This window comes from Xanthobacter sp. DMC47 (assembly GCF_056313845.1).
Window position 1 is genome coordinate 113,201 of the sequence record NZ_JBQUZM010000004.1, and the last position, 54,585, is coordinate 167,785.

General features: G+C 68.0%; 56 protein-coding genes (2 of these 56 only partly in view). 19 read left to right on the forward strand and 37 right to left on the reverse strand.

The features are described 5' to 3' along the window. The 11 genes from glmU to ACT54R_RS12350 all read right to left on the reverse strand — a co-directional run. On the reverse strand, positions 1-696 hold the 5' portion of the coding sequence (glmU, locus tag ACT54R_RS12300; protein WP_476326696.1) for a bifunctional UDP-N-acetylglucosamine diphosphorylase/glucosamine-1-phosphate N-acetyltransferase GlmU. Its footprint begins 657 nt before the window's first position; 696 of the gene's 1,353 nt are visible here — the first part of the coding sequence; its start codon is at positions 694-696; its stop codon lies off the left edge, out of view. A 106-nt stretch (positions 697-802) separates the two neighbouring features. Then, on the reverse strand, positions 803-1,381 hold the full coding sequence (locus tag ACT54R_RS12305; protein ID WP_476326698.1) for a flavodoxin family protein: 579 nt from the start codon (positions 1,379-1,381) through the stop codon (positions 803-805). Between the two features lie 122 nt (positions 1,382-1,503). Then, entirely contained in the window at positions 1,504-2,652 is a 1,149-nt protein-coding gene (era, locus tag ACT54R_RS12310) for a GTPase Era (RefSeq protein ID WP_476326700.1), read from the reverse strand. Beyond that, the gene (gene rnc, locus ACT54R_RS12315; RefSeq protein ID WP_168456952.1) at positions 2,652-3,389 is read right to left on the reverse strand and encodes a ribonuclease III; all 738 of its coding nucleotides are present in this window, start codon (positions 3,387-3,389) and stop codon (positions 2,652-2,654) included. Before rnc ends, era begins: the two co-directional genes overlap by 1 nt. Beyond that, entirely contained in the window at positions 3,359-4,111 is a 753-nt protein-coding gene (gene lepB / locus ACT54R_RS12320) for a signal peptidase I (RefSeq protein ID WP_168456951.1), read from the reverse strand. Before lepB ends, rnc begins: the two co-directional genes overlap by 31 nt. Before the next feature lie 157 nt (positions 4,112-4,268). Continuing rightward, positions 4,269-4,676: a holo-ACP synthase gene (gene acpS, locus ACT54R_RS12325; protein ID WP_168456950.1), complete on the reverse strand. Its 408-nt coding sequence runs from the start codon at positions 4,674-4,676 to the stop codon at positions 4,269-4,271. Next, positions 4,673-5,443, reverse strand: coding sequence for a pyridoxine 5'-phosphate synthase (locus ACT54R_RS12330; RefSeq protein WP_476326702.1), 771 nt, complete (start codon positions 5,441-5,443; stop codon positions 4,673-4,675). The genes acpS and ACT54R_RS12330 overlap by 4 nt, the downstream gene beginning before the upstream one ends. A 26-nt stretch (positions 5,444-5,469) precedes the next feature. Further along, positions 5,470-7,680, reverse strand: a complete 2,211-nt coding sequence (locus ACT54R_RS12335; protein WP_476326704.1) for a RelA/SpoT family protein — start codon at positions 7,678-7,680, stop codon at positions 5,470-5,472. 183 nt (positions 7,681-7,863) lie between these two features. Next, a complete protein-coding gene (locus ACT54R_RS12340; RefSeq protein ID WP_168456947.1) occupies positions 7,864-8,838 on the reverse strand; it encodes a quinone oxidoreductase family protein in 975 nt (324 codons plus the stop codon). Between the two features lie 68 nt (positions 8,839-8,906). Then, the gene (locus tag ACT54R_RS12345; protein ID WP_476326707.1) at positions 8,907-9,662 is read right to left on the reverse strand and encodes an SDR family oxidoreductase; all 756 of its coding nucleotides are present in this window, start codon (positions 9,660-9,662) and stop codon (positions 8,907-8,909) included. Beyond that, positions 9,659-10,414: a TerC family protein gene (locus ACT54R_RS12350; RefSeq protein ID WP_168456945.1), complete on the reverse strand. Its 756-nt coding sequence runs from the start codon at positions 10,412-10,414 to the stop codon at positions 9,659-9,661. Before ACT54R_RS12350 ends, ACT54R_RS12345 begins: the two co-directional genes overlap by 4 nt. Before the next feature lie 204 nt (positions 10,415-10,618). On the opposite strand from ACT54R_RS12350, the gene ACT54R_RS12355 reads away from it, so the two are divergent. Then, positions 10,619-11,797 (forward strand): UbiH/UbiF family hydroxylase, encoded by a 1,179-nt coding sequence (locus tag ACT54R_RS12355; RefSeq protein WP_476326709.1) that lies wholly within the window; start codon positions 10,619-10,621, stop codon positions 11,795-11,797. A gap of 3 nt (positions 11,798-11,800) precedes the next feature. Here ACT54R_RS12355 and ACT54R_RS12360 read toward each other — a convergent pair whose 3' ends face one another. Next, positions 11,801-12,757 carry an AEC family transporter gene (locus tag ACT54R_RS12360; RefSeq protein ID WP_168456943.1) on the reverse strand — a complete coding sequence of 319 codons (957 nt, stop codon included), beginning with the start codon at positions 12,755-12,757 and terminating at the stop codon, positions 11,801-11,803. 122 nt (positions 12,758-12,879) lie between these two features. Then, entirely contained in the window at positions 12,880-13,686 is an 807-nt protein-coding gene (locus tag ACT54R_RS12365; RefSeq protein ID WP_476326711.1) for a gamma-glutamylcyclotransferase family protein, read from the reverse strand. 141 nt (positions 13,687-13,827) lie between these two features. On the opposite strand from ACT54R_RS12365, the gene ACT54R_RS12370 reads away from it, so the two are divergent. Together ACT54R_RS12370 and hspQ are read left to right on the forward strand one after the other, a co-directional pair. Then, on the forward strand, positions 13,828-14,868 hold the full coding sequence (locus ACT54R_RS12370; protein WP_476326713.1) for an HpcH/HpaI aldolase/citrate lyase family protein: 1,041 nt from the start codon (positions 13,828-13,830) through the stop codon (positions 14,866-14,868). A 198-nt stretch (positions 14,869-15,066) separates the two neighbouring features. After that, the gene (hspQ, locus tag ACT54R_RS12375) at positions 15,067-15,390 is read left to right on the forward strand and encodes a heat shock protein HspQ (RefSeq protein WP_168457065.1); all 324 of its coding nucleotides are present in this window, start codon (positions 15,067-15,069) and stop codon (positions 15,388-15,390) included. Between the two features lie 113 nt (positions 15,391-15,503). On the opposite strand, the gene ACT54R_RS12380 is transcribed toward hspQ, so the two are convergent. Next, complete coding sequence (locus ACT54R_RS12380) at positions 15,504-16,430, reverse strand: peptidylprolyl isomerase (RefSeq protein WP_476326715.1); 927 nt, start codon at positions 16,428-16,430, stop codon at positions 15,504-15,506. 382 nt (positions 16,431-16,812) lie between these two features. On the opposite strand from ACT54R_RS12380, the gene rpmF reads away from it, so the two are divergent. Both rpmF and ACT54R_RS12390 read left to right on the forward strand, forming a co-directional pair. Further along, on the forward strand, positions 16,813-16,998 hold the full coding sequence (gene rpmF, locus ACT54R_RS12385) for a 50S ribosomal protein L32 (protein WP_024279215.1): 186 nt from the start codon (positions 16,813-16,815) through the stop codon (positions 16,996-16,998). A gap of 401 nt (positions 16,999-17,399) precedes the next feature. Next, positions 17,400-17,807, forward strand: a complete 408-nt coding sequence (locus tag ACT54R_RS12390) for a hypothetical protein (RefSeq protein ID WP_024279216.1) — start codon at positions 17,400-17,402, stop codon at positions 17,805-17,807. Positions 17,808-17,906: 99 nt separating this feature from the next. Here the strand turns inward: ACT54R_RS12390 and phaR are convergent, their stop codons facing one another. After that, positions 17,907-18,602 (reverse strand): polyhydroxyalkanoate synthesis repressor PhaR, encoded by a 696-nt coding sequence (gene phaR / locus ACT54R_RS12395; protein ID WP_168456940.1) that lies wholly within the window; start codon positions 18,600-18,602, stop codon positions 17,907-17,909. Between the two features lie 288 nt (positions 18,603-18,890). Here phaR and ACT54R_RS12400 point away from each other — a divergent pair, with 288 nt between their 5' ends. Together ACT54R_RS12400 and phbB are read left to right on the forward strand one after the other, a co-directional pair. After that, positions 18,891-20,069 (forward strand): acetyl-CoA C-acetyltransferase, encoded by a 1,179-nt coding sequence (locus ACT54R_RS12400; RefSeq protein WP_168456939.1) that lies wholly within the window; start codon positions 18,891-18,893, stop codon positions 20,067-20,069. 220 nt (positions 20,070-20,289) lie between these two features. Further along, a complete protein-coding gene (gene phbB, locus ACT54R_RS12405; protein ID WP_168456938.1) occupies positions 20,290-21,012 on the forward strand; it encodes an acetoacetyl-CoA reductase in 723 nt (240 codons plus the stop codon). A gap of 77 nt (positions 21,013-21,089) precedes the next feature. Here phbB and ACT54R_RS12410 read toward each other — a convergent pair whose 3' ends face one another. Together ACT54R_RS12410 and ACT54R_RS12415 are read right to left on the reverse strand one after the other, a co-directional pair. Further along, a complete protein-coding gene (locus tag ACT54R_RS12410) occupies positions 21,090-21,563 on the reverse strand; it encodes an acyl-CoA thioesterase (protein ID WP_476326718.1) in 474 nt (157 codons plus the stop codon). 77 nt (positions 21,564-21,640) lie between these two features. Continuing rightward, positions 21,641-22,561 (reverse strand): methyltransferase domain-containing protein, encoded by a 921-nt coding sequence (locus ACT54R_RS12415; RefSeq protein ID WP_476326720.1) that lies wholly within the window; start codon positions 22,559-22,561, stop codon positions 21,641-21,643. 181 nt (positions 22,562-22,742) lie between these two features. On the opposite strand from ACT54R_RS12415, the gene ACT54R_RS12420 reads away from it, so the two are divergent. Together ACT54R_RS12420 and ACT54R_RS12425 are read left to right on the forward strand one after the other, a co-directional pair. Next, positions 22,743-24,017 (forward strand): glycerate kinase type-2 family protein, encoded by a 1,275-nt coding sequence (locus ACT54R_RS12420; protein WP_476326722.1) that lies wholly within the window; start codon positions 22,743-22,745, stop codon positions 24,015-24,017. Between the two features lie 262 nt (positions 24,018-24,279). Continuing rightward, positions 24,280-24,900, forward strand: a complete 621-nt coding sequence (locus ACT54R_RS12425) for a GNAT family N-acetyltransferase (RefSeq protein WP_476326724.1) — start codon at positions 24,280-24,282, stop codon at positions 24,898-24,900. 197 nt (positions 24,901-25,097) lie between these two features. Here ACT54R_RS12425 and ACT54R_RS12430 read toward each other — a convergent pair whose 3' ends face one another. Then, positions 25,098-25,907 (reverse strand): invasion associated locus B family protein, encoded by an 810-nt coding sequence (locus tag ACT54R_RS12430; protein ID WP_168456933.1) that lies wholly within the window; start codon positions 25,905-25,907, stop codon positions 25,098-25,100. A 320-nt stretch (positions 25,908-26,227) separates the two neighbouring features. On the opposite strand from ACT54R_RS12430, the gene ACT54R_RS12435 reads away from it, so the two are divergent. Continuing rightward, positions 26,228-28,063 carry an extracellular solute-binding protein gene (locus tag ACT54R_RS12435; RefSeq protein WP_476326726.1) on the forward strand — a complete coding sequence of 612 codons (1,836 nt, stop codon included), beginning with the start codon at positions 26,228-26,230 and terminating at the stop codon, positions 28,061-28,063. Between the two features lie 4 nt (positions 28,064-28,067). Here ACT54R_RS12435 and ACT54R_RS12440 read toward each other — a convergent pair whose 3' ends face one another. Next, positions 28,068-28,556 (reverse strand): hypothetical protein, encoded by a 489-nt coding sequence (locus ACT54R_RS12440; RefSeq protein WP_476326728.1) that lies wholly within the window; start codon positions 28,554-28,556, stop codon positions 28,068-28,070. Positions 28,557-28,938: 382 nt separating this feature from the next. Here ACT54R_RS12440 and ACT54R_RS12445 point away from each other — a divergent pair, with 382 nt between their 5' ends. Continuing rightward, positions 28,939-29,862: an SH3 domain-containing protein gene (locus tag ACT54R_RS12445; protein ID WP_476326730.1), complete on the forward strand. Its 924-nt coding sequence runs from the start codon at positions 28,939-28,941 to the stop codon at positions 29,860-29,862. On the opposite strand, the gene ACT54R_RS12450 is transcribed toward ACT54R_RS12445, so the two are convergent. From ACT54R_RS12450 to ACT54R_RS12460, 3 genes are all read right to left on the reverse strand, one after another. Next, positions 29,838-30,278 (reverse strand): type II toxin-antitoxin system HicB family antitoxin, encoded by a 441-nt coding sequence (locus tag ACT54R_RS12450; protein WP_476326732.1) that lies wholly within the window; start codon positions 30,276-30,278, stop codon positions 29,838-29,840. The two genes, ACT54R_RS12445 and ACT54R_RS12450, sit on opposite strands and share 25 nt — an antisense overlap. 84 nt (positions 30,279-30,362) lie before the next feature. Then, positions 30,363-31,664: a DNA polymerase IV gene (locus tag ACT54R_RS12455; protein ID WP_476326734.1), complete on the reverse strand. Its 1,302-nt coding sequence runs from the start codon at positions 31,662-31,664 to the stop codon at positions 30,363-30,365. A 24-nt stretch (positions 31,665-31,688) separates the two neighbouring features. Next, positions 31,689-32,015, reverse strand: coding sequence for a DUF3572 domain-containing protein (locus tag ACT54R_RS12460; RefSeq protein WP_476326736.1), 327 nt, complete (start codon positions 32,013-32,015; stop codon positions 31,689-31,691). Positions 32,016-32,127: 112 nt separating this feature from the next. On the opposite strand from ACT54R_RS12460, the gene ACT54R_RS12465 reads away from it, so the two are divergent. The 5 genes from ACT54R_RS12465 (at position 32,128) to ACT54R_RS12485 (ending at position 36,025) form a co-directional block, all read left to right on the forward strand. Then, the gene (locus ACT54R_RS12465; RefSeq protein ID WP_024279231.1) at positions 32,128-32,496 is read left to right on the forward strand and encodes a response regulator; all 369 of its coding nucleotides are present in this window, start codon (positions 32,128-32,130) and stop codon (positions 32,494-32,496) included. 315 nt (positions 32,497-32,811) lie between these two features. Next, a complete protein-coding gene (locus tag ACT54R_RS12470; protein ID WP_476326738.1) occupies positions 32,812-33,351 on the forward strand; it encodes an RDD family protein in 540 nt (179 codons plus the stop codon). Between the two features lie 79 nt (positions 33,352-33,430). Then, positions 33,431-34,180, forward strand: coding sequence for an arginyltransferase (locus ACT54R_RS12475; RefSeq protein WP_168456926.1), 750 nt, complete (start codon positions 33,431-33,433; stop codon positions 34,178-34,180). 33 nt (positions 34,181-34,213) lie between these two features. Continuing rightward, positions 34,214-34,885 carry a MarC family protein gene (locus tag ACT54R_RS12480; RefSeq protein WP_476326740.1) on the forward strand — a complete coding sequence of 224 codons (672 nt, stop codon included), beginning with the start codon at positions 34,214-34,216 and terminating at the stop codon, positions 34,883-34,885. A 102-nt stretch (positions 34,886-34,987) separates the two neighbouring features. Continuing rightward, on the forward strand, positions 34,988-36,025 hold the full coding sequence (locus ACT54R_RS12485; RefSeq protein ID WP_476326742.1) for a 3-hydroxyacyl-CoA dehydrogenase NAD-binding domain-containing protein: 1,038 nt from the start codon (positions 34,988-34,990) through the stop codon (positions 36,023-36,025). A 97-nt stretch (positions 36,026-36,122) separates the two neighbouring features. Here the strand turns inward: ACT54R_RS12485 and eno are convergent, their stop codons facing one another. After that, on the reverse strand, positions 36,123-37,406 hold the full coding sequence (gene eno / locus ACT54R_RS12490; RefSeq protein WP_029558344.1) for a phosphopyruvate hydratase: 1,284 nt from the start codon (positions 37,404-37,406) through the stop codon (positions 36,123-36,125). 286 nt (positions 37,407-37,692) lie between these two features. Between eno and queF the strand changes: the two genes are divergently transcribed. Continuing rightward, complete coding sequence (gene queF / locus ACT54R_RS12495; RefSeq protein ID WP_476326744.1) at positions 37,693-38,145, forward strand: preQ(1) synthase; 453 nt, start codon at positions 37,693-37,695, stop codon at positions 38,143-38,145. Positions 38,146-38,245: 100 nt separating this feature from the next. Then, positions 38,246-39,256, forward strand: coding sequence for a DUF1835 domain-containing protein (locus ACT54R_RS12500; RefSeq protein ID WP_476326746.1), 1,011 nt, complete (start codon positions 38,246-38,248; stop codon positions 39,254-39,256). Between the two features lie 15 nt (positions 39,257-39,271). Here the strand turns inward: ACT54R_RS12500 and ACT54R_RS12505 are convergent, their stop codons facing one another. The 3 genes from ACT54R_RS12505 to dnaE all read right to left on the reverse strand — a co-directional run bounded on the left by ACT54R_RS12505 (position 39,272) and on the right by dnaE (position 44,733). Then, the gene (locus ACT54R_RS12505; RefSeq protein ID WP_168456922.1) at positions 39,272-40,285 is read right to left on the reverse strand and encodes an AI-2E family transporter; all 1,014 of its coding nucleotides are present in this window, start codon (positions 40,283-40,285) and stop codon (positions 39,272-39,274) included. Positions 40,286-40,374: 89 nt separating this feature from the next. Further along, complete coding sequence (locus ACT54R_RS12510) at positions 40,375-41,199, reverse strand: sulfotransferase family protein (protein WP_476326748.1); 825 nt, start codon at positions 41,197-41,199, stop codon at positions 40,375-40,377. Positions 41,200-41,265: 66 nt separating this feature from the next. Then, on the reverse strand, positions 41,266-44,733 hold the full coding sequence (gene dnaE, locus ACT54R_RS12515) for a DNA polymerase III subunit alpha (RefSeq protein WP_476326750.1): 3,468 nt from the start codon (positions 44,731-44,733) through the stop codon (positions 41,266-41,268). Between the two features lie 149 nt (positions 44,734-44,882). On the opposite strand from dnaE, the gene ACT54R_RS12520 reads away from it, so the two are divergent. Beyond that, positions 44,883-45,320, forward strand: a complete 438-nt coding sequence (locus tag ACT54R_RS12520) for an EamA family transporter (protein WP_476326752.1) — start codon at positions 44,883-44,885, stop codon at positions 45,318-45,320. A 9-nt stretch (positions 45,321-45,329) separates the two neighbouring features. On the opposite strand, the gene thiL is transcribed toward ACT54R_RS12520, so the two are convergent. The 11 genes from thiL to ACT54R_RS12575 form a co-directional block, all read right to left on the reverse strand. Continuing rightward, on the reverse strand, positions 45,330-46,373 hold the full coding sequence (gene thiL / locus ACT54R_RS12525) for a thiamine-phosphate kinase (RefSeq protein WP_476326754.1): 1,044 nt from the start codon (positions 46,371-46,373) through the stop codon (positions 45,330-45,332). Further along, positions 46,327-46,809 carry a transcription antitermination factor NusB gene (nusB, locus tag ACT54R_RS12530; RefSeq protein ID WP_168456918.1) on the reverse strand — a complete coding sequence of 161 codons (483 nt, stop codon included), beginning with the start codon at positions 46,807-46,809 and terminating at the stop codon, positions 46,327-46,329. The genes thiL and nusB overlap by 47 nt, the downstream gene beginning before the upstream one ends. Positions 46,810-46,814: 5 nt before the next feature. Continuing rightward, a complete protein-coding gene (gene ribH, locus ACT54R_RS12535; RefSeq protein WP_168456917.1) occupies positions 46,815-47,306 on the reverse strand; it encodes a 6,7-dimethyl-8-ribityllumazine synthase in 492 nt (163 codons plus the stop codon). A gap of 51 nt (positions 47,307-47,357) precedes the next feature. Next, a complete protein-coding gene (locus tag ACT54R_RS12540) occupies positions 47,358-47,972 on the reverse strand; it encodes a riboflavin synthase (RefSeq protein WP_476326757.1) in 615 nt (204 codons plus the stop codon). 1 nt (position 47,973) lies between these two features. Then, positions 47,974-49,122, reverse strand: coding sequence for a bifunctional diaminohydroxyphosphoribosylaminopyrimidine deaminase/5-amino-6-(5-phosphoribosylamino)uracil reductase RibD (ribD, locus tag ACT54R_RS12545; RefSeq protein WP_476326759.1), 1,149 nt, complete (start codon positions 49,120-49,122; stop codon positions 47,974-47,976). After that, entirely contained in the window at positions 49,119-49,646 is a 528-nt protein-coding gene (nrdR, locus tag ACT54R_RS12550; RefSeq protein ID WP_476326761.1) for a transcriptional regulator NrdR, read from the reverse strand. Before nrdR ends, ribD begins: the two co-directional genes overlap by 4 nt. Before the next feature lie 27 nt (positions 49,647-49,673). Continuing rightward, entirely contained in the window at positions 49,674-50,987 is a 1,314-nt protein-coding gene (gene glyA, locus ACT54R_RS12555; protein ID WP_476326762.1) for a serine hydroxymethyltransferase, read from the reverse strand. Between the two features lie 244 nt (positions 50,988-51,231). After that, on the reverse strand, positions 51,232-52,386 hold the full coding sequence (tgt, locus tag ACT54R_RS12560) for a tRNA guanosine(34) transglycosylase Tgt (protein WP_476326763.1): 1,155 nt from the start codon (positions 52,384-52,386) through the stop codon (positions 51,232-51,234). Further along, positions 52,383-53,471 (reverse strand): tRNA preQ1(34) S-adenosylmethionine ribosyltransferase-isomerase QueA, encoded by a 1,089-nt coding sequence (queA, locus tag ACT54R_RS12565; protein ID WP_476326764.1) that lies wholly within the window; start codon positions 53,469-53,471, stop codon positions 52,383-52,385. Before queA ends, tgt begins: the two co-directional genes overlap by 4 nt. 31 nt (positions 53,472-53,502) lie before the next feature. After that, entirely contained in the window at positions 53,503-54,105 is a 603-nt protein-coding gene (locus ACT54R_RS12570) for an exopolysaccharide biosynthesis protein (RefSeq protein WP_168456911.1), read from the reverse strand. Positions 54,106-54,323: 218 nt separating this feature from the next. Next, positions 54,324-54,585: the 3' portion of an usg protein gene (locus tag ACT54R_RS12575; RefSeq protein ID WP_476326766.1), read on the reverse strand. It continues 17 nt past the right edge of the window; the window shows 262 of its 279 coding nt (coding positions 18-279); its start codon lies off the right edge, out of view; it ends in the stop codon at positions 54,324-54,326.

A 54,585-nucleotide genomic window follows, 5' to 3' on the forward strand; every position in this document is an offset into this window, starting at 1 on the left:
GCGGCTGTTGACGCCGGCCACCTCGTCCGCGTCGGCCTTCGCTGCGACCGCCGAGCGGCCATCGGCGCGGGCGATCTCCACGGCGTCGGTGAGGTAATATTCGCCCTTGGAATTGGCGTTGCCGATGCGGTCGAGGATGGAGAGGGCATCCTTGCCGGCAAGCGCCATCAGGCCGGCATTGCAGAAGCGGATCGCCTTCTCCGCGGTGGTCGCGTCCTTCTCCTCGCGGATGGCGACGAGTTCGTCGCCGGAGGTGACGAGGCGGCCGTAGCCGGTGGGGTCTTCCGGCTCGAAGCCAAGCGCGGCGACGGCGGCGCCTTCGGCCAGCGGCGCGCGCAGGCGGGCGAGCGTCTCGGGGCGCACCAGCGGGGTGTCCGCATAGAGCACGAGAACGTCGTCGGCGCCCTCGGCCAGCGCGGCGCGGGCGGCGAGCACGGCGTGGGCGGTGCCGAGCCGCTCGGTCTGCACGAACACCTGCGTGTCGGGCACGATGCGCGTCGCCTCGGCCGCCACATCCTCGCGGCCGGGACCGACGACCACGGCGGTGCGGGTGGCGCCGGCGGCGCGGGTCGCCGCCAGCACATGGTGGAGCATGGTGCGGCCAGCGACCTTGTGGAGCACCTTGGGGAGGCGCGACTTCATGCGCGTCCCTTCCCCGGCGGCGAGCACCACCACGAGCAGGCTCCGGTCACTCATCGCGATTCCTCCGCGGCGCTAGCGTTCCGCCCCCCCATTACCCCGCCGCCGCACCAAGCGGAAGCGGGGAGGAGGCGAGACGCAGACGCGCCGCCGGTCGCGCGTGTCAGGCGCCGCGGGTCCAGCGCACGGTCGCCTCGGCGACGCGGCGGCCGAGATGGGCGGCGGTACGGCGATCGGTGGCGGGGGGCACCACGTCCGGACCTTCATCGATGTTGGACTGGGCATAGGCGCCGGCGAAGCCGCCGAGGCGGTTCAGGTCTTCCGGCGAGCCCTTGGAATTGTTGTTGCCCGGATGCAGGCCGAGGCCCACCCAGACCATACCGTGCTGCTGCGAAAGGCCGAACATCGCATGGATGCCCTGGTGCTTGTCGCCATTCTGCGCGCCGGAATTGACGAAGCCGGCGGCCAGCTTGTCCTTCCACTTCATCTCGAACCAGCGCTTGGAGGACTTCTCGGCGAACGCCTGGAAGGCCGCGGACACGTTGCCCATGTAGATCGGCGCGCCGAAGATGATGGCGGCGGCGCCGTCGAGCACGTCCCACTTGTCGTCCACTTCGTCCACGGAGACGAGGACGCCTTCCACGGCATCGACTTCCTTGATGCCGGCGAGCACGGATTCAGCAACGACCTTGGTGTGGCCGTAGCCCGAGTGATACACGATCGCGACGACTGGCTTCGACATGACACGTCTCCCCGTTGGGTTCGCCGCCGGTTATGCCGTGCATGGATGCCCGCATCCAGCCGTAAGATCGCAATCCAGCCTTGCGCCTTCGCAAACGCACGGCGACGTGCTCAGCCGCGCGTTCAGCCGCCTTTCGGGAACTCCAGCCCCATCTCGCGGTAGCGCTCCGGATCGTCCGCCCAGCTCTCGCGCACCTTCACGAACAGGAAGAGATGCACTGGCTGCTCGATGATTTCGGAAATCTCCTTCCGGGATTCAGAGGAGATGGTCTTGATGGTGTTGCCGCCCTTGCCGAGCACGATCTTACGCTGGCTTTCGCGCTCCACGAAGATCGTCTGCTCGATGCGCACGGAGCCGTTGCGCAATTCCTTCCAGCTCTCGGTTTCCACCGTGGAGCGGTAGGGCAGTTCGTCGTGCAGGCGCAGGAACATCTTCTCGCGGGTGATCTCGGCCGCGAGCATGCGCATGGGCGCATCCGACACCTGATCTTCCGGATAGAGCCAGGGACCTTCGGGCACCGTCTCGGCGAACCAGCGGCGCACGTCCTCCACGCCGTCGCCGGTGAGCGCGGAGACCATGAACACCCGGTCGAACGGGGTCTGTTCCGTAATCGCAGCGGCCAGCGCCAGAAGGCTGTCGCGGCGAATGAGGTCGATCTTGTTGAGGATCAGCGCGCGCGGCTTGCGGATGTCCTTGAGCTTGCCGAGCAGCGCCTCGATGTCTTCATCGAGGCCGCGGTTGGCATCCACTAGGAGCGCGATGACGTCGGCATCGGCCGCGTGGGTCCAGGCGCTCGACACCATCGCCCGCTCCAGCCGGCGCTTGGGCGCGAAGATACCGGGGGTGTCCACAAGGACAATCTGCGCCGCGCCGTCCATCGCGATGCCGCGCACGATGGCGCGCGTCGTCTGCACCTTGTGCGAGACGATGGACACTTTCGTCCCCACCAGCTGATTGGTCAGCGTGGATTTGCCCGCATTGGGCGCGCCCAGCAGGGCGACGAAGCCGCAGCGGGTCGGGCCTTCCAGCGGCGTCAGGGGCGCACGCTCGACGCGATCCAGCTCGTCGTCGAAATCGTCGTTCTCGTCGTCCAGATCGTCATCCGGCAGATCGTCGTCAGAGATCTCGTCGTCGGAGATTTCGTCCTCCGCGAGGTCATCTTCGGCGACATCATCATGCTGCGCAGCGTCGACGAGGGCTTCCTCTTCCGCAGCGGTAGGTTTCTGATCCGGGGCGGCCGTGTCGGCGCCCGCCTTCTTCCTCGGTGCCATCAGGCCTCGTCCTTCTCCCAAACGCCCTCACGGACGAGGAAGGCGGCAGCGGCCGCCTTCTGTGCATTCTGCTTGGAGGCGCCATCCGCCTGCGCCGAGGCAAGGCCGGGTAGATCCACCGCCACGGTGAAACGGGGCGCGTGGTCCGGGCCGGAGCGCATCACCTCGCGATAGGCGGGCGGCGGCAGGCCGCGGGCCTGCGCCCATTCCTGCAACACGGTCTTGGCATCGCGCAGCGGCCGGCGCGGGGCCTCGAGCCGGGGGCGCCAGAACCGCTCGACCAGCGCATGAGCGGCCTCATAGCCGCCATCGAGGAACACCGCCGCCACGACGCCCTCGGCTACGTCCGCCAGAATGGCGCGGCGCTTGTGCGCGCCGGACTGGCTTTCGCCGGGGCCGAGGCGGATGAAGGGGCCGAGGTCCATGTCCTCCGCGACTTCCGCGCAGGCTTCCTCGCGCACCAGCTCGGCAAGGCGGCGGGACAATTCCCCCTCCTCGCCTTCCGGGAAGGCGAGATACAGCATGTGCGAGACCACGGAGCCGAGCACGTGGTCGCCCAGGAATTCCACCCGCTGGTAGGAGCGCAGGCGCGGCGCCTCGCCCTTCACGGCGCTGATGTGGGACAGGGCCAGCTCAAGGATGGAGCGATCGCGGAAGCGGTAGCCGATCCGCTCCTCGAGATGCGCGAGGTCGCGCCCCGCCCCGTTCAATGCACTCGTGTGAACAGCCGATCCCATCGCACCGTCCAAGGCCATGTCCAAACCTGCCACGCGCTCGCGCCCTCGTCGATCGAGAAGAAGATCAGCTGTGCCTTGCCGATGAGATTCTCGAACGGGACATAGCCCACCTGGCTCAGCACCCGGCTGTCGGCGGAATTGTCCCGGTTGTCGCCCATCATGAAGAAATGCCCGAGCGGCACCTCATAGACGGGCGTGTTGTCGTAGAAGCCATTATCCACGAGGTCCAGCGTCTCGTAGGAGACGCCGTTGGGCAGCGTCTCGCGCCAGCGCTTCACCGGCACCTTGCGGCCCGAGCCGTCGTCCTCGCTCACGTCCGACAGGCGCTCGCGCTTCACCGGCACGCCGTTGATGTGCAGCAGGCCGCCGATCATCTGGATCTTGTCGCCGGGCATGCCGACAACTCGCTTGATGTAGTCGGTCTCGTTGTCCTTCGGCAGCTTGAACACCACCACGTCGCCCCGCGTCGGCTCGGACCCGAGGATGCGGCCGGAGAACAGGTTGGGCGAGAAGGGAATCGAGAAGTGGGAATAGCCGTAGCTGTACTTGGAGACGAACAGGTAGTCGCCGATCAGCAGCGTGTCCTTCATCGACCCCGAGGGGATGTTGAACGGCTGGAATAGGAAGGTCCGGATCACCAGCGCGATCAGCAGCGCATGGACGATCACCCGGACGGTTTCGAGAAAGCCGCCGTCCTTCTTGGATTCGCTGGTCGCGGTCATCGGGTGTCCAAGGTTTCCCAAATGAGGCGCAGGGTACGACAAACTGCGCCGAAACTGAGGAGATACCGGCAGATGCGCGCCGGCCTCGACAGGCAAGACCGCCCCTATAGAGGCTTCCCGGCCTCCCGGCAACGCGCGCCCTTGACCTCCTCCAGCGTCAGGCGCCGGAGCGGGGCACCGCCGAGATGATGACATAGGCGGCGGTAAGCGGTCCCTCGTCGGTGAGGGAGAGATGGATGCGCGGCTCGTACCCCTGCGGCACCATCTGGGCGAGCCGCCGCGCGGCCCCGCCGGTGAGCACCAGCGTCGGCTGGCCGGACGGGAGGTTCACGACGCCCATGTCGCGCCAGAATACGCCTTGGCTCAGGCCGGTGCCCAGCGCCTTGGCGCAAGCCTCCTTGGCCGCGAACCGCTTGGCGTAGGTCTCTGCCCTGAGCTTGCGCCGGTCCGCCTTTGCCCGCTCGACGGGGGTGAAGACACGGTTCAGGAACCGGTCGCCGAACCGCTCGATGGACTTGGCGATGCGGCGCGCGTCCGAGAAATCGGAACCGATGCCGAGGATCATGCCGCCTCGCCCGCTGCCGCCGCACGCCCGGCTGCGATGGCCGCCCGCATGGTGCGGATGGCCGCCTCCAGCCCGACGAAGATAGCCTCCCCGATGAGGAAATGGCCGATGTTCAGCTCCACGATCTCGGTGAACGCGGCGATGCGCTCCGCCGTCGCATAGTCGAGCCCATGGCCGGCATGGACCTCCAGCCCGAGCGCATTGGCCTGCCCGGCGCCGGCCTTGAGCCGAACGAACTCGGCCTCGGCTTCCGCCGTGCGGCCTTCCGCCACCGCATCGCACCAGGCGCCGGTGTGCAGTTCCACGATGTCCGCGCCGAGCGCGGCCGCCGCGGCGATCTGCTTCTCCTCCGCCGCGATGAAGAGCGAGACACGGATGCCGGCCGCCTTCAGCCGGGCGATGCGCGGGCCAAGCTCCGCGGCGAGCCCCGCCGCATCGAGCCCTCCCTCGGTGGTGCGCTCCTCCCGCCGCTCCGGGACGAGACAGCAGGCATTGGGGCGGACGGAGATGGCGATGCCGACCATCTCCTCCGTGGCAGCCATCTCGAAATTGAGCGGCAGGTCGATCTCCGCCTTCAGCCGAGCCATGTCAGCGTCGCGGATATGGCGCCGGTCCTCGCGCAGATGGGCGGTGATTCCATCGGCCCCCGCCGCGGCGGCGAGGGCTGCGGCGCGCACCGGGTCGGGCAAGAGACCGCCCCGCGCATTGCGCACGGTCGCCACGTGGTCGACGTTCACCCCGAGCCGCACCGGCTTCAGCACCGCCATTTCGCTTGCTCCCGTCCGCGCCGGCGTCAGCCGTTCACGCGCTCCACCTGCGAGACCACCTCGCGGGCCTTGAGGTCGGCGATGATGGCGTTGAGGTGCCTGAGGTCGAACACCTCCACGTCGATCACCATCTCGTGGAAATCGGCCGATCGGGCGTGCATCTGCAGTCCGTCGATATTGCCGCCCCGGTCACCAATGGCTCCGGCGATCTGCGCCAGCGAGCCGGGCTCGTTGCGGGCGGTGACGACGATCCGGGCGGGAAAGCGCCCATCGGAAAGCTCGTCCACGTCCCAGCGCACGTCGAGCCAGCGCTCGGGCGCATCCTCGAAGCCCTGCAGCGACGCCGACTGGATGGGATAGATGGTGATGCCCTCGCCGGGCGTGAGGATGCCGACGATGCGATCCCCCGGAACGGCACCGCCGTCGGGTGCGAAGCGCACCGGCAGGTCGCCGTTGATTCCGCGGATGGGGATGGCGTCGAGCCGCTCCGCCTTCGCGCCTTCGGGAATCTTGAACTTGAGGTTGTGGCCGCGCTTCAGCTCGAACCAGCCTTCGCCGCTCGCGGCCCGCTCGGCCCGCTCCTCCGGGCGCGGGGGCACCCAGTCGGGGTAGACGGCGCGGATGACGTCGTCGGTCTTGATCTCGCCCCGGCCGATGGCGGCGAACACGTCCTCCGCCGACGCACGGGCAAGCCGGGGCGTGGCCTTGGCCACGGCGTCCTCGGTGAAAGGCTTGCCGACGCGGGTGAAGGCCCGCTCCGTGATCTTGCGGCCGAGGCCGGCATATTGGGCGCGTACGGCGGCGCGGGTGGCGCGACGCACGGCGGCGCGCGCCTTGCCGGTCACGGCGATGGTCTCCCACGCGCCCGGCGGCGTCTGCGCCTTGGAGGTGATGATCTCCACTTCGTCGCCGTTCTTCAGCTCCGACACCAAGGGCGCGATGGAGCCGTTGATCTTGCAGCCCACGGCGGTGTTGCCCACGTCCGTATGCACCGCATAGGCGAAATCGATGGGCGTCGCCTTGCGCGGCAAAGCGATGAGCCGACCCTTGGGGGTGAAGCAGAACACCTGGTCGTGGAACAGCTCGAGCTTGGTGTGCTCCAGGAATTCCTCGGGCGAGAGCCCCTGGGAGAGGTTCTCGATGGTCTTGCGCAACCAGGCATAGGCGCGGCTCTCGTGGGAGAGCATCTCCCCCGGCGCACCCGAGGCGTCCTTGTAGAGGGCATGGGCGGCGATGCCGTATTCGGCGATCTCCTCCATGTCCTTGGTGCGAATCTGCATCTCGACCCGCTGGCGACGTGGGCCGACCACCGTCGTGTGCAGCGAGCGGTAATCGTTCGGCTTCGGGGTGGAGATGTAGTCCTTGAACCGGCCGGGCACGATGGCCCACTTGGTGTGAACCACGCCCAGCGCCCGGTAGCAGTCCTCCACCGAGGAGACGAGCACGCGGAAGCCGTAGAGGTCCGACAATTGCTCGAAGCCGATGGCCTTGCGCTCCATCTTGCCCCAGATGGAATAGGGCCGCTTCTCCCGCCCCTTCACCTCGGCGACGATGCCGCGCCGGGCCAATTCGTCCTTCAGCTCCCGCTCGATCTCCTGCACCACCGGGCCGTTGACCTGCCTGAGTTCCGAGACGCGGGTGGTGATGCTCTCGTAGGCCTCCGGGGACAGCTGGCGGAAGGCGAGATCCTCCAGCTCCTCGCGCATGTCCTGCATGCCCATGCGGGCGGCCAGCGGCGCGTAGATGTCCAGCGTTTCCTGCGCCACCCGGTCCCGCTTCTCCGGCGGCACCCATTTCAGGGTGCGCATGTTGTGGAGGCGGTCGGCGAGCTTGACGAGGAGCACGCGCACGTCGTCGGCGATGGCGAGGAGCAGTTTCCTCAGATTCTCGGCCTGCTTCGCCTGCTTGGAGACGAGGTCGAGCTTCTTGATCTTGGTCAGCCCCTCCACCAGCGTCGCGATCTGCTGGCCGAACAGCCGCTCGATCTCCGCCTTGGTGGCGCTGGTGTCCTCGATGGTGTCGTGCAGCAGGGCCGAGACGATTGTGGCATCGTCCAGCTTGAGATCGGTGAGGATCGCCGCGACTTCCAGCGGGTGGGAGAAATAGGGATCGCCGGACGCACGCAGCTGACTGCCGTGCGCCCTCATGGCGTAGACATAGGCGCGGTCGAGCAGCGCCTCGTCGGTGTTGGGATTATACCGTCGAACGCGCTCGACGAGTTCGTATTGGCGCATCATGGCCGGAACGATCCGTCGCAGCACGGCGGAGCGGGTTCAGCGCGCCCGCCCCATCCTTGTTGAACCGTAGATATCATGCGGAGGGGCAGGATGCGCAAGCCATTGTAACGGCGTGACTGTGTGAATGATGAAGACGCCGCGCCCGGGCGGCCCCTCTCGCCTTGCAGGAGAGGGGCGCGAGGCTCACGGCAGCAGCAGGGTCGACCCCGTGGTGTTGCGGCCCTCGAGGTCGCGGTGGGCCTTCTGGGCGTCTTTCAGCGCGTAGGTCTGATGGATCGGGATCTTCACCGCGCCTGTCAGGACCGCCTCGAACAGGTCATTGGCGGTGGCGATGAGGTCGGCGCGCTTGGCGACGAAGGTGCCCAGAGTCGGGCGGGTGGCGAACAGCGAGCCCTTGGCCGACAGGTGCAGCAGGTCGAAATTCTGGATGGAGCCGGAGGCGTTGCCGAAGCTCACAAACAGGCCGAGCGGCTTGAGGCAGTCGAGGGAAGCGGGATAGGTCGCCTGACCGATACCGTCATAAACCACGTCGCACAATTTGCCGGAGGTGATCTCCTTCACCCGGTGAACGAAGTCCTCTTCGCGGTAGAGAATCACCTCGTCGCAGCCATTGGCGAGGGCAAGCTCGGCCTTGTCCTTGGATCCCACGGTGCCGATCACGGTGGCGCCGAGGTGCTTCGCCCACTGGCACAGGATGAGGCCGACGCCGCCGGCGGCCGCCTGCACCAGAATCACGTCGCCGGGCTTGATGTGATGCGTGCGCCGCACGAGATACTGCGCCGTCATGCCCTTGAGCATCATGGCCGCGGCGGTGCGGTCGTCGATGGCGGCGGGCAGATGCACGAGGACCGAGGTCGAGATGTTGCGCACCTCGGCATAGGCACCGATGGCCATGGCATAGGCAACGCGGTCGCCCGGATGGAAATCGGTCACATCCGGCCCCACCGCCTCCACCACGCCGGCGCCTTCGCTGCCGGGGATGAAGGGGAAGCCCGCCGCCTTGTAGAGGCCGGTGCGGAAATAGACGTCGATGAAATTGAGGCCGATGGCGGTGTGGCGCAGCTGCACCTGACCCGGGCCGGGCGGGGGAACCGCCACCGCTTCGAAGCTGAGCACCTCGGGGCCGCCCGTCTGATGCACCTGAACCGCATGGACCATGACCTAAAACCCCTATCCTCCCGAGATTCAGGGGATCATAGGGCGGGCGGGTTCGGCCGCAAGCGCGGTCAGCGGCCTCCCGAAATCTTGAGCACCGCGCCGGTGGTATAGCTCGCCGCGTCCGAGAGCAGGAACAGCACCGCCTCGGCCACCTCCTCGGCCGTGCCCGGCCGGCCGATGGGGATGGAGGGCGTCAGGCGCTCCAGCCGCCCCACGACGCCGCTCGCGTCATGGATATCGGTGGCGATAAGGCCAGGGGCAACGGCATTCACCCGGATGCCCTCACGCGCCACCTCGCGCCCGAGGCCCAGGGTGAAGCTGTCGATCGCCCCCTTGCTGGCGGCGTACCAGACATATTCCCCCGCCGAGCCCAAGGTCGCCGCCATGGACGAGATGTTGACGATGGCACCGCCCTTGCCCCCGCGTGCCGTGGACATGCGCCGCACCGCCTGCTGCGCCACAAGGATCGCCCCGGTGACATTGAGATCGATGACGCGGGCCATCTCGGCCGGGTCGGCATCGGCGAAGGGGCCGGCGCGGCCGGTGATTCCGGCATTGTTCACGAGGTCGGTCAGGGGACCGAGGTTTGCGTCCACCTCTTCGTAGAGACGGGCGATGTCCGCCGGCCGGGCCATGTCGCCCTTGAGCACAAGCACCTCAGCCCCCAGCGCCCGCGCCTCGGCGGCCACATCGTCCGCCGCCGCCGCGTCGCGGGTATAGTTGATGGCAATGCGCCCGTAGCCGGCTTCCGCCGCGCGCCGCACGCAGGCCGCGCCGATGCCCCGGCTGCCGCCCGTGACCAGCAGCACCTTGTCCGCGTTCATCGTTCGCCTCCCCTGCCGAGCGCGATCCGCCGCTTGCGCCGGCCGGCGGCGGCGACGTTCAGCACTTCCACCATCACCGAGAAAGCCATGGCCGCATAGATGTAGCCCTTGGAGATGTGGGCTCCGAAACCGTCCGCCACCAGCGTCACGCCGATCAGCACCAGGAAGGCGAGGGCCAGCATCTTCGTTGTGGGGTGGGTGGCGATGAAGGCGGAGAGCGGGCCGGAGGCCACGAACATGATGCCGACCGCGATAATGACCGCCAGCACCATGATGGCCAGATGCTCGGCCATACCGATGGCGGTGAGGATGGAATCCACCGAGAAGACGAGATCGAGCAGGATCACCTGCACGACGATCCCGGCGAAGGCCCGCTTGGCCGCCCCGGCGACCGTCTCCTCGCTCGGCTCGTCCTCGCCTTCGAGGGCGCCGTGCATCTCGGACGTCGCCTTGGCGATGAGGAAGGCGCCGCCGCCGATCAGGATGATGTCGCGCCAGGAGAAGTCATGGCCGAATGCTGTGAACAGGGACTGCCTCAGGCCGATGAGCCAGGAGAGGGCGAACAAGAGCCCGATGCGCAGCAGCAGCGCGGCGGAAAGGCCGATCTGCCGTGCCCGCAGCGCCTCGGCCGGCGGCAGGCGCTGCACCACCAGCGAGATGAACACGACATTGTCGATGCCGAGCACGATCTCCATGGCCGTCAGCGTTACCAGCGCCGCCCAGGCTTCCGGCGACGTGATCCAGTCCAACATCGGCGCGCTCCCCTGCCCCAGAGGTCCCCTGCACCACAGGTCCCCTGCCCCAGATTCGCGAAGGCTGATCGGAACGCGGCGCGACTGCAAGAGCGCATGCGCTGGTCCGCGGCCGCGTCCCGCACGTATCCGCGGCATCTCCGCAGCTTTCCCCGCGCGGAAGTCGGCTCTAGTGTCCCCTGATCCGACTATGAGGAGGCAGCGATGGAACACGACGTGATGCACGAGGTGGTCGTCGTCGGCGCCGGTCCTGCCGGGCTTGCCACCGCCATCGGCCTCGCCGCGCGAGGCGTCTCCACCGCGCTCGTCACCGGCCCCGACCGCGGCGCGGATCACCGCACCACGGCGCTGCTGGAAGGCTCGGTGCGCATCCTGGAAGAGTTCGGCGTGTGGTCGCAGATCGCGTCCCGTGCGGCACCCCTGCGCGACATGCGCATCGCCGATGCCACCCGCCGGCTGGTGCGCGCGCCGGAAGTCACCTTCCGCTCCGCCGAGATCGGCCTCGACGCCTTCGGCTACAACATCGAGAACGACGCCCTGCGCAACGGCCTCCTCGCCTCCGCGATGGAGATGCCGAACCTCCACATCGCCCGCACCTCCGTGGAGCGCATCGAATTCGGGCCGGATGCGGTCACTCTGAAGCTGGCAGACGGAACCAGCCTCGCCGCGCGTCTCGTCGCAGGAGCGGACGGGCGCCAGTCCACGGTGCGGGCCGCCGCCGGCATCAAGATGCGCAATCGTGCTTACCCGCAGGTGGCCTTCACCGCCACCGTGCGGCACACGCGGCCCCATGAGGACACCTCCACCGAGTTCCACACCGAGAGCGGCCCCTTCACCTTGGTGCCGCTGACCGGCGACCGCTCCTCCATCGTCTGCGTGGTCACCGAGCGCGAGGCGATCCGCCTGCTCGGCCTCAGCGACGAAGCGCTGGCCCGGGAGCTGGAGGCGCGCGCCTCCTCCGTGCTCGGCCGGTTCGAGATGGAGGGCGGCCGCGGCGCCTTCCCACTGGCGGCGGAGACGGCGGAATGCCTCGTCGGCGACCGCGTGGCGCTTTTGAGCGAGGCCGCCCACATCATGCCGCCCATCGGCGCGCAGGGGCTGAACCTCGGGCTCCGGGATGCGGCGGCCCTGGTCGCGCTTGCGGCGGACGCGGTTGCGACGGGCCGCGATCCCGGCAGCCGCGAGGTGCTGGCCCGCTATGCCGACAAGCGCCAGCGCGACATCTCGGGCCGCATGACAGCCGTGGACCTGCTCAATCGCTCGCTGCTGTCCGATCTCGTGCCGGTGCAGAGCGTGCGCGGCTTCGGCCTCTACCTGCTCGATCGCGTCGGCCCGCTGCGGCGGACGCTGATGCGCCTCGGCGTCGGCGACAAGGCGGCGTGAGGATCAAAACAGGCTGAGCGGGATGAGGTGCTCGCGCAGCAGATAGAGCATCAGCGTCACAGTCACGACGGACGACAGGGTGCCGAGGAGCACGGCGGTGGACGCCTCCTCCACGAACACGTGGTACTGCCGCGCCAGCACGAACACGTTCAGCGCCGGCGGCAGCGCGGCCATCAGCAGCAGCGTCTCCTCCCACACCGGCGAGAACGGCCCGAACACCGAGAGCGAGACCAGCGCCACGAAGGGGTGAACGAGCAGCTTCAGGGTCAGGAGCGGAGCGAGTTCCACCGGCACGCGCTTCAGCGGCCGCAGCGCCACGGTCACGCCAAGGGCGAACAGCGCGCAGGGGGCGGCCGCGTTCTTCAGGTAGTCCAGCATCCGCGAGAGCGCGTCCGGCTCCTTGAACTCGAACGCTGCCGCCAGCACCCCTAGCAGCGTAGCGATGTTGAAGGGATGGGTGAGCACCCTCTTGGCGATCAGCACAAAGGTGTGCCCTAGGCTCTCCCCCCGCCCCCGCGTCGCCATCAGCAGCGGCACGACGGTGAAGAAGAACATGCTGTCGGTGGCGAAGATGAGCGCAGCCGGGCTTGCGGCGGCCTGCCCGAAGGCGGCCAGCGTGAGGCCGGGGCCCATGTAGCCCACATTGGCGTAGGCGCCGGCGGTCAGCGCGATGGCCGCCTCGCCGATATTGCCCTTCCTGAACCACAGGCCGACGCCCAGCGCCAGCAGGGACATGGTGGCGGTGGAGGCCAGCACGGCGACGATGAAGGCGGGGTTGGCCAGTTCGTGGAACGGCGTCTGCGCGACGATGCGATAGAACAGCGCCGGCAGCGCCACATAGATGATGAAGAAGGAGAGCCAAGCGAGCCCGGCCTCCGGCAGCTTCACCCTGCGGCCGCAGAAATAGCCGAGGAAGATCAGGCCGAAGAAGGGAAAGGCGAGGCCGAAAAGGTCGCTCATGATCGCCGGAGACTGGCCGAAAGGCGGCGGAAGGGGGCAGCGGGTGCCCCTTCCTACAAACCCCGGCGCTGGATGGAAAGCGCGGGCGCCAGGATCAGCGCGCGAGGATCAGCGCGCGAGGATCAGCGCGCCCCTGCCTTGCCCATCAGATGCCGCGCCGCATAGAGCTCGGGGTAGAGGCGGTTGCGGAACTGGCTCGCAGCCGGTTCCACCGTCGCCAGAAGCCGGTCGATGGCGCCTGCGCTCGGCGTGTCGGCCCAGGCGCGGCGGGCGATGGGGCGGTCGTCCAGCCAGAACGGGCTCCAGTCCAAAGTGGTCTCGATGAGTTCGCGGGCGAAGTCCGGTCCCTCGTCCAGGGAGCCCTGCATCACCACATCCACATAGGACTGCACGAGCGGGAAATTCACGTTCGGGTGCTGGAGATCGGCTGGCCCCTTGCCGTCGGATTCCTTGGGAACGTAGATCCAGATCTTGCCGATGCGCGGCAGGCCCTCCCAGTCGATGGCCTCCACATGCGCGTGGTCCAGCTCCACACGGTTATAGCCGCCTTCGCGCGCATCGAAGGCGGCGAGTTCCGCCTCGTCCTTCACGGGGAAGATGACGCCGTTGATGCTGTACGCCTCCTCCCCGGGCATCCGGGGGCGGATGCCGAGCGCGGTGAAGCCGGCCGTGCCCTCGCGCGGCGTGAACCGCGACGCCCACGAGCGCACATAGCCGAAGCTGCCGGAGATTCGCGCGGCGATGGCGGGCACGACGCGCCCGGATGTGGACGTCCGGGATGGCCCGTTGATGAGAGAGCCGTAGCCGAACAGGAACTCCTGCGGAGCATTTGCGAGCCGTTGGCCCCAGAAGTCCTTCGCCGCCACCGGCAGGGTGGAAGCCGCCAGCCCGGCAAGGCCCCCGAGCATCCCACGTCGCGTGATCGTCATGCCTCTCCCCCTGCCCGATGGGCGCCGGCCCGGTCGCCCTGAAGTCGTGTTGCGCGGGCCGCCCACCTATGCTGCATTGCAATCAACAGGTTCCGCGGGGGGTTATGCACCCCCTGCCCGCAAACCACCCTGGGGGGACTCATGAAGCTGCCGCGCCAATTCTTCAAGCCGCTCGCCATCGGCGCACCCGCACCTTATCGCGAGTTGCCGGTGCGGCTTGAGCGCATGATCCATTTCGTGCCGCCGCATCTGGAGAAGATGCGCGCCAAGGTGCCGGATATCGCCAAGCAGGTGGACGTGGTGCTCGGCAATCTGGAGGACGCGATTCCCTCCGATGCCAAGGAAGCCGCCCGCAAAGGCTTCATCGAGATGGCCAAGGCCACCGATTTCGGCTCCACGGGCCTTTGGACCCGCATCAACTGCCTCAACAGCCCGTGGGTGCTGGACGACATCATTGAGATCGTCAGCGAGATCGGCAACAAGCTGGACGTCATCATGCTGCCCAAGGTCGAGGGCGCCTGGGACATCCACTATCTCGACCAACTCCTCGCCCAGCTCGAGGCGCGCCACGCCATCGAGAAGCCGATCCTCATCCACGCCATTCTGGAAACTGCCGAGGGCGTGAAGAATGTGGAGGAGATCGCTGCCGCCTCCCCGCGCATGCACGGCATGAGCCTCGGCCCCGCCGACCTCGCCGCCTCGCGCGCCATGAAGACCACACGCGTCGGCGGCGGTCACCCGGACTACAAGGTGCTGGCGGATCCCGATGGCGACAAGCCGCGCACCGGCTACCAGCAGGACCTGTGGCATTACACCGTCGGCAAGATGGTGGATGCCTGCGCCGCCAACGGCATCAAGCCCTTCTACGGCCCGTTCGGCGACTTCGCCGACCTTGCCGCGTGCGAGAGCCAGTTCCGCAACGCCTTCCTCCAGGGCTGCGTCGGCGCCTGGTCTCTGCACCCCACGCAGATCGAGATCGCCAAGCGCGTCTTCTCGCCCGATCCGGGCGAGGTGGCGTTCGCGCTCAAGATTCTCGAAGCCATGCCGGACGGCGCCGGCGCGGTGATGATCGACGGCAAGATGCAGGACGACGCCACCTGGAAGCAGGCCAAGGTGATCGTCGACCTTGCCCGGATTGTCGCAGCCAAGGACCCGGAAATGGGCAAAGCCTACGGATTGTGAGAGAATTGATTAACCAACGGCCGCGGCGAAGGTCGCCACGGCTCTCCCGCCCGGTCTCGGGCGGAGCGGAAAAGTCAGAAGAGGCGGGACATGGCCAGCCAGGACAAAGCGCGCGCAAAGCCCGCAATCGTTGCTCCCATTGGCGACGGCATCCCCGAGGACCCCACGCATTACGTTGCGTCAGAACTCGGCGCGGGCATGCGGCAGGCGAAGTTCCGCATCGGTGAGGTGGTGCGCCACAAGCACTTCCCCTTCCGGGGCGTGGTGTTCGACGTGGACCCGGTGTTCGACAACACCGAGGAATGGTGGCTCTCGATTCCCGAGGATATCCGCCCCCACAAGGACCAGCCGTTTTACCACCTCCTCGCCGAGAACGCGGACAGCGAGTACGTCGCCTACGTCTCCGAGCAGAATCTGGAGCGGGACACGTCGGAAGAGCCGGTGCGCCACCCCAAGGTCACCGAGGCCCTGTCCGAGGATGGCGCCGGCGGCTGGCGGGTGCGGCCTGATCTGGTGAATTGACCCCAGCGCGGATCGCACGGGACCAGGATCAATAAAAAACCCCCGGCGATGCGCCGGGGGTTTTTCTTTTGGCAGGCAAAGCGTGGCAGGGCGCTGTGGCCAGCGCCGCCGGCTCACTTCTTGGCCGGATCGGCCGCAGGCGCCGCCGGAGCGGGGGTCGCAGGCGTGGCGGGAGCCGCCGGCGCGGCGGTCTTCTCGATCTTGGCGTCGGCGCGCAGCTTCGTCACCATGTCGGCCTGGGCCTTGCGCACCAGATACTGCTCGACCTGATCCTCGACCTGCTCGTAGGACGGGACCGCCTTCTGGCGCTTGTCCTCGACCTTGATGACGTGCCAGCCGAACTGGGTCTTCACCGGATCGGAGACCTGGCCCTTCTCCAGCTTGAACGCCGCCTCGGCGAACTCCGGCACCATCTGGTCCTTGGTGAAATAGCCGAGGTCGCCGCCGTCCTCGGCGCTGTCCTTGGAATTCTCCTTGGCGAGCTTGGCGAAATCCTCGCCGGCCTTGGCCTTCTTGGAGATTTCCTTGGCCTTCGCCTCATCGTCCACGAGGATATGACGGGCGTGAACTTCCTGCTCGGCGGGGGCCGACTTCACCAGATCGTCGTAGGTCTTGCGCTTGAGCTCGGCAGAAACGGCCTTCTTGGCCTCCTGCATCATCATCGCTTCCATCAGCGCCTTCATGCGCGCATAGGCAAGGCGGTTCTGGAACTCGGGGGTCTGGTCGATCTTCTGCGCCTCGGCGGCCTTGGCGATAAGCGTCATGTCGGTCAGGAAGGACAGGACATATTCGTCGCGGGCCGGGCCGCGGACCTCGGGCGGGAGGCCAGATCCGATGTCCTCGAGGGCGATGTTGAGCTCGCTCTGGCGGATCGGCGTGCCGTTGACGGTGGCGAGGACCGGATCACCGGCAGGCGCAGCGGCCGCAGGGGCAGCCGCAGGTGCCGGGGCCCCCTGCGCCAACGCCGCCCCCATGGAGGCCGCGGAAACCGAGGCCGCGAGCAGGGCGGCGAAGAGGGAAAGCTGAGCGGAACGCTTCATGGGGCCGTTTTCCTCGGAGTGTGTCGTCGGATGCGCCGATGCGCGCGCAACCTTGCTCACGTGTCCTCCGCTGACAAGAGGGCATTGTTGCGGCATACCCGCGACCGGAAAACGCACGGCGGGGCTTTCGTTCCCGCGCGCGAGCCTGTATAAGGCGCGCCTTCAATCGGGAATGCTGGCCCAAGGGCGAGCCCCGCGAATTGCTCCCCAGCATTTCGCAACCGGGCTCGAGACGAACGCGTACAGGCGTCGTCTTCTCTCTTCAGGCTCGGCGCGTACCGATCACAAGTTCGAAAAGCCGCAAGGGCGCCAGCCGGCGCGCTCGCATGTTGCGCCAGTTGGCGAGTCACCTGGCTCGTTACGTCGTTCAGGAGTTTGGACAATGGCTGTCCCGAAGAGAAAGACCTCGCCGTCCCGTCGCGGCATGCGCCGTTCGGCCGACGCGCTGAAGCAGCCCACCTATGTGGAAGACAAGGATTCGGGCGAGCTGCGCCGTCCGCACCACGTCGACCTGAAGACCGGCATGTATCGCGGCCGGCAGATCCTGAAGCCCAAGGCCGAGGCCTGATCTTCATGTCGCGGTGGCCTTGAAGGCCGCCGTTGCAGCGCCGGCGCATGCCGCCGGCGCGCCACCCCTCCCGGGGGGTGATTCCGGCCCGGGGACCCGCCGAGCGATTCGCTCCCACCCGCGGGCGGGCCGACTGCATCCCGCCATGTTCAGCAATTCTGACCGGCGCGCGACATCGCGACCCTGCCTCTCAATGCGAGATACGGCCCATCCGGTCGCAGCCCCGCCCAGCGCTCGATTCTCCCGGTATCGGCCCCGGTGGTCGGCCAGCGCGCACAATCCCCCGATGCCTCCGCATCCGTGACATTCAGAGCCCGATGTGTCATCGCATCCGCGGAGCCTGACGGCGCCACGGGCGAAGGCCCTCGGCGTTACGGGCTGAGCGGTCCCGAGGAGCACCAATGCTGACGCCCGTCCCGTTGCTGATCGTCCCCCTCGCCCTCTACAACATCATGGTCTTCCTGATGCCGGGCACGGAATGGACGACCGTGCTCACCACGGTCGAGATGATGTCGGGCGCCCACTGGACGATCACCCTCGCGGAGGGATTCATCGCCCTCAGCCTGTTCTTCCTGTTCTTTGAGATTCTCAAGTCGACGCGCATCAGCTCGCGCTCGATCATCGATCACATGCTGTCGATGCTGGTGTTCGCGGCCGGCCTTGCCGAATTCCTGCTGGTGCGTCCGGCCGGAAACTCTGTGTTCGCCATCCTGCTCTGCATCATGCTGCTGGACGTGGTGGCCGGCTTTTCAGTCTCGATCCGGGTCGCGCAGCGCGATTTCACCGTCGATCCGCGCGGGCAGCAATAAAACCTGCCGAGGCACCGGCGCGGCCGGGCGGAACCGGCCATCGCGCATCTTGCGGTTCAAGCCGCCGGCCCCCCTCAACGGGCGGCCGGCGCGGGCTTATCAGCTTCCGCTGCCTTCCTTGGGCTGACTGCGGATCTCGCTCGGCGCATCGTTCTTCGCCACGAGCTTGGGCTCGGGCTTCGGAACCAGTTGCTCCAGCTTCGCCTGCATGTCCGCCATCTGCCGCTTCAGCGCGTCAAGCTCGTCCACTCGCTCGGGCTGCGACGCAGGCTGCGCAGGTGCAGCAGCGGCCGGAGTGGTCGCGGTCCCGGCCGGCTCATCCCCCTTGGGGAAAGGCAGGAACATGTGGAATGCGCGCTCGAACACTTCCATGTTGCGACGCACGGTCTCGTCCAGGCCGGCGAACGGAGCGCCCGGGACCGGAAAGGGCGTGCCAGCCAACGTCTGGGACAGGTGATCCCGAAACTTTCCCTGGTCCTTGGTGAAGCTGTCGATGGACGCTTCCAGGTACCTTGGCACCAGCATCTGCATGCTGTCACCGTAGAAGCGGATGATCTGGCGCAGGAAGGCGATGGGCAGAAGGTTCTGCCCCTTGTTTTCCTGCTCGAAGATGATCTGCGTCAGTACGGAATGGGTGATGTCCTCGCCGTTCTTGGCGTCATACACCACGAAATCCTCGCCTTCCTTCACCATGTTGGCGAGGTCTTCGAGAGTCACGTAGGTGCTGGTCCCCGTGTTGTAGAGACGGCGGTTCGCGTATTTCTTGATGGTGACTGGCTCTTGCGATTTGGCCATCGTCCGGTCATCCGTTTCCTTGGGCGGAATGGTAGGGTAAGGCGTTTCCAAGTGCAGAGCTACCACTTTGTGTGCGCTGCCCATCGCGCCTTTCGCAGCGCGGAGTCAGCCCCGCACCCATGCCGTGCCGACCAAGGTTGAATAGCTGCTTTTGACCGGCCCCCTTGCCATGCGATGGGTCATTGACACATGGTCCGGCCCGGACACGATAGAGGTCAAGCCTTCCCCACTCGCCATTCGGCAAAGAGGCGCGGAGCCACCCGCCCGATCTTCCCAGGAGAGACTTCCATGAAGGACGAGGTCGTTATCGTTGCAGCCGCGCGCACCCCTGTCGGGTCGTTCAACGGCGCGCTCGGCGCACTTCCCGCGCATGAGCTTGGCGCGATCGCCATCAAGGCCGCCCTTGAGCGGGCCGGCGTGGCGCCGGAGGCCGTCAGCGAAGTGATTCTGGGCCAGGTGCTCACCGCCGCCCAGGGCCAGAACCCGGCCCGCCAGGCGTCCCTCAAGGCCGGCGTGCCCATCGGCGCCCCCGCCTACGAGGTGCAGATGGTGTGCGGCTCGGGCCTGCGCTCCGTCGCGCTCGGCGCCCAGGCCATCGCCAACGGCGACAGCGAGGTCGTGGTGGCCGGCGGCCAGGAATCCATGAGCCAGTCCACCCACGCCGCGCACCTGCGCAACGGCGTGCGCATGGGCAATGCCGACTTCGCCGACACCATGATCAAGGACGGCCTGTGGGACGCGTTCAACGGCTACCACATGGGCGTGACCGCCGAGAACGTGGCCAAGGAATTCCAGATCACGCGCGCCGAGCAGGACGAGTTCGCCGTCGCCTCCCAGAACAAGGCCGAGGCGGCCCAGAAGGGCGGCAAGTTCAAGGATGAGATCGTCCCCGTGACCATTTCCACCCGCAAGGGCGACGTGGTGGTGGACCAGGACGAGTACATCCGTCACGGCGCCAGCCTCGAGGCCATGCAGAAGCTGAAGCCCGCCTTCGCGAAGGATGGCACGGTGACCGCCGGCAATGCCTCCGGCATCAATGACGGCGCCGCCGCCGTGGTGCTCATGAGCGCCGCCAAGGCCAAGGCCGAGGGCAAGACCCCGCTCGCCCGCATCGTCTCCTGGGCGCAGGCCGGCGTTGATCCGTCGGTGATGGGCACGGGCCCGATCCCGGCGTCCAAGCTGGCGCTGGAAAAGGCCGGCTGGTCCAAGGACGACCTCGATCTCGTCGAGGCCAACGAGGCGTTCGCCGCCCAGGCCATCGCCGTCAACAAGAGCCTCGGCTGGGATACCTCCAAGGTCAATGTGAACGGCGGCGCCATCGCCATCGGCCACCCGATCGGTGCCTCGGGCACCCGCATCCTAGTGACCCTGCTGCACGAGATGCAGAAGCGCGACGCCAAGAAGGGCCTCGCCACCCTCTGCATCGGCGGCGGCATGGGCATCGCCATGTGCCTCGCGCGCGACTGAGCCCGCGCACGCCTGAGCCGCTCCGCGGTTCAGGCAGCCGGACGGGTAGCCGCGCCCCAGGCTACCCCGTCCCCAAAGGGCCGCGACGTCGGATCGCGGCCCTCCGTTTCCGAACGGAAATATGGACTTGCTACACACCGCCCGAGCGTGGCTCGACCCGCTTCGGCTGGGTGGGGAGTCTTCAGGTCGAGCCAATAGCGTTAAGTGAAGGAGGGAAACCATGGGACGCGTCGCATTGGTCACGGGCGGCACACGGGGAATCGGCGAAGCGATCTCGGTGGCGCTGAAGGCCGCCGGTCGGACGGTCGTCGCCAATTTCGCGGGCAATGAGGAGGCCGCCAAGGCCTTCACCGAAAAGACCGGCATTCCCGCCTACAAGTGGGACGTGTCCGACTTCGAGGCCTGCAAGGCCGGCCTTGCCAAGGTGGAAGCCGAGGTCGGCCCAATCGAAATCCTGGTCAATAACGCCGGCATCACCCGCGACGGCCAGCTGCACAAGATGTCGCTTGAGCAGTGGAACGCGGTGATCAACACCAACCTTAACTCCGCCTTCAACATGACGCGCAACCTCATCGAGGGCATGCGCGACCGCAAGTTCGGCCGCATCGTCTGCATCTCGTCCATCAACGGGCAGAAGGGGCAGTTCGGCCAGACCAATTATTCGGCCGCCAAGGCCGGCGAGATCGGCTTCGTGAAGGCGCTGGCGCAGGAAACCGCGAAGCTCGGCATCACGGTGAACGCCATCGCCCCCGGCTACATCGCCACCGAAATGGTGCGCGCGGTGCCTGCCGAGGCTTTGGCCAAGATCGTGGCGACCATCCCGGTCGGCCGCCTCGGCGAGCCGGAAGACATCGCCCGCTGCGTGGTGTTTCTCACCTCCGACGACGCCGGCTTCATCACCGGCTCGACCATGACCGTGAACGGCGCGCAGTACATCTGCTGATCGCGCCACCCGGCGACGCAAAACGGCCCGCGTCCTTCCCGGACGCGGGCCGTGTGCATTTAAGGCCATCGCTCGTATCAGACCACCAGCGTCTGCAGCAGGGCCCGCACCGGCTCCGGAATCGGCACCGGCCGCTGGGTCTCCCGCTCCACATAGACATGAACGAAATGCCCCTGCGCCGCCGCGCTTGGGTCGTCACCCTGAAACAGGGCGATCTGGTAGCGCACCGAGGACGATCCAAGCTTCGTCACCCGCATGCCCGCCTTCACCGGGGCCGGATAGGTGAGGCTGCGGAAATAGGTGCAGCGGGTCTCCACCACGAGGCCGATGACGGGGCTTGTCTGCGGGTCCAGCAGCCCGGCTGAGACCAGTTGCTCGTTCACCACCGTGTCGAAGTAGGAATAATAGACCACGTTGTTCACGTGGCCGTAGACGTCCACGTCCATCCATCGGGTCGTGATCGGCAGAATGTGCTTGAAGCCGTCGATCGTCACCGGCGTCTCGCGTGCAGCCGTGCCTCCTCCTGCACCCGTCCCTGCCCCACCGCTCATTCCAGCCTCCCCAATCGCATCCGCCGCCATTTAGAGGCGCGGGGTGGGCGAGGCCAAGGGGCAAACCGAGCGCGGCCTCAGCCCGGCTCGTCGCCGGGCGGCAGCGGCTGTTCGGGCACCTTGAGCGCGTCCGCGAGGCGCATGCGCGCGGTGCCGGGGCGCAGCGGCTTCTGCTGGCTCTCGTGCGGCGCCCAGCCGGACAGGAACACGATCTCGAACGTCGCCCGCACCTTGCCGTCGGGATCGGCGAAGCGCTCGGCATAGACTTCCGCCGCGCGCAGCAGCGTCGCCCGGCGCAGCGGCACGCGGCGGCGTTCGTTGAGCGCATTGGCCCCGCCCATCCGCCGCAAGTCCGCGAACAGGGTGAAGGGCGAGGAATAGCGCACCACCACGCGGTCCACGTCCGTCACCGGCAGGGCGAACCCCGCCCGCTGCAGCAAGGCGCCGAGGTCGCGCACATCGGCGAACGGCGCGACCCGAGGCGAGAGGCCGCCCGTGGTCTCGCTCTCGGCGATGGCGAAGGCCTGCCGGAGTTCGGTGAGGCTGCTCCCGCCCAGCAGCGCGGCCATGAACAGCCCATCCGGCTTGAGCGCCCGGCGCACCTGCGCCAGCACGCCCGGCAGATCGTTCACCGATTGCAGCGCCAAGGCCGAAAGCACCAGATCGAGGCTGCCCGGCGCGAACGGCAGGGCCTCCTCGTCTGCGACGACGGCAGGCGGAACAGGACCGCGGGCCAGCGGCGCCGCCCGGATCAGTCGCGCCACGGCCGGGTGACCGGAAAGGGCGTTCGCCAGCGCGGCCGTCGGCGTGCCGAGGTCCACGGCGGTGGCGAAGGTCCGTTTCACGGCCGAAAGCCGATCCGCGACATCCTCCGCTGCCCGCTCCAGCAGGAAGGTTTCCGGCCCAAGCGCCGCCGCACGGGCGAGGCGCCGGCGCAGCAGGGGGCGATCGAAAACGAGGTGGGGCGCGGTTTCGGAGGCAGGTCTCATGGCCCGCATATAGGCGTTCGCCGCGCCGGATGCACGCTGCGACGGTCTCCGCTGCGGCATGTCTGCCCCAGTGTTTCCCGCCGTCACGGGAAAGCTGCCTTTCCCGCCGCGCTTATTGATCGGCGCCCTTCGAGCCGCTACAGGCCACGGAACCTATAAGACTTTCGCACAAGCGGACGGGAGAGCGCGTATGGATAAGGCGACCGGCACTGCCTCCGACAGGGAGATCCTGCTCGCGCTGTTCGAGACCGCCCTTGCCGCCGCTCTGCCGGAAGGCAAGTTCAGGGACCGCCTTCCCGCCCCGCCCGACGCCGCCAAGGGCGGCCGCACCATCGTCATCGGCGCCGGCAAGGCCTCTGCCCGCATGGCCCGCGCGTTTGAGGAGGAATGGGGCCGCCCCTGCGAAGGCCTCATCGTGACGCGCTACGGCCATGGCTGCGAGACGAAACACATCGAGATCGTCGAGGCCGCCCATCCGGTGCCCGATCAGGCCGGGCTCGATGCCGCCCGCCGCATCCTGGAGCTGGCGCGTAGCGCCGGGCCGGAGGACCTCGTGGTGTGCCTCATGTCGGGCGGCGCCTCCTCCCTGCTCACCCTTCCGGCCGAGGGGCTGACGCTGGCCGACAAGCAGGCGCTCAATTCGGCATTGCTCAAGTCCGGCGCGCCCATCGGGGTGATGAACCGGGTGCGCAAGTCCATGTCGGCCATCAAGGGCGGCCGCCTCGCCGCCGCCATCGCGCCGGCGCGGGCCGTGACCTACCTCATCTCCGACGTGCCCGGCGACGATCCCGCGGCCATCGGCTCCGGCCCGACCATTCCCGAGGCCTCCGATCCGGAAGCCGTGCTGGGCCTGATGCGGACCTGGGGCATCGAGATCACCGACAAGCTGGAGCAGGTGATCCGCGCCAATACGGTCTCGGGCGAGGCCATCCCCGGCCAGGACGTCCATATGATCGCGACGCCCCTAATGGCGCTGAAGGCGGCCGAGGAAAAGGCGAAAGCGCTCGGCCTCACCCCGCTGATCCTCGGCGATGCCATCGAGGGGGAGGCGCGTGAGGCCGGCCATGTCTTCGCCGGCATCGCCCGTTCCGCCTCGGAGCACGGCCTTCCCGCGGCTGCCCCCTGCGTGCTGCTGTCCGGCGGCGAGACCACGGTGACGGTGCGCGGCAAGGGCCGGGGCGGCCGCAGCGTGGAATTCCTGCTTGCCCTCGCCATCGCGCTCAAGGGGCGGGAGGGCGTCTCAGCCATCTCCTGCGACACGGACGGCGTGGACGGCACCGAGGACAATGCCGGCGCCTGGTTCGACGCCGCGCTGCTCGCCGATGCCGCTGCGCGCGGGCTGAAGCCGGACGACTACCTCGCCAACAATGACGGCTACAGCTTCTTCTCGGCCCTCGACCGCCTGGTGATGACGGGGCCGACGCTGACCAACGTCAACGACTTTCGCGCGATTCTGGTGCGGTGACACCAGCAAACCGATTGCGGCGGGCGTATGCGTGCACGCGCCTGTTGCAGCGCAGCAGAGCTGCGGCTGGCGCATGGCTCAATTTAATTGAGCTAAATCAAAACCCTGAGGGCTGAAGCCTCCAAATCGGCATGGCTTTGCCGTATTGGTCAACGTCAGCCCTATTGACCTTTGCTGCGCTGCACATAGTTTGAGGGCCACGAACAAACCGGGGGCGACCGGGAGGAAACCGGAGGTTTTAGACGCCAGTCTGGAGACCACTATGACCGATGAGGTCGCGCCGGGGATCATCCGGAAGCTTTGGACCGGAGAGGCCGGACAGTTCCGGGACCATCTCCTCAGGCTCGATACGGAGAGCCGCCGGTTCAGATTCGGCTCCGCAGTATCCCCCGAATTCATTGAACGCTATGCGTCGCGTGTGTTCCGCACCGGAGCCATCGTGCATGGCTGCTTCGTCGACGGCGAGCTGCGTGCCGCTGCCGAACTCTATCCCATGGGCGACGTGCTGCCCGGCGAGGCGGAAGCCGCCTTCAGCGTCGAGACCGAATACCAGAACCACGGCCTCGGTACCCTGCTGCTCGACCGGGTGATTCTCACCGCGCGCAACCGCGGCATCCGCTCGCTGTTCATGAGCTGCCTCGCCCATAACCGGCGCATGCAGCAGATTGCCCGCAAGTACGACGCGGAGCTGAAGTTCGAGCACGACGAGGTGACGGCGGAACTTGTCGCGCCCTTCCCCACCGCGCTCTCTCTGGCGCAGGAAGCCGCGGCTGATGCTCAGGGCATGGCCGGTGCCGTGCTTCAGGCCCAGCGCCTCGCCACCGGGCGGCTGCTCGACCTTCTTCTTCCCGCTGCCGCCGAGCCCGTGCTGGAGCCGCAGTGATCTGACCCGTCTGCCCCGGACGTGAGACCCGGCCCTCCTCGCAGGAGGGCCGGCAAACAAAAACCCCCGGCATTGCCGGGGGTTTTTCGTTTCAGCCAGACCCCGGCCGGATTGCTCCGGCCGGACATCACAGGCTGGAAATTATTGGCCGGAGATCACTGGCCCGTCATCACTGGCCCGTCATCACTGGCCCGTCATCACTGGCCCGTCTTGGCCTTCTCCAGTTCCTGGCCCTTCTTGAGGAGGGCGGCCTTGCTCTGTTCTTCCTGCTGCTGGGCGGCGGCACGGGCTTCTTCCATGCGCTTGCGCTCCAGCTCCATGGCCACCTTCGCGTCCATGCCGGGGCCGTCATAGGCCTTGCCGAAGTCGGCGTTGGAGATGGGCAGGCTCAGGGTGCGGCCGGTGCCGTTCACCATCTGCAGATAGACCGCATTGGCCTTGCGCAGCTTGGCGACGAAGGTGCCGTCGACCTCGAGGTCACCGATGCAGGTCGCGCCGCCGCCCTGGATGGGCTGGCACAGCACGAACGGGATGTTCACCGGATCCTTGTCGAGGGTAATGCGCAGGCCGGGCTGCAGGCGCATGCCGAGCGGCACGGAGATGTTGACGTGCTTCTTGGGCTCGTCCTGCATCTCGATGATGTCGACCTTGGCGATCGCCTGGCTCTCGACGCCGAGCACCTGGGTGAGAACGCAGACCTGCTTCTTCCGCTCAGGCACTTCCTGGCAGATCTTCTGCCACGGCGAGGCGGAGAACTTCACGTCGGCCTCACCCTGGGGCTGCGCCTGACCCTGCTGGGGGGCGCCAGCCGGAGCAGCAGCAGCGGGAGCGGCAGGCTTGGCGGCGGGGGCAGCCGCAGGGGCCGCGGGCTTGGCAGGAGCCGCGGGCTTCGCCGGCTGGGTCGTGGAGGGCTGGGTCTGGGCAAAGGCCGGACCAGCGAGCGCCACAGTGAGCAGCGTGGCGGCGACGGACGCCGTAAGCCGCGCGGTGGAATGGGTCTTCGTCATCGTGGCCTTTCCTGTGGTCTCTGCCGCCGGGCTCCCGCATGCACAGGCGCACGCGCACGCCGGAGCACCCCGCGCCCCCTCTCGGACACCGGCTCTCTCCTGCCCAATTGAGGCGAGAAGGTGACAAACCGGCCGTCATCTTCGGATCTGTTGGCGCGCGCTAGATTGCCGAGGATTGCGGCCAACTGACGGCGCGTTCTCCAACCCACGGGATATGCTGACACAACGCCGCCTGCAAGCGCCGGATCATCCCAATTCGAATCATGAGCCCGCCTTGCTATGCTTGGATTTGTGAGAAGCGATGATGCGTCGGAGGCGCCATGATGACCGGCTGCGGAAAAGCCGCGCGCCCGACGCGGATGGGCGCCCTCCTCGGCGCGCTCCTGCTGTTGACCTTCGGCGGTGCCGATGGGGCAAAGGCACAGGCGCTTGACAAGGCATCCGCCATCGCAATGCGGGGACAGCCCGCGCTGGCTTCCGGCTTCACGTCTCTCGCTTACGCCAATCCCGCCGCCCCCAAGGGCGGTCGGCTGACGCTCTCGCTGCTTGGCACGTTCGACAGCCTCAACCCCTTCATCGTCAAGGGCACTTCCCCCGCCCTCCTTCGCGGCATGGTGACCGAGAGCCTGATGGCCCGCTCGCTCGACGAGCCCTTCACCCTCTATCCGCTGATCGCCCGCACCGTTTCGACCGACGAAAAGCGCTCCTACGTCGAATTCGGCCTCGATCCGGCGGCGCGCTTCTCCGATGGCCGCGCGCTGACCAGCGCGGACGTGCTGTTTTCGTTCGCCCTGATGCGCGACATGGGCCGCCCGAACCATCGTCTCTATTACGGGAAGATCGCCAAGGCGGAGGCGCCGGACGCGCATACCGTGCGCTTCACCTTCGCCGAGCCGGACCCCGAGCTGCCGCTCATCATGGGGCTCATGCCTGTCTTCAGCGCGGAGGCGACGGACCGGGCGCGGTTCGAGGAAACCACTCTCGCGCCGGTCCTCGGCTCCGGTCCCTATCGCGTCACCAACGTCAATGCCGGTGCGTCGCTGACGCTGGAGCGCAATCCCGACTATTGGGGCGGGAACGTCGGCTTCAATCGCGGCCTCTACAATTTCGACCGCGTCGATGTCGTCTATTTCCGTGATGCCAACAGCGAGTTCGAGGCCTTTCGCAAAGGCCTCATCGACGCCCGCTTCGAGAGCGATCCCGGCCGCTGGGAAACGGCCTATGATTTTCCCGCCGTCCGCAGCGGCGAGGTGGTGAAGGAGACCATCCCCACCGGCATTCCCAAGCCCTATTCCGCCTTCGTCTTCAACACACGTCGCCCGCTGCTGGCAGACATCCGGGTGCGTCGGGCGCTCATCGAGCTGTTTGATTTCGAATGGCTGGACCGCAATTTCTACCACGGCCTCTACCGGCGGACCGGCAGCTTTTTCGAAGGATCGGCGCTCTCCAGCCTCGGACGTCCCGCCGATGCCCGCGAACGGGCGCTCCTCGCCCCCTTCCCCGGCTCGGTGGTGCCCGACGTGCTCGCGGGCACCTACCGGCCGCCGGTGTCGGATGGCTCGGGCCGCGACCGCGCCCGGCTCAAGACCGCGCTCGACCTTCTCGGGCAGGCCGGCTTCGTGCTGCGCAAGGGCGCGCTGGTGGAGGCGGGGAGCGGACGGCCGTTCGCGCTGGAACTCATGGTGGTCACGCGCGATCAGGAGCGCCTCGCCCTCGCCTGGCAGGCGCAACTGAAACGGGCCGGCATCACCCTCAACGTCCGCAATGTGGATGCGGTGCAGTTCGATACCCGCCGGCAGGCCTATGATTTCGACCTGATGCCCTATGCCTGGTCGCAATCCCTGTCTCCCGGCAACGAGCAGGCCTTCTATTTCGGCGCCGCCGCCGCCGATACGCCGGGGAGCCGCAACTACATGGGCGCGAAGGCGCCGGCCATCGACGCCACCATCGCCGCCCTCATCGCCGCGCGGGACGAGGAGGCGTATGTCGCGGCAGCGCGGGCGCTGGACCGGGTGCTGATCTCCGGCGCCTATGCGGTGCCGCTGTTCCACACCCCCGGCCAATGGCTCGCGCGCTGGACGCGCATCGCCCGGCCGGAGCGGGCCTCGCTCTACGGCACGCTACCGGAAACGTGGTGGCGGGTGCCGGGCAAATAGACCGTCAGGCAAGCACGGCGGCGGGCCGGGCGCGCACGGCGAGTGTTCCGACGATCACGAAGGCCAGAAGCACGATCCCTTGCGCGATGGCGAACGGCGACTCCGATTGGGTTGGCGCAAGGGCGGCGAGGGCGGGCACCTTGGCAAACGCCTGGGCGACGGCGACGAAGACGAGGAAATAGAGGCTCGCCACCGCGGTGCCCGAATAGATCCCGCGCCAGATGCCCGCGCGGCCGGCGCCGTAGAGCGCGTAGGCCGCGACGAACACCACCACGATGGCGATGGCCCCCACCACATGGGATGGCTTCACGCCGGCGAAGGGAAACAGGAAGCCCGTCGCGCTCGTCAGGAATGCGAGGGCGAGGAAGGCTGCGGTGAGCCCTGCCCCCGCGCGCTCGCCCCGCATCAAGGCGCGTGTAACCGGGATGCCGAGAACGATGGCGATCAGGCTGATCCAGGTGTGCAGGCCGGTGAGTGTGGTCGGGTCGAACATGTCTGCCCCCTCGCTGTGCTGGATCATGATGCCGCAAGGTCAAGCTTTCCGCACGCACCGTCTTTGCGGCTCGGCATGCGTCGGCAGCCAGTTTGGAGATGCGCAAAAACATCGGGCTTGGGCTGGACAGCGCCTTCGCAACGCAGCACGTTATGCCGCAAGGGCAAATATCGGCCGCAATTGGCGAAGAAGCTCCGGCGCGTTGGATTGCGGTAGTACCTTGCGGCAATACTTGGTCCGCTGTACTTGGTCGCAACTGCGAAATGGCGTGAGGATGCACGCCGCTTGGCGCCGAATGCGCCGGCAACCGCCGCGAAATCCAAAAATCGCGGTGAATACAAGGAGTTCGGCAGGGACCATCGGGTCAGGGGATGGTTCGTCCGTGAGTGTCTTCAACGCCGGCCCCCGCCAGTTCTGGCAAGAGGGGCTCCGTTGGGAGGTGAATTCGATGGCTCGCCCTGGACTTGCGGCGCGTAGCCGGGATGAATTCGAGGCCACCCGCCCCGAATACCCGATGCGCTATCGTACAGAGACCGCGCAGAACCAGCGCCCGACCGTTCCGGCCCGCATCGGTGCCGGTAGCCGCCCCCGCCGCAGTTCCAAACGCCGCGACGGGCTCATGCTGTGGCGGGTGCTCGGCGTATCCGCGGCGGCGCTCATCCTCGGGATGGGTGGTTTGCTGGCTTACAATCTTGTTTCCCCACGCTCCGACACGTCCCAGACTGCGGCGATCCCAATCCAGCCGACGCCAGCTGCCCCCTTTGCCACCCCCGTTTCCCCCCCTGCCGCCGCGGCCGCGACATCGGTGACGAAGCCCGCGACGCCCGCTCAACCGAAGCGCATCGCCGACGCAGGGCACGGCCAGTCCGCCATGAAAGTCGCCTCCCTTCTCGGTGGAGGTGGAGAAGCGGCCGCCCCCATTCCGACCGAGGCGGGGCCGACGGCCGCCGACTTTTCCCGGCCAGCCTTCCTTGAACCCCTGGGCGAGACGGATGAGGACACCCTCCCGGCAAGCGCTGCGGAGACAGTGGCCGAAGGCACCCCGCCCGAGGCCGCCGCGCCGCTGCCGGCGCCCCGGCCTGTGAAAATGGCATCCGCCGACGCCGCAGCATCCGACGATGACGCCGCCACATCCGCACGCATCCGTTCGGCGGTCACGCTGCGCTCCGGCCCACGCCGCTCGGCCTCGGCCATTGGTACGCTCGAAGGCGGCACGAAGGTGAAGCTCTATTCGTGCAAGAGCTGGTGCGAGGTCTCGGCCGGCGACAAGCGTGGCTGGGTCTATAAATCGTCCGTGGACCGCTGAGACCCCGCATTTCCCCCCTCGGTTTCCTGCCGCGCGACAGCCTTGGCCTTGTCGGTCGGTACTTCTTCCGGTGACACCCGACCGCTGAGGGGCACCTGCCCTTCAGCCGGTAAGACACCGCCCGGCAAAGTGTCGCCGGCCTCGTTCGCCTGCGACAAGGCTGCGCGAAGCGGCAATGGCACAAGGACGGCGATGCCCCGCCCCATCCAGTCGGGCTGGCCAGTGTCGAGCATGTCCGTGTTGATCGGAGCGGGGCTTGGGGCATCCCTGCCGGCAATTTCCTCTGCCAGCACTTCGGCCGCCTGGCCCACGGCCGCGGCAAGCGTATCGCCATCCGCCCGAAGCCCGGGAAAATCCGGGAAACTCAGGCGAAATCCGCCTTCTTCCTCTCGGACGATGCCGATCACGTGGTTCATGGTGCGTCCTCCTGGAAGAGGAAAGCGCAAGGGAGCCTTCCGCGTTCCGCCGCGCAGCCGGCGGAGGACGGGATGGGCGACCCGTCACCTCTTCTTGGTGCGGCGATCGGTGGTGGCGTCGAGCAGGATGCCGCGGGAAACGGCGCCGCGGCCGAACTTGGCGCGCAACGCGTCCATGGCGGTCTCGGTGGCTTTGAGGCGCTGGCTGGTGGTGTCCACCAGGTCGGCGGGGTCGGCATCTTCGATGGGGCCGAGGTCGGACACGCCGACGCCGATCAGCCGGAAGAGCGTTCCGTCCGTCTCCTTGACCAGCAGTTCGTGGGCGGCCGCGTTGATGCGGGCGGCAAGGCAGGTCGGCGCCTCCAAGGTCCGCGAGCGGGTGCGCAGGCGGAAATCGGCGGTCTTGAGTTTCAGCGTCACGGAGCGCCCGGCGATGCCGGCACGCTTGAGGCGGTCGCTGACTTCCTCGGAGAGGGCATAGAGTGTCTGCTCCAGAGGCCTGAGGGCGCCGATGTCGCGGTCGAAGGTGGTTTCGGCGGACACGCTCTTGGCCTCCCGCTCCGGCTCCACCTTGCGCGTGTCGAGGCCCAAGGCGAGGCGCGAGAGCCGCAAGCCCTCGGCGCCGTAGCGGCGGGCGAGGTCGGTGGGGTCGGCGCGCTGGAGATCGCCGATGGTGGAGAAGCCGTCCCGCGCCAGCTTGCCGCCGAAGGCCGCCCCCACCCCCCAGATGAAGGTGACGGGTCGCGGCGCCAGAAATTCGGCCGCCTCGCTCTGCCCGATCACCGAGAAGCCGCGCGGCTTGTCGAGGTCCGAGGCGATCTTGGCGAGAAACTTGTTGGCCGCGAGCCCCACCGAGACGGTGATGCCCACCTCGCGCTCCACGTCGCGGGCAAAGCGCGCCAGCGTGCGCGCTGGGCTCGCCTGATGCAGGGCCTGCGTGCCCGAGAGATCGAGGAAGGCCTCGTCGATGGAAAGCGGCTCCACCAGGGGGGTCAGCGCCTTCATGCGGGCGCGGACCTCCCGGCCGACCTTCACGTATTTCTCCATGTTGGGCTTCAGCACTACCGCATCCGGGCAGAGGGCCAGCGCCTTGAACATGGGCATGGCCGATCGCACGCCGTGGATGCGGGCGATATAGCAAGCAGTGGAGACCACCCCGCGCTTGCCGCCGCCGATGATCAGCGGAACGTGGGCGAGGTCCGGATTGTCCCGTTTTTCCACCGCCGCATAGAAGGCGTCGCAATCCACATGGGCGACGCTGAGGCTGTGCAGTTCGCCATGGCGCACCACGCGCGGGCTGCCGCACGCGACGCACCGCAGGCCGCGCGACCCGGCAGCGTCGGGAACGTCGGAAAGGCAGTCGCGGCAGAGGCCGGGCGTGGTCATGGCTTCAGGGGGCGGTGCCGTCGGCTACATGGGACGGCGGACGATCGCGTCCGGATCGATCGGCGGCGAGAGGATCTCGTGGGCCGCCGCCACATGGCGCGGGTCCAGCCCCTTTTCGGCGGCAAAGGCCAGGAGAAGCGGCTCGTCGGCGATGACGAAGGCGAGCACGCCGGCGCCGAAATCGCGCCGCCCGGCGGCCTCGCGCAGGCTGGCGGGGGTGAGGCCGGTTTCGGCAAGGAATCGCACGAGGCGCTCGCCATCGGCGGCGATGAAGGAGAGGGCGGACACCGCCACCTCCTGCGCCGCCTCACGCTGGGCCTTGAGGCCCCTTGGTTTGTCCTGAATGGGCATTTGCGCTTCCGCAAGGATTGGGGTCTAGCTGTCGGCGGCATTCCAGCACGTTCGCCGCGTGCTGCGAAGGGTGGCAGGATGCGGCGAAGTCGGGCTGGGCTCGGGGGACGCGATGACCAAGACGGTGATGATCGTGGAGGACAACGAGCTGAACATGAAGCTCTTCCACGATCTCCTGGAGGCGCACGGCTATCGCACGGTGGAAACGCGCTCCGGCGTCGAGGCGGTGGAGCTGGCCCGTGCCAACCGGCCGGACCTCATCATCATGGACATCCAGCTGCCAGAGATTTCCGGCCTCGATGTCACCCGCAAGCTGAAGGCCGATCCGGAATTGCGCGCCATCCCCGTGGTGGCCGTCACCGCCTTCGCCATGAAAGGCGACGAGGAACGCATCCGCGCCGGCGGATGCGAAGCCTATCTCTCCAAGCCCATTTCGGTGGCGCGCTTCCTCGAGACGGTGCGCCAGTATACCGGCGGCTGAGGTGGGGACGGCCGAATCACCGGCTTTTCCTTTCGCCCCGTTGTGCTAGTCTTCGTGGCTTCCAGATGCGAGGCGGAAGGTGCGCGGACGGCCATGCCGGTCCAGACGCCCTTTCGCTGCCAGACAACCCTACGGAGTGCTCAGGTCCGCCGCATCTCCTGGGTCCGTGGGGTTTGGCCGGTGGGTGAGCGTCGCGGGAGGCCTCCCCGCCCGCTCCCCGCCGGCCAGCCTACCCGCTGCGTCTCTCCCCCTACGGCTCCTCTTGCGTCGCCCGCGCTTCGTCACCACGTTTCGTGCTGAAGGAGTTGCATTGCCATGAGCTACACCGGCGACACGTCCCGCGAGCCTGCCGATACCGACATCGCCTATCGGCCGCACGCGTTTGATCCGGTGACGCAGCCCGAGCTGTTCGAGGGCGTCCTGTCCCGCCGCATCATCGCCTTCCTGGTGGATGCGCTGATGGTGATCGGGCCGGTGTTGCTGTTCGGCGTCTTCGTGTTCGTATTCGGCATCGTAACCCTGGGCCTCGGCTGGCTGCTGTTCTGGCTGATCGGGCCTGTCTTCATCCTGTGGGCCGTCGCCTATTACGCCTTCACCCTCGGCTCGCCGTCCTCGGCCACCCTCGGCATGCGACTCATGGAGATCGAGGTGCGCACCTGGTACGGCGCGCCCTGCTACGCGCTGCTGGGCGGCGTGCGCGCGGTGTGCTTCTGGGTCTCGATCTCGGTGCTGACGCCGTTCGTCCTCCTCGTGGGCCTGTTCAACGACAGGCGCCGGCTGCTGCACGATTTTCTCTGCGGCACGGTTGTCATCAACAGCGCCGATCGCGCCGAGGCGCTGCGCCGCATCCGCTGAAATTTCACCCTCCTGGCGACTGCGCCTTTGACGGGCCTGCATGCAGGCGCGATGATCTCGGTTCAGAGGCCAGATCCCCGTGAGTGAGCACCCCCGCGACACACCGCAATTCTATCTGACGGCGCCCTCCCCCTGCCCCTATCTCCCGGGCAGGGAGGAGCGGAAGGTGTTCACCCACCTCGTCGGCGACCGCGCGGCTGCGCTGAACGACGTTCTGACGCAAGGCGGCTTCCGCCGCAGCCAGTCCATTGCCTATCGTCCTGCCTGCGAGGGCTGCAAGGCGTGCGTGTCGGTCCGCATCTGCGTGGCCGACTTCGTGGAGAGCCGCAGCTTCCGGCGGGTGAAGGCTGCGAACGCCGACATCGTGGGGCAGGTGAAGCCGCCCACGCCCACCTCCGAGCAATACAGCCTCTTCCGCACCTACGTGACCTCCCGCCACGGCACCGGCGGCATGGCGGACATGAGCGTGCTCGACTACGCCATGATGGTGGAGGACACCCACGTCCACACCCGCCTCGTCGAATATCGCAAGCGCGGCCCGGACAGCCGCATCCTTGAGCGCGGCACCGGAGACCTGATGGCGGTGGCGCTCACCGACATCCTCTCCGACGGCCTCTCCATGGTCTATTCCTTCTACAATCCGCTGGCGCAGGACCGCTCGCTCGGCACCTACCTGATCCTCGATCATGTAACGCGGGCACGGCAGATGGGCCTGCCTTACGTCTATCTCGGCTATTGGGTGCAGGGGTCGCGAAAGATGGACTACAAGCGGCGCTTCCTGCCGCAGGAGCGCCTCTCGCCGCAAGGCTGGGAGCGCATCGAGGACTAGGCCCGGGCCACGCGCGCGGCATGGGGGTGCCGAATGCATCTGACCAACGCGGTCAATATCTTCATCACCGTCTTCGCGGCGCTTTTCCCGATCGTTAACCCGCTCGGCACGGCGCCCATATTCCTGACATTCGTGCGCCGCTGCTCGCCGCAGGTGCGTGAGCGCATTGCCCGCAGCGTGGCGATCTACGGCTTCCTGCTGCTGTTCGGGTCGCTGGCCATCGGCGCGCAGATCCTGCTGTTCTTCGGCATTTCGCTCCCCGTGCTGCGGATCGCCGGCGGGCTGGTGGTCGCGGTAGTGGGCTGGAACATCCTGCACGAGGACGACAATGCTCCCGGCAAGGCGGAGGGCGTGGAGCTGGACGAGGCGCGGGCACAGGACGAGGCCTTTTATCCCCTCACCTTGCCTCTCACGGTCGGTCCGGGCTCCATCGCCGCGACCGTCGCTCTCGCCGCCGGCCACACGCCCACCTGGAAGACCGACCCGCTGTTCCAGCTCTCCACCGTTCTCGGCGCGCTGGCGGGGCTTATTGCGGTGTCGCTGACGGTCTATTTCTCCTTCCGCGAGGCGCCCACCCTGGAGCGGGTGCTGGGGAAGACCGGCACAAATGTGCTCGTGCGCCTGTTCGCCTTCATCCTGTTCGCCATCGGCGTTCAGATCATCTGGCTGGGCGTGGAAGCGCTTATCACCCAACTGCCGCGCTGAGGACAGGCGCTCGGACAATTCTGCCATCCCCGGGTGGCGGTGCAGCGCCGAGCGGCGAGCTGCTAGAACGGTGCTCCTCCCCTGCCGCTCCGGAGCTGCGCCATGTCCCATCTCAATCCCCCCATCCGCCGCGTCGCCGTGATCGGGGCCGGGACCATCGGGGCCAGCTGGGCCGCTCTGTTCCTGTCACGCGGGCTGGAGGTGGTGGTGAGCGATCCCGCCCCCGGCGCCCGCGAGGCGACGCAGGCGCTGATTTCCGGGGCATGGCCGGTGCTCTCCCAGCTCGGTGGCGAAAGCTGGATCGACCCCACCGCCTGGCGCTTCGAGCCGGACCCGGTGGCGGCGGTTGACGGCGCCGATTTCGTGCAGGAGAACGCGCCCGAGCGCTACGAGGTGAAACAGAAACTGTTTCCCGCCCTCGACGCGGTGCTGCCGCCGGAGGTGGTGATCGCCTCCTCCTCCTCCGGCCTTCTGGCGAGCCGCATCTCCGAAGGCTGCCGCCACCGCGAACGCTGCCTCATCGGCCATCCCTTCAACCCGCCCCACCTCATCCCGCTGGTGGAGGTGGTGGGCGGCGCGCACGCGAGCCGCGCCGCCATCATGCGGGCCATGGCCTTCTACCGCTGGCTCGGCAAGCACCCCATCGAGATCCGCAAGGAAGTGCCCGGCCATGTGGCGAACCGCCTGCAGGCGGCGCTGTGGCGCGAGGCCATCCATCTGGTGGCGGAGGGTGTCGCCTCGGTGGAGGATATCGACGCCGCCGTGTCCGAGGGGCCGGGCCTGCGCTGGGCGCTGATGGGCCAGCACATGACCTTCCATCTGGGCGGCGGCGCGGGCGGGCTCGGCCAGTTCATGCACCATCTGCTGCCGGCGGTTGAGACGTGGTGGGACGACCTCGGCGCCCCGGCCATGACGCCGGAGCTTCAGGCCGCTCTGGTGGCCGGCGTGGAGGCCGAGGCCGCCGGCCGCTCCATGACCGATCTGGCGCAGCGCCGGGACGCGCTGCTCACCCAGATCGTCGCCCTCAAGCACGCCGCCGATGTGCGCGACGAACAGGCCGCGATCAGCGCGCGGCTGGATGAGGCGCTGGAGGAAAGTTTCCCCGACAGCGACCCCATCGCCGTGCGCGGCGACGACTGACGGGAGCCGAAAAAGAAAGGCCGCCGCGAGCCCGAGCCCGCGGCGGCCTTTCCTGTTTCCGTCCTCACCCGCCGCGCACCCGCGCGGCACGGAGAAATCAGGCCAGCGACTTGATCGCGGCCTTGCCGGCGTAGCGGGCCGAGTCGCCCAGTTCCTGCTCGATGCGCAGCAGCTGGTTGTACTTGGCGGTGCGGTCCGAGCGGGCCAGCGAGCCGGTCTTGATCTGCCCGCAATTGGTGGCCACCGCGAGATCGGCGATGGTGGAATCCTCGGTCTCGCCCGAGCGGTGGGACATGACGGCGCGATAGCCGGCCTTGTGGGCCATTTCCACCGCATCCAGCGTCTCGGTCAGGGAGCCGATCTGGTTCACCTTGACGAGGATGGCGTTGCCCACGCCGTCCTTGATGCCGCGCGAGAGGCGCTCGACATTGGTGACGAAGAGGTCGTCGCCCACCAGCTGGCACTTGGAGCCGATGGTGTCGGTGAGGAGCTTCCAGCCGGCCCAGTCGTCCTCGGCCATGCCGTCCTCGATGGTGACGATGGGATAGCCGGCGACGAGCTGCGCCAGATACTTCACCTGGGCCTCGATGTCGCGCACCTTGCCCTCGCCCTCATAGTGATAGGCGCCGTCCTTGAAGAACTCGGTGGAGGCGCAGTCGAGGCCGATGAACACGTCGTCGCCGGGCTTGAAGCCGGCCTTCTCGATGGCGCCCATCACGAAGTCCAGCGCCGCCTCGGCGGAGGCGAGGTTGGGGGCGAAGCCGCCCTCGTCGCCCACGTTGGTGTTGTGGCCGGCGCTCTTCAGGCCGCTCTTCAGCGTGTGGAAGATCTCCGCGCCCCAGCGCAGGCCTTCCGCGAAAGAGGAGGCGCCGGCGGGCAGGATCATGAATTCCTGGAAGTCGATGGGGTTGTCCGCGTGGGCGCCGCCATTGACGATGTTCATCATCGGCACCGGCAGCACGCGGGCGTTCACGCCGCCCACATAGCGGTAGAGCGAGAGGCCGCTCGCCTGCGCAGCGGCCTTGGCCACCGCCAGCGACACGCCGAGGATGGCGTTGGCGCCGAGGCGGGCCTTGTTGGGGGTGCCGTCGAGGCCGAGCAGCACGGCGTCGATGTGGGCCTGGTCCTCGGCCTCATAGCCGCCCACGGCGTCGAAGATCTCGCCGTTCACAGCGTCCACGGCCTTGGACACGCCCTTGCCGAGATAGCGGCTCTTGTCGCCGTCGCGCAGCTCGACCGCCTCATGGGCGCCGGTGGAGGCGCCGGAGGGGACCGCAGCGCGGCCGAGGGAGCCGTCTTCCAGCACCACGTCCACCTCGACGGTGGGATTGCCGCGGCTGTCGAGAATCTCGCGGCCGATGATATCCACGATGGCGGTCATGAAGGTCCCTTCCCTTGGTGTCCCGCGCCTTGATATCCAGCGGCAGCGAGCGGCGGCGGCCAGATGGCTGCCTTCGGGGCCGTGACGGACCCCCTCACCCTTCAACCTCGCCCGCCCCCGGGAATGGAAGGCGAGGCGCCCTCCAGGCGCCGTGCTTCTAGCGCGAACCTTCGCTTATGCGAAGGGGCTTGATCGCAAAGAGGTGATCGGTCGCAAAACCGCCCGACGGCGGTTGAACATTGCCGGCCCGAAAGCTATGCCGCCGATCCATTCCCAAGGAAGCGTGATGACCGACCGCCCGTTGCAGCTCGGCGCCCAGAGCGCCCTGCCCCCGTCCCCCGAGGAGGCGGTGCTCGACCGCGTGCCCAATCCCCACCCCGATGCCGATTACGTGGCGCGCTTCACCTGCCCCGAATTCACCTCGCTCTGCCCAGTGACGGGCCAGCCGGACTTCGCCCACCTCGTCATCGACTACGTGCCGAACCTCCACCTCGTGGAGTCCAAGTCGCTCAAGCTCTATCTCGCCAGCTTCCGCAACCATGGCGCGTTCCACGAGGATTGCACGGTTGCGGTGGGCAAGCGGCTGGTGACCCTGCTGGAGCCGCGCTTCCTGCGCATCGCCGGCTATTGGTATCCGCGCGGCGGCATTCCCATCGACGTGTTCTGGCAGACCGGAAAGCTGCCCGAGGGCGCATGGCTCCCCGACACGGGGGTTGCGCCCTATCGTGGTCGCGGGTGAAGCTGGGTCTGACGGTCGCACCAGACGGCCGCCGGGGGGATGAACGACGCCGCTGCGGGCCGGGGAGCCACGCAGCGCGTGCCAACCCGAGGGCATCAGCATGCCGAAGCTCATCGTGACCAATGGCGACAGCGCGGCCGAGCGGCTGCGCGAGGCGGGGATCAAGGGCCACATCATCCCCTGGCGGGACATGCTGCATGACGGGCCGGTGCCCGCCGCCACCCTGCTCGACGACGTCTCCGACGTGCGGGCCGATTTCCTCTCCTCCGCCCTCGGTCTCCCGTTCGACGAGGTGAGGGCCGATTTCGCCCATCGCGACGCGCAGATGGAGGTGCATTCGGCCTATGGCGAGGTCGAGTTGTGGTTCGAGCACGATCTCTACGACCAGCTCCAGCTGATCCAGATCCTCGACTACCTCGCTCATGAGCCCGAGCGCATGGGGGTCAGCCTCGTTCAGGCGTCCCACTACCTCGCTGTGATGGAGCCGGAGGACCTGCGCGCCCTTGAGGCCCGGCGCGCGCCCGTCACCCATCTCCAGATGGAGACCGCCCGCGAGGCCTGGGCGGCGTTCACCGCGCCGACGCCACGGCCGCTCTCCACGTTCCTCGAGCGCCCGCATGAGGCGCTGCCGCACCTCGCGCCCGCCCTCACCCGCCTCGTTTGCGAGCTGCCGGCACCGGGCAGCGGCCTGTCGCTGACGGAAGAGCGGATGCTAAGCCATCTGGTGAGCGGACCGATGAAAGTGGCGCACCTCTATGCTGCCGTCCATTCCATGGATCAGGCGCAGTTCCTGGCCGACCTTCCGTTTTTCCTGCGCCTCGACGGGCTCGCCTTCGCCCACGAGCCGCTCGTGACCGGCCTGCCTTTCCGCTCCAGCGACGCGCCGAGCCTGAGCTTCACGCCAGGAGAGGATGGGGCGGCGGAACGCACCTACCGGGCCTATGCCGCGGCCGAGGTGGCCCTGACCCCCGCCGGCGCCGCGGCGCTCAAGGGGGCCTTCGACCATGCCGCCAACAACGCCGTGGAGCGCCACCTCGGCGGCACGCGCATCTGCGCTGGCGCCATGTGGCGCTACGACCGGGCGGCGGGGCGGCTGGTGCTGCCGAACTGAAGGGCGCGGCGCGGCTCAGGCCGCGGCGTCTTCCTCGGCGACCTGCTCGCTGTGGGCCTTGAAGGCCGCGAAGGCGACCACCGTCAGCGGCGTCGCCAGCACCACGCCCAGCGCGCCGAAGATGCTGCCGAACGCCACCACCGCGAACAGCGTCACCGCCGGCGGCAGCGACACCATGCGCTGCTGGAGGAGCGGCGTAATGATGTTGCTCTCCGCCTGCTGAACGCCCACGAAGACGAGCAGCGTCCACAGGCCGGTGTCCGCGCCCATGGTCAGCGCGATCAGCACCGCCGGGGCGGCGGCCATCACCGGCCCGATCATCGGCACGAATTCGGCAAGGCCGGCGAACAAGGCGAGCGCCAGCGAGGAGGGCACGCCCACGACCGTGAGGCCGATGAAGGTGAGTACGCCCACCACCACCATGGCGATGAGCTGCGCCTTCAGAAAGTGCCGCAGATCCTCCGACACCAGGGCAAGCTGTCGTGCCGCCGCCGGCCGCTCGGACGGTCGCCACAGGGACAGGAACATGCGGCGATACATTTCCGGGGAGACGGCGAAATAGATGCCGCCGACCACCACGAGGAAAGTGCCCAGCACCACCTGGAACAGGTTGGACGTGAACCCCTGCACGAAGGAGAGAACGGTTTCGCCGGATGGCGCCGCCGCTTCCGCGCGCTTCAGAAGGTCGTCGCTCATCCCCTCGAGGTGAAAGCGCTGCTCGAAGGCGGTCCAGGCCGTGGGCAGCTCGTTCACCAGCTGCGTCACCTGGGTCTGGATGGTGGAGCCGAACAGATAGAGCGCGAGCCCGAGCCCGCCGAAGACGAGGATCCCGACGGGGATCACCGCAAACCGCTCCGGGAAGCGCGTCCACTTGGCGAAGGGCTCGGCGAGCGCGTGGAGCGCGAGCGAGACGAGGCAGGCGGCGAACACCTGAAGGATGACGTCGTAAATCTTCCAGGAGAGCCAGGCCAGCGCGATGACGATGCACGCGATGGCAACACGGCGTGCCACATCCCGGTCAGAAATCATGCTGCCCCCGATGCACGCCGACGTTCGACGCGACTACGGCTTCATACCGCGAAACCGTGACGGCCGCACCGTGACGCGGACAGGGGACATCAGAACGGGCGGAACACCGCCCGCACGACGTCCAGTGTTCGGCACGCGGCCTTGTCTTGCGGGTCCGCCATGAGACGCTGCATGGCGTCGAAGGTCTGCGCGGCGAGCAGCCCCCGCCAGTTGGTGCGCGAGGGTGGCGGCAGCGCGTGGTGGCGCAGGCCCGGCTTCAGCGTGCCGTCGATCTCCGCAAGGCTCTCCGGTGAAAGCTGCGGCCACGCCTCTCCGAGCTGGCGCGCGGCGCGGTCCATGGTGCCGCGCCAATCGGCCATCAGCCCATCGAAGGAGATCACGGTGCGCGGCATCCCGCGGGTCGCGATCTCCGAATCGAGCGTGTAGCGCAGCCAGATGCCGAGGCCCTTCCCCAGGTCGAAGCCGTCACGCTTGGTCAGGGAGGCGGCGACCTCCACCGGGTTGCGCAGGGCCAGAACCGGCACGATGCGATAGCCCGCCTCTTTCAGCGCCGGCCCATAGATGGCCATGAGGCGGGAGATGCGCGGGTCTTTCAGGACGATGGCCGGTGCATCGCCATATTCGTCGGCCAGCGCGCGGCGCACCTCGTCCAGCAGACCGGTCCGGCGCGCCACAGCCATGGCGTCCTCCTGCAGCCGCTTGCGGGACGACCATTTGTGACCGCAGGCCTTCAGGATGCGCTCATCGAGGTCCATGAAGACCTCGCTCTCCCAGAACCCCGCCTCATTGGCCTCGGTGGCGGCCATGAGGGTCTTCGGGGCGGAAAAGCCCATCAAATTGATGATGCGGGTCAGCGCCGATGTGCCGCTGCGGTGCATGCCCAGCACCAGGACGGCGCGCTTGTCTGTCGTCACGGGAGGCTCCTCGTAAGACGGGGCCGCCCGCACCCGCCGCTTACGGAGGGTCTGATAGACGCACCGTCACGCGGCTTCAACCGCCACGACGCCCGGAATGGCCTTGATCGCCCCGGCAATCTGGGGCGAGACGGAATATTTGCCGGGCAAGGTTACCTCCACCTCGGCATGGGCATCGTCCACAAGGAGGATCAGGCTCACCTCGCCCGCCCCACTCTCCCCCGGCTTCCCGTCCGACAGGCGCCGCGCGATGCCCTCGATGGGCTCAGGCGAGCGCAGGAAGATGCGCAGGCCCTTCTGGTGCTTGGCGGTGACGGGGTCGAGCTTCTCGCAGGAATTGATGCGCACCCGCACATCCTCGCCGTTCAGCTCGGCGGCGACCATCATGAGAAGCGGCGTGCCGGGCTCCAGCAGGTCGCGGTAGTGGGCAAGGCCTTCGGAGAAGATCACCGCCTCGTAATGGCCGGAGGGGTCGGACAGGCCGACGATCCCCATGCGGGTGCCGGACTTGGTGCGGCGCTCCTGCTTGGAAACCACCGTCGCCGCGAGCCGACCGGCAGCCGCGCCCGAGCGCACCGCGCGGGAGAAGTCGGCAAAGGACTGCACCCGCATCTTCTTCAGCGCCTCGGCATAGTCATCCAGCGGATGGCCGGTGAGGAAGAAGCCGATGGAATCGTACTCCCGCTGCAGCCGCTCGGATGGCAGCCAAGGCGCCGCCTCCGGGATGGGCAGCGACGCCGCCGCGGCCGGACCGGAGCCGAACATGTCGTTCTGGCCGGACTGGGCGTTGGCCTCCACCCGCTGCGCCTCGGCCACGATGGGCTCGATGGCGGCGAAGGCGCGGGCACGGTTCTTCTCCAGCACGTCGAAGCAGCCGGCGGCCATCAGGCTTTCCAGCGTGCGCTTGTTGACGAGCTTCACCGGCAGGCGCGCGGCGAAATCGCCGAACGAGCGGAACGGACGGTCGCCCCGCGCCTTCTCCAGCGCCTCCACCGCCGCCTCGCCCACGCCCTTGATGGCGGCCATGGCGTAGATGATCTTGCCGTCCTTCACGCCGAACTCGCGGGCGGAGAGATTGATGTTCGGCGGCACCACCTCGATGCCGAGGCGCTGCGCCTCCTGCCGGAATTCCGCGAGCTTGTCGGTGTTGCCCTTGTCCAGCGTCATGGAGGCGGCGAGGAATTCGGTGGGGTAGTTCGCCTTCAGCCATGCCGTCTGGTAGGCGACGAGGGCGTAGGCCGCCGCATGGGACTTGTTGAAGCCGTAGTCGGCGAACTTGGCCAGAAGATCGAAGATGGTGTCGGCCTGCGCCTTCTCGATGCCCCGCCCGGCGGCGCCGGAGACGAAGCGCTCGCGCTGCTTCTCCATCTCGGCGCGGATCTTCTTGCCCATGGCGCGGCGCAGCAGGTCGGCTTCGCCCAGCGAATAGCCGGCCATGGCCTGCGCGATCTGCATCACCTGTTCCTGATAGATGATGACGCCGAACGTCTCCTTCAGGTACGGCTCCAGCATGGGGTGGAGATAGTCCGGCTTCGCCCGCCCGTGCTTGCAGTCGCAATAGACCGGGATGTTGGCCATGGGGCCGGGCCGGTAAAGGGCCACGAGGGCCACGATGTCCTCGATGCGGTCGGCCTTCATGTCCACCAGCGCGCGCCGCATGCCCGCGCTTTCCACCTGGAACACGCCCACCGTCTCGCCTTTGCCGAGCATGTGGTAGGTCTTGGCATCGTCCAGCGGGATTTTCGAGATATCGAGGTCGATGCCCCGCTGGCGCACCAGCTTCACCGCCTTCTCGATGGTGGTGAGGGTCTTGAGGCCGAGGAAGTCGAACTTCACCAGGCCGGCCTGCTCCACCCACTTCATATTGTATTGGGTGACCGGCATGTCGGACTTGGGATCGCGATAGAGCGGCACCAGCTCATGGAGCTGGCGGTCGCCGATCACGATGCCGGCGGCATGGGTGGAGGCGTGGCGATTCAGCCCCTCCAGCTTCACCGCGATGTCGAAAGCGCGCTTGACCACCTCTTCCTGGTCGCGCGCCGCCTGGAGGCGCGGCTCGTCCTCGATGGCCTGCTTCAGGGTGACGGGATTGGCCGGGTTCTGCGGGACGAGCTTGCACAGCTTGTCCACCTGCCCATAGGGCATCTCCAGCACGCGCCCCACGTCGCGCAGCACGCCGCGCGCCTGGAGGGTACCGAAGGTGATGATCTGCGCCACCTGCGCGCGGCCGTAGCGCTCCTGCACGTAGCGGATCACCTCGTCGCGGCGCTCCTGGCAGAAGTCCACGTCGAAGTCGGGCATGGACACGCGGTCCGGGTTCAGGAAGCGCTCGAACAGCAGGCCGAACCGGAGCGGGTCGAGGTCAGTGATCTGAAGCGAATAGGCCACCAGCGAGCCGGCGCCCGAGCCGCGCCCCGGCCCCACCGGGATATCGTGCGCCTTGGCCCACTTGATGAAGTCCGACACGATGAGGAAGTAGCCGGGGAACTTCATCTTGGTGATGACCGAGACCTCATAGGCGAGGCGCTCGTGATAAGCGGCCTCGTCCAGTCCCGGTGCCGGGCCGTGCTTGGCGAGACGGGCCGCGAGCCCCTCCTCTGCCTGCCGCTTCAGCTCGGCCGCCTCCGCCTCCAGCGGGTCGGAGCCCTCGGCCTTCTCGTCCGCCGTGGTGAAGCGCGGCAGGATGGGCTTCACCGTTCGCACGCGATAGGCGCAGCGCTTGGCGATCTCCACCGTGTTGGCGGTCGCCTCGGGGAGGTCCGCGAACAAGTCCAGCATCTCGGCGCGGGTCTTGAAGCGGTGCTCCGCCGTCAGCCGCCGCCGATCGCCTTCCGAGAGCAGCCGGCCCTCGGCGATGGCAAGGAGGCCGTCATGGGCCTCATAGTCCGACTTCGCCGCGAAGAAGGGCTCGTTGGCGGCAACCAGCGGAATGCCTTTGGCATAGGCGAGATCGAGCAGCGCCGGCTCGGCCAGCCGTTCAGGATCGGTGTCGTGGCGCTGCACCTCCACATAAAGCCGGTCGCCGAAGAGGGATGCCAGCAGGTCCAGCCGGTCCGACGCCATCTCCGGATGCCCGCCGACGATGGCGCGGTCGAGCGGTCCGGACGGACCGCCCGTGAGACAGATGAGGCCGGCATTCGCCTCAGCCAGCCACTCGGGCAAGATGCGCGGCTCGTCCTCGCTCGCAGTTTCGAGGAAGGAGCGCGAGACGAGGCGCATGAGGTTGCGCCAGCCGGCGTCATTCTGGGCCAGCAGCACCACGCGCGGCTTCTTCGGCCGCAGACCGCCGCGCGGCCCGGCCGGCTCCGGCAGGTCGAGCGCCAGCGACACGCCGGGGATGGGCTGAATGCCCGAGCCCGACATCTTTTCTGAAAACTCCAGCGCGCCGAAGAGATTGCCGGTGTCGGTCAGGGCGATGGCCGGCTGGTAGTCCGCCTTCGCCAGATCCGCCAGCTTGCCGACGGAGAGGGCCCCCTCCAGCAGCGAATAGGAGGAATGGACATGCAGGTGGATGAAGCCGGGATCGGTGGACATGAAGCTCGGGGCGCCGTTCGCAGAGCGTGGATTCGTTCTCCCATAAGGTAGCCCCGATTGCCGCGCAGAGAAGAGTGTGCAGCATCCATGCCCGCTATCCTCCGCCAGTCGTGGTCGTATGCTGTCGGGCGCAGCAGGATGGAGCCGGCATGACGCGGTCGCTTCTCGCCAATTGGGTGTTCTGGGCCGTCCTCTCGGCCGCCTTTGCCGCACTCACGGCCATCTTCGCCAAGGTCGGCGTGGCGGGGGTCGATTCGGACTTCGCGACGCTGATCCGCACCGTCGTCATCCTCGCGCTGGTGGCCGCCATCGCCTTCGCGCGCGGGGCGTGGCAGCCGGTGGCCGAGGTGCCGGGGCGCACATGGCTTTTTCTGCTGCTGTCGGGACTCGCCACCGGCGCGTCGTGGCTGTGCTACTTCCGCGCGCTGAAGATGGGCGATGCGGCTCGGGTGGCGCCGGTGGACAAGCTCAGCGTGGTGCTGGTCGCCGTATTCGGCGTGATCTTCCTGGGGGAGAAGCTCTCGGCGGTGGCGGCGCTGGGCGTCGCGCTCATCGCGGCCGGGGCGGTGCTGGTGGCGCTCGGCTGAGGGCAGCCCTCAGAAGTGGCTGTAGCTGCCGCTGCCGAGATCGAGCGGATGGCCACCGGCATCGGTCACGTCGAGCCCGGAGCCCGCCCGCGTCTCGCCGATGAGCGCCACGGGCACTCCGGCCTGCGCCGCCTCAAGGGTGAAGATCGGCACGGCCGAATGGGGCACGCAGGCGAGGATTTCATAATCGTCCCCACCCGAAAATGCGACGGCAAGCAGGCCCGGATCGGCCTTCACCGCCACGGCAGCCGCGGCCGAGAGGGGCACGCGCCGCGCCTCCACCTTCCCGCCGCAGCCGGAGGCAGCGAGCATCTTGGCGAGGTCGCCCGCGAGACCGTCCGACACGTCCATGGCTGAAGCCGCATGCCGCCGCAGCACCTGGGCGAGCGCGAGGCGCGGCTGCGGGTTCAGATAGCGATCCAGCAGATGCGCCCGCTGCTCGCCGGAGAGCCCGGCAAAGGCCGGCGCCTCGCCGTCCTGCCGCAGCCTCAGACCGATGGCGGCATCACCGATGGTGCCGGAGACGAAAATGGCCATGCCCGGCTGCGCCCCCGTCCGCGGCACGAACTCGCCCTTGGGCACCGCCCCCAGCGCCGTGATGGTGATGGTGACGGGGCCGGGCGTGGACACAGTGTCGCCGCCGAGGATGGGGCAGGAGAAGGCCTCCGTATCGGCCCCGAGGCCGGCGGCGAAGGCCTCCATCCACGCATCGGGCGTGCCCTTGGGCAAAGCGATGGCCATCAGGGCGCCGACCGGCGCGGCGCCCTTGGCAGCGAGGTCGGAGAGGTTCACGCGCAGCGCCTTGCGGGCAATGGCGGCAGGCGGGTCGTCGGGGAAGAAATGCACCCCGGCCACCACCGCGTCCTTGGTCAGAACGAGATCGCAACCCGGTGGTGGTGAGAGGAGCGCGGCATCGTCCAGAAGGCCGAGCGCGCCCTGCGACCCGGCGATGGGGCGGAAGTAGCGGGCGATGAAGCGATCTTCGCCCGAGCCGCCGCCCTCCACCTCAGGCGCCCCGGAATTCGTCGGGCCGCAGCTCGTGCGCCAGTGCATCGAGCACGGCATTGACCATGCCGGTCTCGTCGCGGTCGAGGAAGGCGCCGGCGACGTTCACATATTCGGTGATGACCACGCGCGCGGGCGGGTCCTTCGCCATCAGCTCGAAGGCACCGGCGCGCAGCACGGCGCGCAGCACCGCCTCGACGCGCTTCAGCGGCCAGCCCTTGGTGAGGGTCCCGTCCACCAGCGGATCGATCTGCCGCTGGGCGTTCAGCACGCCTTCCACCACCGAGCGGAACAGCCTGCGGTCGGCTTCGGGGAATTCGATGCCTTCCACTTCCTGCCCGAGCCAGTGGCTCTCGAACTCGGCGAGCACATCGTTAAGGGGCGTCGCGGCAAGGTCCATCTGGTAGAGCGCCTGCACCGCGCCAAGGCGGGCCGCGCTCTTCTTCATGGGCTTCTGGGGCGCTTCCCTGGACTGATCGCTCATGACAATCACGCTTCCAGCCGGCGTTTCAGCCGCAGCAGGCTGAGCGCGGCCTCGGCGGCCCCGCCGCCCTTGTTGCCCTCGGAAACGCGGGCGCGCTCCCAGGCCTGCGCCTCGGTGTCCACGGTGAGGATGCCGTTGCCCACCGGCAGGGCATGAGCGAGGCCCAGCTCCATCAGGCCGCGCGCGGATTCGCCGGCCACGATCTCGAAATGATAGGTCTCGCCGCGGATAACCACGCCGAGGCCGACCACCGCATCCACCGGCTCGCCGCCCTCTTCGGACGCGGCGATGGCGATTTCGGCGGCAACCGGAATCTCCAGCGCGCCGGGAACGGTGATGACCTCCACCGCGACGCCGGCGGCCTCCAGCACGGCGCGGGCGCCGGCGAGGAGTTCGTCGGCCAGCGCCTCGTAATAGCGGCCTTCGACGATGACGACGCGCGCGCCTTCGAGCGCGGGGTCGGCTTCGACGGCGGTTTCCCTGCGCGTCGTGACCATGGGCATTCTCCGAAATCTGAACGGCGCACCGCGCCGGAATTGGGCGAAGGCCTAGCTGGCCCGCGGGAACTCCGCAAGCCGGGCGGCATAACGGGCCATCAGGTCGGCCTCGAAATTTACCGTGTCCCCCGCCTTTACCCCGCCCCAGGTGGTGACCGCCAGCGTGTGAGGAATGAGCAGGCAGGAGAAGGTGTTGCCGTTCACCTCATTGACCGTCAGGGAGGTGCCGTCGAGCGCCACGGAGCCCTTGGCCGCGACGAAGCGCGCCAACCTCTCCGGCACTTCGAACACGAAGCGCGTGGTGGTGCCAAGATCTTCCCGCGACACCACCTTCGCCGTGCAGTCCACATGGCCGGACACCATGTGCCCGCCCAGTTCGTCACCCATCTTGAGCGAACGTTCGAGATTGATGCGCCGGCCCTCGTCCCAGCCTGCGACCGTGGTGATGGCCAGCGTCTCCGGGGCGGCATCCACCGTGAAGAGTGTGGCGCGGGGCCCGCCCGCAGCCACAGAGGTGACGGTAAGGCACACGCCCGCATGGGCGATGGACGCACCGATGTCGATGCCTGTGGCATCGAAGTCGGTGGCGACGGTGAGGGTCTTCACCTCGCCCTTCGTCTCCACCTTCACGAGGTCGCCCATGTCGGTCACGATGCCGGTGAACATCTCAGCGTCTCCACAAGCGGACGAGGTGGTCGGCGCCCAGCTCGGCGCGCTCCACCTCGGCAAATCCCACCGGCTGGGTCAGCCGGATAAGTGGGCGGCCAGCCAGGGCGGGGAAAGCATCCGACCCCAGAATGACGGGGCTGCGGAACACCGCCACCTCGTCCACCACGCCGGCTTCCAGGAACCGGGCGGCGGTGGTCGGTCCCCCTTCAACCATCACGCGGGTGAGGCCGAGCAGGCCCAGCAACTTGACCATGGCCGGAATATGGATGCGTCCATCCGCCCCGCGGGGGGCGCGCAGCACTTCGACGCCGCGCTCGTTGAGAGCGGCCGCGCGGTGCGCCGGGGCATCCTCGGCGGCGATCACCCACAGGGGCACATCGCAGGCGGTGCGAACCAGGGCGGAGGTGAGCGGGATGTCCAGCTCGGCATCCAGCACGAGGCGCACCGGCGAGCGGCCCTCATAGCCCTCCAGCCGGCAGGTCAGCATGGGATCGTCGGCGAGGACCGTGCCGAGACCAACGAGGATGGCATCCGTATGGGCGCGCATGAGATGCGACCGCGCCCGTGCCTCGACCCCAGTGACGATGGCCGGCCTCGGCCCGGCATGGGCGGCCTTGCCATCGGCGGAAACCGCCAGCTTCACCATCACATGGGGCCGGCCCTCGGTGACGCGGCGGATGTGGCCGGCGTGATCGAACAGCGCCTGCTCGGCCCCGACGCCGACGGTGACCCAGATGCCGGCGGCGCGCAGGCGCGCGACGCCCCTGCCCTTCACCCGGTGGTCTGGGTCTTCGATGGCCGCGACCACGCGGACGACGCCGGCATTGATGACGGCATCGGCGCAGGGCGGCGTGCGGCCATGGTGGGAGCAGGGCTCCAGGGTGACATAGAGGGTCGAGCCACGCGCCAGCTCACCGGCGGCGGCGAGCGCCTGCGGCTCGGCATGGGGGCGGCCGGTGGGCGCGGTGGCGGCGCTGGAGACGACGCGCGGCACGCCGCCCACATGCTGCACAACCACGGCGCCGACAGAGGGATTGGGCCAGGTGCGGCCGAGGCCGGTCTGACCGACCTTCAGCGCCTCCGCCATGAACAGCTCGTCCTCGCGCGGCGACAGGACGGGCGCGGATGGCACCGGACGCCCGCTCATTCCCCGCCCCGTGGCGCCGGGCGGGGACGAGGCTTGTCGGCTGCGGGCTCTCCATCGGCCGGGCGCGGCTCGCCCTCGCTGGAAAGTTCCGCCAGGGCGTTCTCGAAGTCCTTCGCCTCGCGGAAATTGCGATAGACCGAGGCGAAGCGCACGTAAGCCACGTCGTCTATCTGCTTCAGCCCCTCCATGACCATCTCGCCAATGGTCTCGGAGGTGATGTCGCCCTCGCCGACGCTTTCGAGCTGGCGCACGATGCCGTTGATCATGCGCTCCACGCGCTCATGCTCCACCGGGCGCTTGCGCAGGGCGACGCTGACGGACTTTTCCAGCTTCTCCCGCTCGAACGGCACGCGCCGTCCGGAGCGCTTGAGCACCATCAGCTCGCGCAGTTGCACCCGCTCGAACGTGGTGAAGCGGCCGCCGCAATCTGGACAGATGCGGCGGCGCCGGATGGCGGTGTTGTCTTCCGTCGGCCGGGAATCGCGCACCTGCGTCTCAAGGCCGCCGCAATAGGGGCACCGCATCCTTCACGCCTTCCCCGTCTTCGATCCTCAGGGATAGATGGGGAAGCGGGCGAGCAGGGTCGAGACCTTCTCGCGCACGGCGGCCTCGACGAGGCTGTCCTCGTCCGAGCCCTTCTGGGAGAGCACGTCGAGCACCTCGGCGATGAGGTTGCCCACCTGCTGGAACTCCGCCACCCCGAAGCCGCGGGTGGTGCCCGCCGGGGTGCCGAGGCGCACGCCGGAGGTCACGAACGGCTTCTCGGGATCGAACGGGATGCCGTTCTTGTTGCAGGTGATGTGGGCGCGGCCGAGGGCGGCCTCGGACACCTTGCCGGTGAGGCGCTTGGGGCGCAGGTCCACCAGCATGAGGTGGGTGTCGGTGCCGCCGGAGACGATGGCGAAGCCGTGGCCCTTCAGGGTTTCGGCAAGCGCCTTCGCATTTTCCACGACGTTCTTCGCGTAAAGCTTGAACTCCGGGCGCAGCGCCTCGCCGAACGCCACCGCCTTGGCGGCGATGACATGCATGAGCGGACCACCCTGGATGCCGGGGAAAATGGCCGAATTGACCTTCTTGGCGATGTCCTCGTCATTGGTGAGGATCATGCCGCCGCGGGGGCCGCGCAGGGTCTTGTGGGTGGTGGTCGTCACCACATGGGCGTGCGGGAACGGGCTCGGATGGGCGCCACCGGCGACCAGGCCCGCAAAATGCGCCATGTCCACCATCAGCAGAGCGCCGACGCTGTCGGCGATGGCGCGCATCTTGGCGAAGTCGATGATGCGCGGATAGGCGGAGCCGCCGGCCACGATGAGCTTCGGCTTGTGCTGGTCGGCGAGCTGGGCCACCGCCTCGTAGTCGATGCGCTGGTCGTCCTCGCGCACGGTGTAGGGCACCGGCTTGAACCACTTGCCGGACATGTTCACCGGCGAGCCGTGGGTGAGGTGTCCGCCCGCGGCGAGGTTCAGGCCGAGGAAGGTGTCGCCCGGCTGGAGCAGCGCGAAGAACACGCCCTGGTTCGCCTGGCTGCCGGAATTGGGCTGCACGTTCGCGAAATTGCAGCCGAACAGCTTCTTGGCGCGATCGATGGCCAGGTTCTCGGCCACGTCCACGAACTGGCAGCCGCCGTAGTAGCGCTTGCCCGGATAGCCCTCGGCATACTTGTTGGTGAGCACGGAGCCCTGGGCTTCGAGCACGGCGCGCGAGACGATGTTCTCGGAGGCGATCAGCTCGATCTCGTCCCGCTGGCGACCCAGCTCCGCTTGCACCGCGCCGGCGATCTCGGGATCGGTCTCGGCGAGAGAGGCGGTGAAGAAGCGGTTCATTTCCTCCGTGACGGAGGAGCGGTTCGCGTCCTGCGAGGCCATGGCAGGTCTCCGGTGATGGCGTGGAGGCTCCGGGCAAGGGCGGCTGGCGCCCGGCCGGAGCGGACCCTGCGCTTATCACAGGGCGAAGGTGAAGTCCAAAGCCGGCTGGTGCGGCGTGTCGGCCGGGGCAGGCCTTTGCGGTCAGGCAGGCTGCTTGAAGATGCGCAGCCGCAAGGCCTGCGGCACACGATCAGGCCGCGCAAAGACGCAGCGGAAATGGCAAGTCGGGCCGGAGGGGCTTCCCTCAGCCTTCCCACACCGGCAGATCGCCCCGCGCCCAGCCGGCCTTGGTCTCCGCCACATAATCCGCATACCGCCCGGCGGCGATGGCGGCGCGGGCACCGGCCATGAGCTGCTGGTAATAGTGGATATTGGCCCACGAGATCAGCATGGCCCCCAGCATTTCCTCGCAGCGCACGAGGTGGTGGAGATAGGCACGCGAATAGTCGCGCAGCGCCGGGCAGTCGCTCTCCTCATCCAGCGGACGGGGATCTTCCGCGTGGCGGGCGTTCTTCAGGTTGATGCGGCCGAAGCGGGTGAAGGCCAAAGCGTGCCGGCCCGAGCGTGTGGGCATCACGCAGTCGAACATATCGATGCCGCGCGCGACGCTCTCCAGCAGGTCGTCCGGCGTGCCGACGCCCATGAGGTAGCGCGGCTTGTTGGTGGGCAGATGCGGCGCCACCGTCTCGATCATGGCGAGCATGACCTCCTGCGGCTCACCCACCGCAAGGCCACCGATGGAATAGCCGGGGAAATCCATGTCCGCCAGCGCGCGGGCCGACTCGATCCGCAGCGCCGGCACCGCACCGCCCTGCACGATGCCGAAGATGGCGCGGCCCTTGGGCTGCGTCTCGAACGCGCGCTTCGAGCGCTCCGCCCAGCGTAGCGAGAGCCGCATGGCGCGCTCGGCTTCCTCGTCGGTGCAGGGCAGGCGCACGCACTCGTCGAGCTGCATCTGGATGTCCGCGCCGAGCAGACCCTGAATCTCGACCGAGCGCTCCGGGCTCATCTCGTGATAGGCGCCGTCCACATGGGAGCGGAAGGTAACGCCCTGCTCGCTCATCTTGCGCAGGCTCGACAGGCTCATCACCTGGAAACCGCCGGAATCGGTGAGGATCGGCCCATCCCAGCGCATGAACTTGTGCAGGCCGCCGAGCTTCGCCACCCGCTCGGCGCCGGGGCGCAACATGAGGTGGTAGGTGTTGCCGAGCACGATATCCGCGCCCGCCGCCTTCACCTGGTCGAAATAGAGCCCCTTCACCGTCGCGACCGTGCCCACCGGCATGAAGGCCGGCGTGCGGATGCGCCCGCGCGGGGTCGAGACGAAGCCGGTGCGGGCGGCGCCGTCGGTGGCGGAGAGGGTGAAGGAGAAGGTGTCGGCAGGCGTGTCGGGCGTCATGCGCCGCCTTGTGGCAGAAGCAGGCAAGCATCGCCATAGGAATAGAAGCGGTAATTTTCCGCGATCGCATGGGCATAAGCGCGCTTCTGCGCCTCATGTCCGATGAAGGCCGCCACCAGCATCACCAGCGTCGAGCGCGGCAGGTGGAAGTTGGTGAGCATGGCATCCACCGCGCGAAAACGGTAGCCGGGGGTGATGAAGATGTCCGTCTCCCCCACGAAGGGGCGGATAAGCCCGTCCTCTCCCGCCGCGCTCTCGATGAGGCGGGTCGAGGTGGAGCCGATGGTGAAGATGCGCCCGCCCTTCGCCTTCACCGCATTGAGGGCGTCGGCCGTCTCGCGCGTCACCTCCCCCCACTCGGCGTGCATGGTGTGGCCGGCAGTGTCTTCCGCCTTCACCGGCAGGAAGGTGCCGGGGCCGACATGCAGTGTGACCTTGTGCAGCGTCGCGCCGGCGGCCGCCATGCGGGCGAGGAGGTCGGGCGTGAAATGCAGGCTCGCGGTCGGCGCCGCCACCGAGCCGGCGACCCGGGCGAACAGGGTCTGGTAGTCGTCCTTGTCCCGCGCATCCTCGTGGCGGCGGGCGGCGATATAGGGCGGGATGGGCATGTGGCCCACGGCCGCCACCGCATCATCCAGCACGTCTCCGGCGAAATCGAAGGCGAGGACGATGGAGCCGTCCTCCTCCTTGCCCGCCACGGTCGCATCGAGCGTGCCGAGGAGGCAGGCGCCGCCCTCGCCGCCGAAACGGATGCGGTCGCCGACCCGCAGGCGCTTGCCGGGCTTGGCAAAGGCGCGCCAGCGGTCGGGCGCGAGGCGTTTGATGAGCGTCGCCTCCACGGCCACGTCCGAGCCGCCATCGCGGGAGCGAACGCCTTCCAGCGCGGCGGGGATGACGCGGGTGTCGTTCACCACCACCGCATCGCCGGGCCGCAGGAAGTCCGGCAGGTCGCGCACGCTGCGGTCGTCCAGCTCTGGCGCTGCGCCGGGGCGGACGACGAGCATGCGCGCCGTGTCGCGCGGCTCGGCGGGGCGCAGGGCGATGCGGTCCTCGGGGAGGTGGAAGTCGAAGGCGTCAACGCGCATGGGGGAAGGCAGACATGGAGAGGGCAACGGCTCAGAAGATGGCGATGGCGCCCTGGTAGATGGCCCAACTCATCAGCGCTGTCACCATCAGCCCGAGGATCGTCGCGCCGAAGCCGGCGAGGATGACGAGGCCGTCCCGCTCCACGAGGCCGAGGCCGAAGATGCACACGGCAAAGCCCGGCGGCAGATTACCGAGGAAGGGGATGGGCAGGATCAGGATGAAGCCCAGCACCACCACCGTCGCGCCCACCACCCGCCGCGCCGTGGGGCCGGCGAACTCTTCGAGGCGGGGCCGCGAGATGCGCTCGAACCGCTCGATCCAGGGCCGCGAGCGGGTGACGATCGACTCCAGCATCGCGCGGGAGAAGGTGCGGCGGGCGATCCGTTCCGGCAGCCATAGTTCCTGCCGTCCCAACATCATCTGCAGGCCGATGAGGCCCAGGATGATGCCGCACACCACCGGGATGCCGGGCGGCATGGGGATGCAGTTGGGAATGCCGAAAATGAGGAAGAGGATGCCGAAGGCGCGGTTTCGCAAGGCATTGACGAGATCGCCGATGGCGACCTGATCCTGTTCCTGCGACGCGAGCACTGCGGCCAGGAGCTCGGAGGTTCGTGGGGTGCGATGGTCCAAGGCGCCCTCATGACGTGGACGCTTCAGCTACAACCCGAAAACGGCGGTGGCAGGGCACGGCCGCGCAAATCTTACGCTACGACAGACGCGCGCTGGCGAATTGAGCGGACATGCACGCCCCACCCCCGCGGGGACGTGCATGTCCTCACCGCCCGTCGAAAATCATAAAGCGCGTTGACCGATACGGAAACCCCCTGACGTTGGGAGAATGGTCCAGATCAGTTCAAAAGGAACATTCCGTCCACGGACCGCAGTTCTGCGGGCTTGATAAGGCCGGAATGGGCGACCCGCACCGAATGCAGCCGCCCCTCGATCTCGCGCTGCCAGAATTCGAGGAACTTGTTCAGCTCCGGAAAGCGCGGGCAAAGGTCGTACTCCTGCCAGAGAAAGGTCTGGAGCAGGCCGGGGTGGTCGGGCATGCGATAGAGGATCTCGGCCGTGGCGAGGCCGTAGCCTTCCATCTGCAGGACGAAGTCACGC

Excerpts from the sequence above, each read along its gene's own strand:
- glyA (WP_476326762.1), bottom strand. The coding sequence starts at position 50,987 with ATGGCCTCGCAGGACGCGAACCGCTCCTCCGTCACGGAGGAAATGAAC.
- acpS (WP_168456950.1), bottom strand. The coding sequence starts at position 4,676 with ATGATCCTCGGCATCGGTTCCGATTTCTCGGACGCGCGCCGCATCGCC.
- ACT54R_RS12410 (WP_476326718.1), bottom strand. The coding sequence starts at position 21,563 with ATGAGCGGTGGGGCAGGGACGGGTGCAGGAGGAGGCACGGCTGCACGC.
- ACT54R_RS12330 (WP_476326702.1), bottom strand. The coding sequence starts at position 5,443 with ATGGCGGTGCTGAAGCCGGTGCGGCTCGGGGTGAACGTCGACCACGTG.
- ACT54R_RS12460 (WP_476326736.1), bottom strand. The coding sequence starts at position 32,015 with ATGCCCATTCAGGACAAACCAAGGGGCCTCAAGGCCCAGCGTGAGGCG.
- era (WP_476326700.1), bottom strand. The coding sequence starts at position 2,652 with ATGGCACCGAGGAAGAAGGCGGGCGCCGACACGGCCGCCCCGGATCAG.
- phbB (WP_168456938.1), top strand. The coding sequence starts at position 20,290 with ATGGGACGCGTCGCATTGGTCACGGGCGGCACACGGGGAATCGGCGAA.
- lepB (WP_168456951.1), bottom strand. The coding sequence starts at position 4,111 with ATGACCGCGACCAGCGAATCCAAGAAGGACGGCGGCTTTCTCGAAACC.
- ACT54R_RS12340 (WP_168456947.1), bottom strand. The coding sequence starts at position 8,838 with ATGGTCCATGCGGTTCAGGTGCATCAGACGGGCGGCCCCGAGGTGCTC.
- ACT54R_RS12335 (WP_476326704.1), bottom strand. The coding sequence starts at position 7,680 with ATGATGCGCCAATACGAACTCGTCGAGCGCGTTCGACGGTATAATCCC.
- queA (WP_476326764.1), bottom strand. The coding sequence starts at position 53,471 with ATGCGCGTTGACGCCTTCGACTTCCACCTCCCCGAGGACCGCATCGCC.
- ACT54R_RS12500 (WP_476326746.1), top strand. The coding sequence starts at position 38,246 with ATGCCGAAGCTCATCGTGACCAATGGCGACAGCGCGGCCGAGCGGCTG.
- ACT54R_RS12305 (WP_476326698.1), bottom strand. The coding sequence starts at position 1,381 with ATGTCGAAGCCAGTCGTCGCGATCGTGTATCACTCGGGCTACGGCCAC.
- ACT54R_RS12355 (WP_476326709.1), top strand. The coding sequence starts at position 10,619 with ATGGAACACGACGTGATGCACGAGGTGGTCGTCGTCGGCGCCGGTCCT.
- ACT54R_RS12505 (WP_168456922.1), bottom strand. The coding sequence starts at position 40,285 with ATGATTTCTGACCGGGATGTGGCACGCCGTGTTGCCATCGCGTGCATC.
- ACT54R_RS12540 (WP_476326757.1), bottom strand. The coding sequence starts at position 47,972 with ATGTTCACCGGCATCGTGACCGACATGGGCGACCTCGTGAAGGTGGAG.
- ACT54R_RS12415 (WP_476326720.1), bottom strand. The coding sequence starts at position 22,561 with ATGCGGGCCATGAGACCTGCCTCCGAAACCGCGCCCCACCTCGTTTTC.
- ACT54R_RS12430 (WP_168456933.1), bottom strand. The coding sequence starts at position 25,907 with ATGACGAAGACCCATTCCACCGCGCGGCTTACGGCGTCCGTCGCCGCC.
- ACT54R_RS12365 (WP_476326711.1), bottom strand. The coding sequence starts at position 13,686 with ATGACGATCACGCGACGTGGGATGCTCGGGGGCCTTGCCGGGCTGGCG.
- eno (WP_029558344.1), bottom strand. The coding sequence starts at position 37,406 with ATGACCGCCATCGTGGATATCATCGGCCGCGAGATTCTCGACAGCCGC.
- ACT54R_RS12380 (WP_476326715.1), bottom strand. The coding sequence starts at position 16,430 with ATGAAGCGTTCCGCTCAGCTTTCCCTCTTCGCCGCCCTGCTCGCGGCC.
- tgt (WP_476326763.1), bottom strand. The coding sequence starts at position 52,386 with ATGACGCCCGACACGCCTGCCGACACCTTCTCCTTCACCCTCTCCGCC.
- ACT54R_RS12425 (WP_476326724.1), top strand. The coding sequence starts at position 24,280 with ATGACCGATGAGGTCGCGCCGGGGATCATCCGGAAGCTTTGGACCGGA.
- ACT54R_RS12450 (WP_476326732.1), bottom strand. The coding sequence starts at position 30,278 with ATGAACCACGTGATCGGCATCGTCCGAGAGGAAGAAGGCGGATTTCGC.
- ACT54R_RS12455 (WP_476326734.1), bottom strand. The coding sequence starts at position 31,664 with ATGACCACGCCCGGCCTCTGCCGCGACTGCCTTTCCGACGTTCCCGAC.
- ACT54R_RS12400 (WP_168456939.1), top strand. The coding sequence starts at position 18,891 with ATGAAGGACGAGGTCGTTATCGTTGCAGCCGCGCGCACCCCTGTCGGG.
- ACT54R_RS12485 (WP_476326742.1), top strand. The coding sequence starts at position 34,988 with ATGTCCCATCTCAATCCCCCCATCCGCCGCGTCGCCGTGATCGGGGCC.
- ACT54R_RS12345 (WP_476326707.1), bottom strand. The coding sequence starts at position 9,662 with ATGAACGCGGACAAGGTGCTGCTGGTCACGGGCGGCAGCCGGGGCATC.
- ACT54R_RS12470 (WP_476326738.1), top strand. The coding sequence starts at position 32,812 with ATGAGCTACACCGGCGACACGTCCCGCGAGCCTGCCGATACCGACATC.
- ACT54R_RS12420 (WP_476326722.1), top strand. The coding sequence starts at position 22,743 with ATGGATAAGGCGACCGGCACTGCCTCCGACAGGGAGATCCTGCTCGCG.
- ribH (WP_168456917.1), bottom strand. The coding sequence starts at position 47,306 with ATGGTCACGACGCGCAGGGAAACCGCCGTCGAAGCCGACCCCGCGCTC.
- ACT54R_RS12465 (WP_024279231.1), top strand. The coding sequence starts at position 32,128 with ATGACCAAGACGGTGATGATCGTGGAGGACAACGAGCTGAACATGAAG.
- rpmF (WP_024279215.1), top strand. The coding sequence starts at position 16,813 with ATGGCTGTCCCGAAGAGAAAGACCTCGCCGTCCCGTCGCGGCATGCGC.
- ACT54R_RS12360 (WP_168456943.1), bottom strand. The coding sequence starts at position 12,757 with ATGAGCGACCTTTTCGGCCTCGCCTTTCCCTTCTTCGGCCTGATCTTC.
- rnc (WP_168456952.1), bottom strand. The coding sequence starts at position 3,389 with ATGGGATCGGCTGTTCACACGAGTGCATTGAACGGGGCGGGGCGCGAC.
- dnaE (WP_476326750.1), bottom strand. The coding sequence starts at position 44,733 with ATGTCCACCGATCCCGGCTTCATCCACCTGCATGTCCATTCCTCCTAT.
- ACT54R_RS12350 (WP_168456945.1), bottom strand. The coding sequence starts at position 10,414 with ATGTTGGACTGGATCACGTCGCCGGAAGCCTGGGCGGCGCTGGTAACG.
- ACT54R_RS12480 (WP_476326740.1), top strand. The coding sequence starts at position 34,214 with ATGCATCTGACCAACGCGGTCAATATCTTCATCACCGTCTTCGCGGCG.
- phaR (WP_168456940.1), bottom strand. The coding sequence starts at position 18,602 with ATGGCCAAATCGCAAGAGCCAGTCACCATCAAGAAATACGCGAACCGC.
- queF (WP_476326744.1), top strand. The coding sequence starts at position 37,693 with ATGACCGACCGCCCGTTGCAGCTCGGCGCCCAGAGCGCCCTGCCCCCG.
- ACT54R_RS12520 (WP_476326752.1), top strand. The coding sequence starts at position 44,883 with ATGACGCGGTCGCTTCTCGCCAATTGGGTGTTCTGGGCCGTCCTCTCG.
- nusB (WP_168456918.1), bottom strand. The coding sequence starts at position 46,809 with ATGAGCGATCAGTCCAGGGAAGCGCCCCAGAAGCCCATGAAGAAGAGC.
- nrdR (WP_476326761.1), bottom strand. The coding sequence starts at position 49,646 with ATGCGGTGCCCCTATTGCGGCGGCCTTGAGACGCAGGTGCGCGATTCC.
- ACT54R_RS12435 (WP_476326726.1), top strand. The coding sequence starts at position 26,228 with ATGATGACCGGCTGCGGAAAAGCCGCGCGCCCGACGCGGATGGGCGCC.
- hspQ (WP_168457065.1), top strand. The coding sequence starts at position 15,067 with ATGCGGCAGGCGAAGTTCCGCATCGGTGAGGTGGTGCGCCACAAGCAC.
- ribD (WP_476326759.1), bottom strand. The coding sequence starts at position 49,122 with ATGAGCGGGCGTCCGGTGCCATCCGCGCCCGTCCTGTCGCCGCGCGAG.
- thiL (WP_476326754.1), bottom strand. The coding sequence starts at position 46,373 with ATGCACTGGCGCACGAGCTGCGGCCCGACGAATTCCGGGGCGCCTGAG.
- ACT54R_RS12390 (WP_024279216.1), top strand. The coding sequence starts at position 17,400 with ATGCTGACGCCCGTCCCGTTGCTGATCGTCCCCCTCGCCCTCTACAAC.
- ACT54R_RS12370 (WP_476326713.1), top strand. The coding sequence starts at position 13,828 with ATGAAGCTGCCGCGCCAATTCTTCAAGCCGCTCGCCATCGGCGCACCC.
- ACT54R_RS12440 (WP_476326728.1), bottom strand. The coding sequence starts at position 28,556 with ATGTTCGACCCGACCACACTCACCGGCCTGCACACCTGGATCAGCCTG.